Annotated in this window: 60 protein-coding genes and 4 pseudogenes (1 of these 64 cut by a window edge); 25 read left to right on the top strand and 39 right to left on the bottom strand. The window is 70.6% G+C overall.

The features are described 5' to 3' along the window. The 6 genes from AB0J93_RS21285 to rox form a co-directional block, all read right to left on the bottom strand. On the bottom strand, positions 1-899 hold the 5' portion of the coding sequence (locus tag AB0J93_RS21285; RefSeq protein WP_363924048.1) for a glycosyltransferase 87 family protein. It extends 352 nt beyond the left edge of the window; the window shows 899 of its 1,251 coding nt (coding positions 1-899); the start codon lies at positions 897-899; its stop codon lies beyond the left edge, outside the window. Further along, the gene (gene mptB / locus AB0J93_RS21280; RefSeq protein WP_363924047.1) at positions 896-2,317 is read right to left on the bottom strand and encodes a polyprenol phosphomannose-dependent alpha 1,6 mannosyltransferase MptB; all 1,422 of its coding nucleotides are present in this window, start codon (positions 2,315-2,317) and stop codon (positions 896-898) included. The genes AB0J93_RS21285 and mptB overlap by 4 nt, the downstream gene beginning before the upstream one ends. A gap of 174 nt (positions 2,318-2,491) precedes the next feature. Further along, positions 2,492-3,598, bottom strand: a complete 1,107-nt coding sequence (locus AB0J93_RS21275) for a hypothetical protein (RefSeq protein WP_363924046.1) — start codon at positions 3,596-3,598, stop codon at positions 2,492-2,494. Between the two features lie 203 nt (positions 3,599-3,801). Beyond that, a complete protein-coding gene (locus AB0J93_RS21270) occupies positions 3,802-5,511 on the bottom strand; it encodes a bifunctional 3'-5' exonuclease/DNA polymerase (protein WP_363924181.1) in 1,710 nt (569 codons plus the stop codon). Positions 5,512-5,536: 25 nt separating this feature from the next. Beyond that, positions 5,537-5,947, bottom strand: coding sequence for a nitroreductase family deazaflavin-dependent oxidoreductase (locus AB0J93_RS21265; RefSeq protein WP_363924045.1), 411 nt, complete (start codon positions 5,945-5,947; stop codon positions 5,537-5,539). Next, complete coding sequence (gene rox / locus AB0J93_RS21260; protein WP_363924044.1) at positions 5,937-7,370, bottom strand: rifampin monooxygenase; 1,434 nt, start codon at positions 7,368-7,370, stop codon at positions 5,937-5,939. Before rox ends, AB0J93_RS21265 begins: the two co-directional genes overlap by 11 nt. A gap of 178 nt (positions 7,371-7,548) precedes the next feature. Here rox and AB0J93_RS21255 point away from each other — a divergent pair, with 178 nt between their 5' ends. From AB0J93_RS21255 to AB0J93_RS21240, 4 genes are read left to right on the top strand one after another with little or no spacing between them, the layout of a single operon-like run. After that, positions 7,549-7,923 (top strand): VOC family protein, encoded by a 375-nt coding sequence (locus AB0J93_RS21255; protein WP_282237594.1) that lies wholly within the window; start codon positions 7,549-7,551, stop codon positions 7,921-7,923. Then, positions 7,907-8,554: a GyrI-like domain-containing protein gene (locus AB0J93_RS21250; protein WP_363924043.1), complete on the top strand. Its 648-nt coding sequence runs from the start codon at positions 7,907-7,909 to the stop codon at positions 8,552-8,554. The genes AB0J93_RS21255 and AB0J93_RS21250 overlap by 17 nt, the downstream gene beginning before the upstream one ends. 32 nt (positions 8,555-8,586) lie before the next feature. After that, positions 8,587-9,555, top strand: coding sequence for a GNAT family N-acetyltransferase (locus AB0J93_RS21245; protein WP_363924042.1), 969 nt, complete (start codon positions 8,587-8,589; stop codon positions 9,553-9,555). A 35-nt stretch (positions 9,556-9,590) separates the two neighbouring features. Next, positions 9,591-10,040: an alpha/beta hydrolase gene (locus AB0J93_RS21240; protein WP_363924041.1), complete on the top strand. Its 450-nt coding sequence runs from the start codon at positions 9,591-9,593 to the stop codon at positions 10,038-10,040. Positions 10,041-10,081: 41 nt separating this feature from the next. On the opposite strand, the gene AB0J93_RS21235 is transcribed toward AB0J93_RS21240, so the two are convergent. Next, positions 10,082-10,822 (bottom strand): TioE family transcriptional regulator, encoded by a 741-nt coding sequence (locus AB0J93_RS21235; protein WP_363924040.1) that lies wholly within the window; start codon positions 10,820-10,822, stop codon positions 10,082-10,084. A gap of 54 nt (positions 10,823-10,876) precedes the next feature. On the opposite strand from AB0J93_RS21235, the gene AB0J93_RS21230 reads away from it, so the two are divergent. From AB0J93_RS21230 to AB0J93_RS21220, 3 genes are all read left to right on the top strand, one after another. Continuing rightward, entirely contained in the window at positions 10,877-12,466 is a 1,590-nt protein-coding gene (locus tag AB0J93_RS21230) for a DUF6194 family protein (protein ID WP_363924039.1), read from the top strand. A gap of 143 nt (positions 12,467-12,609) precedes the next feature. Continuing rightward, entirely contained in the window at positions 12,610-13,407 is a 798-nt protein-coding gene (locus AB0J93_RS21225; RefSeq protein WP_363924038.1) for a hypothetical protein, read from the top strand. A 249-nt stretch (positions 13,408-13,656) separates the two neighbouring features. After that, positions 13,657-14,580: an AEC family transporter gene (locus AB0J93_RS21220; protein WP_363924037.1), complete on the top strand. Its 924-nt coding sequence runs from the start codon at positions 13,657-13,659 to the stop codon at positions 14,578-14,580. 152 nt (positions 14,581-14,732) lie between these two features. On the opposite strand, the gene AB0J93_RS21215 is transcribed toward AB0J93_RS21220, so the two are convergent. After that, positions 14,733-15,500 (bottom strand): serine protease, encoded by a 768-nt coding sequence (locus AB0J93_RS21215; protein ID WP_363924036.1) that lies wholly within the window; start codon positions 15,498-15,500, stop codon positions 14,733-14,735. A gap of 133 nt (positions 15,501-15,633) precedes the next feature. Here AB0J93_RS21215 and AB0J93_RS21210 point away from each other — a divergent pair, with 133 nt between their 5' ends. Continuing rightward, on the top strand, positions 15,634-16,089 hold the full coding sequence (locus AB0J93_RS21210; protein WP_363924035.1) for a GNAT family N-acetyltransferase: 456 nt from the start codon (positions 15,634-15,636) through the stop codon (positions 16,087-16,089). A 49-nt stretch (positions 16,090-16,138) separates the two neighbouring features. Here AB0J93_RS21210 and AB0J93_RS21205 read toward each other — a convergent pair whose 3' ends face one another. Further along, a complete protein-coding gene (locus AB0J93_RS21205; protein ID WP_363924034.1) occupies positions 16,139-16,552 on the bottom strand; it encodes a hypothetical protein in 414 nt (137 codons plus the stop codon). Between the two features lie 169 nt (positions 16,553-16,721). Between AB0J93_RS21205 and AB0J93_RS21200 the strand changes: the two genes are divergently transcribed. After that, positions 16,722-17,069, top strand: coding sequence for a VOC family protein (locus AB0J93_RS21200; RefSeq protein WP_363924033.1), 348 nt, complete (start codon positions 16,722-16,724; stop codon positions 17,067-17,069). 212 nt (positions 17,070-17,281) lie between these two features. Continuing rightward, positions 17,282-17,710 carry a nitroreductase family deazaflavin-dependent oxidoreductase gene (locus AB0J93_RS21195; RefSeq protein ID WP_363924032.1) on the top strand — a complete coding sequence of 143 codons (429 nt, stop codon included), beginning with the start codon at positions 17,282-17,284 and terminating at the stop codon, positions 17,708-17,710. A gap of 75 nt (positions 17,711-17,785) precedes the next feature. Here AB0J93_RS21195 and AB0J93_RS21190 read toward each other — a convergent pair whose 3' ends face one another. Both AB0J93_RS21190 and AB0J93_RS21185 read right to left on the bottom strand, forming a co-directional pair. Further along, positions 17,786-17,923 carry a hypothetical protein gene (locus tag AB0J93_RS21190; protein ID WP_363924192.1) on the bottom strand — a complete coding sequence of 46 codons (138 nt, stop codon included), beginning with the start codon at positions 17,921-17,923 and terminating at the stop codon, positions 17,786-17,788. A 15-nt stretch (positions 17,924-17,938) separates the two neighbouring features. Beyond that, a pseudogene (locus AB0J93_RS21185) lies at positions 17,939-18,439 on the bottom strand (FAD-dependent monooxygenase); the annotation flags it as partial. Between AB0J93_RS21185 and AB0J93_RS21180 the strand changes: the two are divergent. Beyond that, positions 18,331-18,771, top strand: a complete 441-nt coding sequence (locus tag AB0J93_RS21180) for a hypothetical protein (RefSeq protein ID WP_363924031.1) — start codon at positions 18,331-18,333, stop codon at positions 18,769-18,771. The pseudogene AB0J93_RS21185 and the gene AB0J93_RS21180 sit on opposite strands and share 109 nt — an antisense overlap. A gap of 780 nt (positions 18,772-19,551) precedes the next feature. Further along, the gene (locus AB0J93_RS21175) at positions 19,552-20,028 is read left to right on the top strand and encodes a DUF6223 family protein (RefSeq protein WP_363924030.1); all 477 of its coding nucleotides are present in this window, start codon (positions 19,552-19,554) and stop codon (positions 20,026-20,028) included. A gap of 204 nt (positions 20,029-20,232) precedes the next feature. Here the strand turns inward: AB0J93_RS21175 and AB0J93_RS21170 are convergent, their stop codons facing one another. Further along, the gene (locus tag AB0J93_RS21170; RefSeq protein ID WP_363924029.1) at positions 20,233-21,147 is read right to left on the bottom strand and encodes a helix-turn-helix transcriptional regulator; all 915 of its coding nucleotides are present in this window, start codon (positions 21,145-21,147) and stop codon (positions 20,233-20,235) included. 131 nt (positions 21,148-21,278) lie between these two features. On the opposite strand from AB0J93_RS21170, the gene AB0J93_RS21165 reads away from it, so the two are divergent. Beyond that, entirely contained in the window at positions 21,279-22,184 is a 906-nt protein-coding gene (locus AB0J93_RS21165) for an oxidoreductase (RefSeq protein ID WP_363924028.1), read from the top strand. 106 nt (positions 22,185-22,290) lie between these two features. On the opposite strand, the gene AB0J93_RS21160 is transcribed toward AB0J93_RS21165, so the two are convergent. Further along, entirely contained in the window at positions 22,291-23,511 is a 1,221-nt protein-coding gene (locus AB0J93_RS21160) for a tetratricopeptide repeat protein (protein WP_363924027.1), read from the bottom strand. A 96-nt stretch (positions 23,512-23,607) separates the two neighbouring features. Further along, complete coding sequence (locus tag AB0J93_RS21155) at positions 23,608-24,375, bottom strand: SDR family oxidoreductase (RefSeq protein WP_363924026.1); 768 nt, start codon at positions 24,373-24,375, stop codon at positions 23,608-23,610. A gap of 46 nt (positions 24,376-24,421) precedes the next feature. Here AB0J93_RS21155 and AB0J93_RS21150 point away from each other — a divergent pair, with 46 nt between their 5' ends. Continuing rightward, positions 24,422-24,784 carry a metalloregulator ArsR/SmtB family transcription factor gene (locus AB0J93_RS21150; RefSeq protein WP_363924025.1) on the top strand — a complete coding sequence of 121 codons (363 nt, stop codon included), beginning with the start codon at positions 24,422-24,424 and terminating at the stop codon, positions 24,782-24,784. 461 nt (positions 24,785-25,245) lie between these two features. On the opposite strand, the gene AB0J93_RS21145 is transcribed toward AB0J93_RS21150, so the two are convergent. After that, complete coding sequence (locus AB0J93_RS21145) at positions 25,246-25,659, bottom strand: DUF4440 domain-containing protein (RefSeq protein WP_363924180.1); 414 nt, start codon at positions 25,657-25,659, stop codon at positions 25,246-25,248. Between the two features lie 114 nt (positions 25,660-25,773). On the opposite strand from AB0J93_RS21145, the pseudogene AB0J93_RS21140 reads away from it, so the two are divergent. Then, positions 25,774-26,076: pseudogene (locus AB0J93_RS21140) on the top strand (helix-turn-helix domain-containing protein); the annotation flags it as partial. A 5-nt stretch (positions 26,077-26,081) separates the two neighbouring features. After that, a pseudogene (locus tag AB0J93_RS21135) lies at positions 26,082-26,396 on the top strand (IS5/IS1182 family transposase); the annotation flags it as partial. Between the two features lie 20 nt (positions 26,397-26,416). Here the strand turns inward: AB0J93_RS21135 and AB0J93_RS21130 are convergent. Both AB0J93_RS21130 and AB0J93_RS21125 read right to left on the bottom strand, forming a co-directional pair. Next, positions 26,417-26,824: a RidA family protein gene (locus AB0J93_RS21130; protein ID WP_363924024.1), complete on the bottom strand. Its 408-nt coding sequence runs from the start codon at positions 26,822-26,824 to the stop codon at positions 26,417-26,419. 43 nt (positions 26,825-26,867) lie between these two features. Next, positions 26,868-27,065: pseudogene (locus tag AB0J93_RS21125) on the bottom strand (transposase); the annotation flags it as partial. 93 nt (positions 27,066-27,158) lie between these two features. Here AB0J93_RS21125 and AB0J93_RS21120 point away from each other — a divergent pair. Next, positions 27,159-27,767, top strand: coding sequence for a class I SAM-dependent methyltransferase (locus AB0J93_RS21120; RefSeq protein ID WP_363924023.1), 609 nt, complete (start codon positions 27,159-27,161; stop codon positions 27,765-27,767). A gap of 54 nt (positions 27,768-27,821) precedes the next feature. Here AB0J93_RS21120 and AB0J93_RS21115 read toward each other — a convergent pair whose 3' ends face one another. After that, complete coding sequence (locus AB0J93_RS21115; RefSeq protein WP_363924022.1) at positions 27,822-28,199, bottom strand: nuclear transport factor 2 family protein; 378 nt, start codon at positions 28,197-28,199, stop codon at positions 27,822-27,824. Between the two features lie 79 nt (positions 28,200-28,278). Further along, positions 28,279-28,668 (bottom strand): CPBP family intramembrane glutamic endopeptidase, encoded by a 390-nt coding sequence (locus AB0J93_RS21110; protein ID WP_363924021.1) that lies wholly within the window; start codon positions 28,666-28,668, stop codon positions 28,279-28,281. 38 nt (positions 28,669-28,706) lie between these two features. Here AB0J93_RS21110 and AB0J93_RS21105 point away from each other — a divergent pair, with 38 nt between their 5' ends. Next, entirely contained in the window at positions 28,707-29,033 is a 327-nt protein-coding gene (locus AB0J93_RS21105; protein WP_363924020.1) for a hypothetical protein, read from the top strand. Between the two features lie 282 nt (positions 29,034-29,315). On the opposite strand, the gene AB0J93_RS21100 is transcribed toward AB0J93_RS21105, so the two are convergent. Beyond that, positions 29,316-29,624 (bottom strand): hypothetical protein, encoded by a 309-nt coding sequence (locus tag AB0J93_RS21100; protein WP_363924019.1) that lies wholly within the window; start codon positions 29,622-29,624, stop codon positions 29,316-29,318. A 76-nt stretch (positions 29,625-29,700) separates the two neighbouring features. On the opposite strand from AB0J93_RS21100, the gene AB0J93_RS21095 reads away from it, so the two are divergent. Together AB0J93_RS21095 and AB0J93_RS21090 are read left to right on the top strand one after the other, a co-directional pair. Further along, a complete protein-coding gene (locus tag AB0J93_RS21095) occupies positions 29,701-30,486 on the top strand; it encodes an ArsR family transcriptional regulator (protein WP_363924018.1) in 786 nt (261 codons plus the stop codon). Beyond that, a complete protein-coding gene (locus tag AB0J93_RS21090; RefSeq protein WP_363924017.1) occupies positions 30,483-30,893 on the top strand; it encodes a VOC family protein in 411 nt (136 codons plus the stop codon). The genes AB0J93_RS21095 and AB0J93_RS21090 overlap by 4 nt, the downstream gene beginning before the upstream one ends. Before the next feature lie 12 nt (positions 30,894-30,905). Here AB0J93_RS21090 and AB0J93_RS21085 read toward each other — a convergent pair whose 3' ends face one another. Beyond that, entirely contained in the window at positions 30,906-31,451 is a 546-nt protein-coding gene (locus AB0J93_RS21085; RefSeq protein ID WP_363924016.1) for a hypothetical protein, read from the bottom strand. Positions 31,452-31,671: 220 nt separating this feature from the next. Between AB0J93_RS21085 and AB0J93_RS21080 the strand changes: the two genes are divergently transcribed. Further along, positions 31,672-32,238 carry a helix-turn-helix domain-containing protein gene (locus AB0J93_RS21080; protein WP_363924015.1) on the top strand — a complete coding sequence of 189 codons (567 nt, stop codon included), beginning with the start codon at positions 31,672-31,674 and terminating at the stop codon, positions 32,236-32,238. Then, a complete protein-coding gene (locus tag AB0J93_RS21075) occupies positions 32,238-32,984 on the top strand; it encodes a methyltransferase domain-containing protein (protein ID WP_363924014.1) in 747 nt (248 codons plus the stop codon). Before AB0J93_RS21080 ends, AB0J93_RS21075 begins: the two co-directional genes overlap by 1 nt. A gap of 128 nt (positions 32,985-33,112) precedes the next feature. Here AB0J93_RS21075 and AB0J93_RS21070 read toward each other — a convergent pair whose 3' ends face one another. Together AB0J93_RS21070 and AB0J93_RS21065 are read right to left on the bottom strand one after the other, a co-directional pair. Next, positions 33,113-33,868 carry an isocitrate lyase/phosphoenolpyruvate mutase family protein gene (locus AB0J93_RS21070; RefSeq protein ID WP_363924013.1) on the bottom strand — a complete coding sequence of 252 codons (756 nt, stop codon included), beginning with the start codon at positions 33,866-33,868 and terminating at the stop codon, positions 33,113-33,115. Beyond that, the gene (locus AB0J93_RS21065; protein WP_363924012.1) at positions 33,865-34,527 is read right to left on the bottom strand and encodes a hypothetical protein; all 663 of its coding nucleotides are present in this window, start codon (positions 34,525-34,527) and stop codon (positions 33,865-33,867) included. Before AB0J93_RS21065 ends, AB0J93_RS21070 begins: the two co-directional genes overlap by 4 nt. Positions 34,528-34,591: 64 nt before the next feature. On the opposite strand from AB0J93_RS21065, the gene AB0J93_RS21060 reads away from it, so the two are divergent. Further along, entirely contained in the window at positions 34,592-35,287 is a 696-nt protein-coding gene (locus tag AB0J93_RS21060) for a helix-turn-helix domain-containing protein (protein ID WP_363924011.1), read from the top strand. 147 nt (positions 35,288-35,434) lie between these two features. On the opposite strand, the gene AB0J93_RS21055 is transcribed toward AB0J93_RS21060, so the two are convergent. From AB0J93_RS21055 to AB0J93_RS21035, 5 genes are read right to left on the bottom strand one after another with little or no spacing between them, the layout of a single operon-like run. Further along, positions 35,435-36,397, bottom strand: a complete 963-nt coding sequence (locus tag AB0J93_RS21055; protein WP_363924009.1) for a carbohydrate ABC transporter permease — start codon at positions 36,395-36,397, stop codon at positions 35,435-35,437. Between the two features lie 13 nt (positions 36,398-36,410). Continuing rightward, positions 36,411-37,352, bottom strand: a complete 942-nt coding sequence (locus AB0J93_RS21050) for a sugar ABC transporter permease (protein ID WP_093407322.1) — start codon at positions 37,350-37,352, stop codon at positions 36,411-36,413. A gap of 23 nt (positions 37,353-37,375) precedes the next feature. Then, positions 37,376-38,779: an N-acetylglucosamine/diacetylchitobiose ABC transporter substrate-binding protein gene (gene ngcE, locus AB0J93_RS21045; RefSeq protein ID WP_363924008.1), complete on the bottom strand. Its 1,404-nt coding sequence runs from the start codon at positions 38,777-38,779 to the stop codon at positions 37,376-37,378. 26 nt (positions 38,780-38,805) lie between these two features. After that, positions 38,806-39,555 (bottom strand): SIS domain-containing protein, encoded by a 750-nt coding sequence (locus AB0J93_RS21040; protein ID WP_363924007.1) that lies wholly within the window; start codon positions 39,553-39,555, stop codon positions 38,806-38,808. Then, entirely contained in the window at positions 39,552-40,514 is a 963-nt protein-coding gene (locus AB0J93_RS21035) for a MurR/RpiR family transcriptional regulator (protein WP_363924006.1), read from the bottom strand. The genes AB0J93_RS21040 and AB0J93_RS21035 overlap by 4 nt, the downstream gene beginning before the upstream one ends. Positions 40,515-40,824: 310 nt before the next feature. On the opposite strand from AB0J93_RS21035, the gene AB0J93_RS21030 reads away from it, so the two are divergent. After that, positions 40,825-42,189 (top strand): acyltransferase, encoded by a 1,365-nt coding sequence (locus tag AB0J93_RS21030; protein ID WP_363924005.1) that lies wholly within the window; start codon positions 40,825-40,827, stop codon positions 42,187-42,189. Here the strand turns inward: AB0J93_RS21030 and AB0J93_RS21025 are convergent. From AB0J93_RS21025 to murD, 5 genes are all read right to left on the bottom strand, one after another. Further along, a complete protein-coding gene (locus AB0J93_RS21025; protein ID WP_363924004.1) occupies positions 42,161-43,651 on the bottom strand; it encodes a CoA-acylating methylmalonate-semialdehyde dehydrogenase in 1,491 nt (496 codons plus the stop codon). The two genes, AB0J93_RS21030 and AB0J93_RS21025, sit on opposite strands and share 29 nt — an antisense overlap. Beyond that, positions 43,648-44,952, bottom strand: coding sequence for an aspartate aminotransferase family protein (locus tag AB0J93_RS21020; protein ID WP_363924003.1), 1,305 nt, complete (start codon positions 44,950-44,952; stop codon positions 43,648-43,650). The genes AB0J93_RS21025 and AB0J93_RS21020 overlap by 4 nt, the downstream gene beginning before the upstream one ends. A 99-nt stretch (positions 44,953-45,051) precedes the next feature. Then, positions 45,052-45,825: a hypothetical protein gene (locus tag AB0J93_RS21015; RefSeq protein WP_363924002.1), complete on the bottom strand. Its 774-nt coding sequence runs from the start codon at positions 45,823-45,825 to the stop codon at positions 45,052-45,054. Between the two features lie 7 nt (positions 45,826-45,832). Continuing rightward, the gene (locus AB0J93_RS21010) at positions 45,833-46,690 is read right to left on the bottom strand and encodes a hypothetical protein (RefSeq protein WP_363924001.1); all 858 of its coding nucleotides are present in this window, start codon (positions 46,688-46,690) and stop codon (positions 45,833-45,835) included. 162 nt (positions 46,691-46,852) lie between these two features. Continuing rightward, the gene (murD, locus tag AB0J93_RS21005) at positions 46,853-48,202 is read right to left on the bottom strand and encodes a UDP-N-acetylmuramoyl-L-alanine--D-glutamate ligase (RefSeq protein WP_363924000.1); all 1,350 of its coding nucleotides are present in this window, start codon (positions 48,200-48,202) and stop codon (positions 46,853-46,855) included. Positions 48,203-48,285: 83 nt separating this feature from the next. On the opposite strand from murD, the gene AB0J93_RS21000 reads away from it, so the two are divergent. Next, complete coding sequence (locus AB0J93_RS21000; RefSeq protein WP_363923999.1) at positions 48,286-49,641, top strand: hypothetical protein; 1,356 nt, start codon at positions 48,286-48,288, stop codon at positions 49,639-49,641. Between the two features lie 142 nt (positions 49,642-49,783). On the opposite strand, the gene AB0J93_RS20995 is transcribed toward AB0J93_RS21000, so the two are convergent. The 6 genes from AB0J93_RS20995 to AB0J93_RS20970 all read right to left on the bottom strand — a co-directional run bounded on the left by AB0J93_RS20995 (position 49,784) and on the right by AB0J93_RS20970 (position 54,851). Continuing rightward, a complete protein-coding gene (locus tag AB0J93_RS20995) occupies positions 49,784-51,745 on the bottom strand; it encodes a PucR family transcriptional regulator (RefSeq protein WP_363923998.1) in 1,962 nt (653 codons plus the stop codon). Between the two features lie 68 nt (positions 51,746-51,813). Beyond that, positions 51,814-52,692 carry an RNA methyltransferase gene (locus AB0J93_RS20990; protein WP_363923997.1) on the bottom strand — a complete coding sequence of 293 codons (879 nt, stop codon included), beginning with the start codon at positions 52,690-52,692 and terminating at the stop codon, positions 51,814-51,816. 37 nt (positions 52,693-52,729) lie between these two features. After that, positions 52,730-53,116: a VOC family protein gene (locus tag AB0J93_RS20985; protein WP_363924179.1), complete on the bottom strand. Its 387-nt coding sequence runs from the start codon at positions 53,114-53,116 to the stop codon at positions 52,730-52,732. Next, positions 53,116-53,412, bottom strand: a complete 297-nt coding sequence (locus tag AB0J93_RS20980; protein ID WP_363923996.1) for a metalloregulator ArsR/SmtB family transcription factor — start codon at positions 53,410-53,412, stop codon at positions 53,116-53,118. Before AB0J93_RS20980 ends, AB0J93_RS20985 begins: the two co-directional genes overlap by 1 nt. A gap of 33 nt (positions 53,413-53,445) precedes the next feature. Further along, positions 53,446-53,991 carry an RNA 2'-phosphotransferase gene (locus tag AB0J93_RS20975; RefSeq protein ID WP_363923995.1) on the bottom strand — a complete coding sequence of 182 codons (546 nt, stop codon included), beginning with the start codon at positions 53,989-53,991 and terminating at the stop codon, positions 53,446-53,448. Then, on the bottom strand, positions 53,988-54,851 hold the full coding sequence (locus AB0J93_RS20970; protein ID WP_363923994.1) for a LysR family transcriptional regulator: 864 nt from the start codon (positions 54,849-54,851) through the stop codon (positions 53,988-53,990). Before AB0J93_RS20970 ends, AB0J93_RS20975 begins: the two co-directional genes overlap by 4 nt. Positions 54,852-54,955: the final 104 nt, after the last annotated feature.

Raw genomic sequence — 54,955 nt, 5'->3', positions numbered from 1 at the left:
TCGCCCGCGGCCCGTCGGACCCGGCACCACCACACCGCGAGCGCTGCGGCCACCAGGCACAGCCACAGCAACCGGTCGGGGTGCGCCGGGTCGAGCCGGGCGACCAGGCCCAGCAGCGACTGGTTCGACACGTACTCCAGCTTCCCGACCCGCCCGGTGTCCCACAGCGCCTCGGTGAAGAATGTGCGGGTGGCGTTCGGTGCCACCGCCGCCGCCACCAGGGTCGCCATCGCTGCGGTCGCCGTGGCCGTCGCGGCAGCCCGCCACCGTCGGGTCACCAGCAGGTACGCGACGAAGACCGCCGGAGTCAGCTTGATCGCGGCGGCCAGGCCGATGCCGACGCCGGCCAGCCGATGCCGACGCTCCAACAGCCACAGGTCGACGTAGACCAGGGCCATCAGCAGCAGATTCACCTGCCCGAAACTGACCGTGTCGCGGACCGGGTTGAGCACGGCGAACAGGCAGGCAGCCAACGCGAAGGTGCGCCACCTCGGCCAGCCGGCGCGCCGTGCGACGGGGTCCACCAGCAGGTGCAGCAGGAAGCCGGCCGCCACGACGGTGAGCGCCAGGTTCACCGCGATCGCCGGATGCCAGGGCAGGGCCGCCACCGGCAGCATGACCAACGCGGCGAAAGGTGGATAGGTGAAGCCGTACTGGTTCCAGGTCACCCACTCGTAGAGTTGGCCGCCGCCCGCCCAGTGACGCACCGCGCCGTGGTAGACACCGATGTCGAACCAGCCACGGTGCCCGGGCAGCACGGCGATCGCCACGCCGATCACGGTGGCCAGGCCGATGATCAGCAGCGTCGGCCGCCAGCTCGGCGTGGCGGGTCCGGCGGCCGTGCCGGTCCCGCTGACGGCGGTGGTACCGACCCGGGGCCGTCCGGTGGTGGTGGTCATCGGCGACCCGCCAGGGCGAGCGGGGCGGACCGGGTGAGCAGCCACAGCACACCGACGGCGGCCAGGCCGACGAGCACCCCCGCCGCCGCGAGCACCGCCTGGCCGAGATCCGGGCCGAAACCGCTGGGCAGGACCGCGAACGCCAGCACCATCGCGGCGAGCGCCGCCGCCTGCCGCGGCCACCCGTGCGGCGCCGCTGCGGCGAGCAGCACCAACCCCCACAGCGCGTACCAGGGCCGCGTCGCCGGGCCGAGCAGCGCCACGGCCAACAGGACCAGGCCGACGGCGTACGGCGGACCCAGCCGACGCCGCTGATGCCAGGCGACCACCGCGACGGCGAGCAGACCGAGCAGGCCCAGCAGCACCCCGGCGCGCATCGGCGCGGCGCCCAGATCCAGGTCCAACGTCTCCGCGAGCCGCTGCGCGCCCCGACCGAGGGCGGTCGAGACCGACCAACTGTGCCGGTACACGGGCGTGGCGAGGGCGTCCATCCAGCCGTATCCGATTCCGCTCGCCCAGGTCACCGTCACGCCGCTGACCACCGTGAGACCGACGACCCGCACCACCGCACGGCCGACGCCGAGGCGCCGGGCAGCGAGCGCACCCACCACCAGCAGCCCCAGCAGCGCCGGCACCTTGACCAGGGCGGCGAACGTGACCAGCACGGTCGCCGCACCGAACCGGTCGGCAAGTGCCAGCCGAAGGCCGAGCACGAGCAGTCCCAGCATCACCGCCTCGTTGTGGGCACCCGCGACCAGGTGCAGCGGAACGAGTGGGTTGAGCACCCCCAGCCACAGCGCGGCCGCCGGGTCGACCCCACAGTGCTGCGCCAGACGCGGCAGATTGATCACGAGAAGTGTCACCCCGGCCAGCGCGACGAGCCGCAGCGTCAGCACGCCGAGCGCCAGGTGCCCACCGGTGAACCAGGACACTCCGGCGGCGAGGGACAGGAAGACCGGCCCGTACGGCGCGGGCGTCTGTTGCCACATCTGCGGTACCTCGGCGGCGAGGTGTCCACCGAGGTGCGCCACCCCCACCCGGTAGACATCCAGGTCGGCCAGGACCATCGCGCCCTGGGCCAGGTAGCTGTAGACGTCGCGGGAGAACATGGGCGGTGCCAGCAGCAACGGTCCGACCCAACAGGCCAACGTGACGGCGGCGCCTCGGGCGCGGGCGGGGTTGTCCGGCGTGCGACCGGGCCGGCGCAGGTCGCGGCCGGCCCACCACCAGGCGAGCGTGAGCAGGGTCAGCCCGGCGTAGCCGACCACCAACGCGGGCCGGTCGGCGTGACGAAGGGCCGTCCACCAAAGGGCGTCCCGCACCGGCAGGGCACCGGCACCGCAACCGGCGACCGCCAGCAGGGCGGTGCCCACCCCGCCCATGAGTCGGTACGCGGAGACGCTCGTCGGTGTCAGCACCGGGGCATGGTGGCAGCGCGAGCTGACCGCGAGACGGCCACCGGTCGGTCAACAGGAGACCCTCGGGTGTCCGCTCAACTGGACCTGGCCGGGACGCACGGTGGGTGGCACCGGGCCGACCACCCGAACCGGGTGGCGCAGGCTGGGAGATCCCGGGATCGTGCCCGCGCGGGGCTACGGCTCGCGGCGGGTGGCCAGGCGCAGCCGACGTTTGACGCCACCTGCCGCGCGGGTCCTGAGCCGGGAGAGAACGTTGACGTTGTCGGGTTGGCCGTCCGGCCGCTGGCTGAGGGTGTCGGCGTGGCCCAGCATGCCGACGATCGTCTCGACAGCGACCTGGAGCAGTTGCTGCTCGTCCAGTTCGTCGGGGCTGATGCTCTGCCGCATCACGCTCGGCCGCAGGTCGTCGAGGTCACCGACGATCTGGCACGGGTAGTCCTGAAGCTCCTTGATCTGCTGCTCCGCCAGCTCCCGCACCCAGTCGGCCCGGTCCAGGCCGACGCCGAAGGGCACCCCGTCGCGCCGCTTGAGCACGGCGTCGACCAGGTGCCGGTGGACCACCTTCTGGTACGGCGTCCGCAGCGGATACCTGTCGCCCAACGCCAGGTTGACCCGGCGGAGCAGTTCGATCTCGGCCGCGCCGAGCGACGGGTTCGAGGTGGGTTCCGCCAGTTCGCAAAGCCCGTCCGGGATCCCGAGGATCCCGGCGAACCGGTGCCACAGCAAATCCCTCGGTGCGCCGGGCGGCGGAACCGTCACCAGGTACCGGTGCTGTGCGGGGACCAGGTCGCCCCAACGGCGCAGCATGCGCGGTGCGGTGTGGTTGTTCCAGAAGGCCTCGGCCCTGCCCTCCTCGACGGCGCGCATGAAGGCGCCGAACCGCCAGCCGCTGCGGGCCCGGATGCTCTGCTGCCAGAAGGACGGGAAGGTCCGCCACAGGTCACGACCGGCCGCGATGACGTGCACCTCGGCGGCCTCCAGGCTCTGCACCGCCCGGGCGGCCTGCGCGCTGGTCGCCGCGCCCAGCCCCTCGTTGCTGATGATCACATCACCGGGCCAGCTGCGCGCCTTCTCGGCCAGCCGGTCCCAGGTCCAGTAGACGTCGCTGTCCCGCCAGGGCGCCTCGCGCAGATCGGCCATCGCGTGGTCGTGCGCCACGGCACTACCCGGCAGCAGAATGCCAGCGTCCCGCAGCGCCGCACAATTGTTCCAGAGCACGTTCTGCACGTAGGTGCTTCCCGTTTTCGGCGCACCGATATGCAGATAGACGCGTCTGGCCATGCCGCCTCCCTGGCACCGACACCAAGTCGAATCGAAGTGGTCACGTTTGCGGAGCCAGGGTGACATACGGCGGGGGTCCGCCAAAACAGCGGGCGACGCCTTTTCTGGCAGACCAATTCCCTGTTGTGCAGAGATGTATAGGCCGCGAAATCCAGGTGAACAGTTCCTGCCGGCTCACGTGGTCAACAGTTCGTCGACGGTGATCACGCCGCGTCGGCGTAGCACTCCACGATGGACAGGTCCAACGGAAAGCGGACCGGAGTGTCCCCGAACAGCAGCGCGGTGGCCCGTCGACCGGCCCGGTCGACCGCCTCGGCGACCTGCTCGGCCTGCGCCGCCGGGCAGTGCACGATCACCTCGTCGTGCTGGAAGAAGACCAGCTCGGCCCGGGTGCCGGCCAACTCGCCGCGGAGCACCGCGAGCAGGGTGGACGCCCACTCGGCCGCGGTGGCCTGGATGACGAAGTTGCGGGTGAACCGGCCCCGGGACCGGGCCGCCCGGGCACGCGGCGACTGGACGTCACCGGCCCCGTCCGGGTCCACCGGACCATCCTCGTCGGCACCGAATCCCGCTGTACCGGGCGGGCAGGTCCGCCCCAACCAGGATCGCACCAACCCGCCCACCTCACCGGTCCGCGCCGCCGCCTCGACGTAGCCGAACGCGGTCGGGTAGCTGCGCCGCAGCACCGCCAAAGCCGGCACCGCCGACCCGCCGGTCTGCCCGTACATGGCGCCGAGCAGCGCCAGCTTGGCCCGGCCCCGGTCACCGTCGAACGCGTCCCGGGCCAGCGCGGCGTAAAGGTCACCGGTCGCCCCGGCGGCGGCGAGCCGAACGTCCCCGGAGACGGCCGCCAGCACCCGTGGCTCCAACTGCCCGGCGTCGGCCACCACGAACCGCCAGCCCGGGTCGGCCACCACCGCCCGGCGGATCACCTTCGGGATCTGCAACGCACCGCCACCCCGGGTGGCCCACCGCCCCGACACCACCCCGCCGGGAACGTACTCCGGCCGGAACCGACCGTCGCGCACCCAGGCATCCCGCCACGTCCGGCCGTGCGCCGTCCAGATCCGGTACAGCTCCTTGTACTCCAGGACCAGCGGCACCGCAGGGTGATCGACCCCGCGCAGCACCCAGGCCCGGGTGTTCGGCAGCTCCACTCCCACCCGCGCGAACGCCTTCAGCAGCTCGGCCGGGCTGTCCGCATGGACCTGCCGGACCCCGAACGCGTCGGCGATCCGCGCGGCCAGCTCCGCCAGCCGGCGCGGCGGCCCGCCCACCGGAGAGGGCTCACCCAGCAACTCGGCGAGGACCGCGTCGTGCACATCGGCCCGCCAGGGCAGCCCGGCCGCCCCCATCTCGGCCGCGATCAACGCACCGGCCGACTCGGCCGCCACCAGCAGCCGGAACCGCCCCGGGTCGCCGGTCGCGACGACCCGGCCGAGTTGGTCGGCGTACACCCGGGTCAGCGCGGTGATGCCGGGGCCCGGCGGCCCCGGCACGGCGTCGAAGAGCGCGGCCTGACCGGCACCGGGCGGGGTGGCGGCGCGCGGCGGCGGGTCGGCCGGCACCGACGCACCGGTCAGCCGCGCCCAGGCCGCCGCCAGGCCGCGGGGCTCACCCCACCGACCGGCGTACCCGAGCAGCAGCGCCTCGGTCAGCTCCACGTCGTGACACCGCTGCACCGTGACCCCGGCGCGTAGCAGCGTCGGGTAGAGCCCGGCCCCGGACGCCCACACCCAGCGTGGCTGGTCGGTGCGCTCCCGGGCAGCCACCGCGGCGGGCAGGTCGACGACCGACTCGGGCACGCCCAGCGGCGCACCGGTCGGGTCGAGGGGTTGCAACACTCCCCCACCCCGCTCGTCAGACGCCACCGCCACCAGCACGAACGTGATTCTGCCCGGCCCCTGCGACAGACCGGGGCCGGGCTCGGTCCGCTCGTCAGTCTCGACGAATGCTCATCCGCAGCAGTTCGGAGTCGTCGGAGACGCCCGGTGGCGCCTTGGTGCCCGCCGGGAGCAACGACCAGACCTCCTGTTTCCGCACCAACCGAGGAGAATCCAGCTGCACCTGCTCGCCGCCGACGGACAGACCTGCGGTTCCCGCCGCCAGGACGTTTCGCACCCAGTCGGTACGCGGCCCGTACAGCGGAAGGAACAGGTATCCGTCGGGCAGCGGATGAGCGTCGAGCGGAGTCTGGTACGTCCTGCCGGACGATCTACCGACGTGCGTCAGGACCGGTCGGACACCCCGACGGATTTCCCGGGGGTTGACGACCCGTTTGTTGAGCCGGGCGAGCCAGCGCGGCAACGGCATGCCGACCTCCTCGTTCTCGTGCGTGTCAGCGAACACCACCGAACCACTTGGCCAGCGCCACCTCAAGGGTCTGCTGGTCCTCGCCGACCCACGCGACGTGCCCGTCCGGCCGAAGCAGGATCGCCGGCACGTCCAGCTCCCCACTGGTGTCGACGACATGATCTACCCGGTCACGCCAGCCGTCCACCGAGAGCCGTCCGGTCTGGTCGAGCAGCAACCCGTCGCCGGTGCGCATCAGCTCGAACAGCCGCCCATGTTCGAGCTGGACGTCGCGCAGTCGCCGCCCGAGCAGGGCATGGCCCTCCCCGAAGTCGTACCGGACGCTGATCGCCGTGATCTTCTCGATCAGGAACCGGTTGACGTCGTTGAAGTCCATCAGCTGCCCCAACAACCGTCGGACGGCCTGCGGCCCGGGCTCGTTGGTGGTCAACTCCATCTGGGCGCGCGTGTTGTCGAGCACGTCCGCTGCCACCGGATGCCGCTCGGACTCGTAACTGTCCAGCAGGTCCTCCGGCGCCCAGTCGTCGATCGCCGCCGCCAATTTCCAACCCAGGTTGAACGCGTCCTGGATCCCGAGGTTGAGCCCCTGACCACCCATCGGCGGGTGGACGTGCGCGGCGTCCCCGGCCAGGAACACCCGTCCGACCCGGTAGCGCTCGGCCTGGCGGGTCGCGTCACCGAAGCGCGACAGCCAGCGGGGCGAGTGCACGCCGAAGTCGGTGCCCGCGTACGCGCGCAGCTGTTGCTTGAACTCGGCAAGCGTCGGCGGCGTGGACCGGTCTTCGACCACGCCCTGCGCCGGCACGACCGCCCGGAACACCCCCGGCGTACCCGACGGCCCGACCCCGAACCGCTTTTCGGTCTTGCGGATCTCCGTCACCACCTCGGCGATGTCCTCCGGAGACGCCGTCACCGCCACCTCGCCCAGCAGCGTGTCGACTCTCGACGGCTCGCCGGGAAACCCGACGCCGAGCAGCTTCCGAACCGTGCTGCGCCCGCCGTCACAGCCGACGACGAACCGCGCACGCACCGGCGACCCGCTGTTACCTCCGAGATGGACGGTCACCCCCACGTCGTCCTGCTCCAGCCGGACCACCGCGCAGCCCCGGCGGATCTCAGCTCCGACGTCGGCCGCGTGCTCGGCGAGCAGCCGGTCGGTGAGCGTCTGCGGAATCCCCAGCACGAATCCGTGGGCGGTGTCCAGTCCGGTGGGGGCGGGCTTGTCGATGCCCGCGAAGAATCCCCGGATCGGAAACTGTTTACCATTTTCGAGGAACCGCTCCAACAGCCCCCGCTGATCCATTACCTCGATACTGCGCGCATGCAGTCCGAGCGACCGCACGAACGGCGGCGGTTCGGCTTCCTTCTCCAGCACGAGCACGCTGACGCCCCGCAGCCGCAATTCGCTCGCCAGCATCATGCCGGTCGGCCCGCCGCCGACGACGACCACATCGAACATGCATTTCCCCCAGGTGTTCCGATTCAGGCGCTGGCCGACGATTGTGCGCCACGACCGGGGTCTTGCCGCAATGCCGGGGGTGCGGTATATGTTGATAGTGGCAAGGAGTTCTTCTCCTTGCCTTTGTGCTTTACGGTCCGGCTCGCCGGCCCGCGTCCAGAGCTATTAGCCTGGGCGCATGACAGTCGACCTCTTCGCCGGGCTTCCGGTCAGCGACTATCAGCGTGCCCTCACCTGGTACGAGCGGCTGCTGGGCTCCGCACCCACGTTCGTGCCGAACGACACCGAGGCGGTGTGGGAGCTTGCCGAGCACCGGTACCTCTACATCGAGGAACTGCCCGAGCGGGCCGGCCACGCCCTCCAGACCGTGTTCGTCGACGACCTCGATCAGCGGGTGGACGGCATCGCCGCCCGAGGCATCCAACCTGCCTCACGAGAGACGTACGACAACGGTGTGCGCAAGGTGATCTACCGTGACCCCGACGGCAACGAGATCGGCTTCGGCGGTGCGCCGCTCGACCCGGCCCAGGAACCCGATGACAGACAAGATTGACTTCAAGAAGACCGTCGACGCCTACCAGGCACCACGGGGACGATTCCGGATCGTCGACGTACCCGACCTGTGTTACCTCATGATCGACGGCCACGGCGACCCGAACACCTCACCCGCCTTCACCACGGCCGTCGAAGCGCTGTACCCGGTGGCGTACAAGCTGAAGTTCGCCAGCAAGCGCGACCTCGGGCGCGACTACGTCGTCCCGCCGCTCGAGGGCCTGTGGTGGGCCGAGGACATGGCCGCCTTCACCACCTCGCGGGACAAGTCACGGTGGAACTGGACCCTGCTGCTCATGGTCCCGGACTGGATCGACCGGGCCATGTTCGACGCCGCCGTCACCCAGGCCGGGGCGAAGAACCAGCCGGTACGCCTCGACGACATCCGCCTGGAGACCCTGTCCGAAGGACGGTGCGTCCAGACGCTGCACGTCGGTTCCTTCGACGACGAAGCGGCGGTGCTCGCCCAACTGCATGACGAGTTCATCCCGGCCCAGAGGTTGCGCATGGCCGGAAAACACCACGAGATCTATCTCAGTGACTTCCGCAGAGTCGCGCCGGAGAAACAGCGCACCATCCTGCGACAGCCGGTCACCGCCGGGGCCGCATCCGCGCCGTCGAAACCAGGATGACCGCGACACCGGCGGCGCGTAGGGTGCCGGCCATGTCCCGCACCGAGCTACGGCCGTTCACGGCCGCGGATCTGGCTGCCTGCGCCACCTTGCTGGCCGACCGGCACCGCCGGCACCGCGTCGCCCAGCCGCTGCTGTCCGCCCGGTTCGAGCACGCCGCCGCGGCGCTGGCCGAGCTGACCAGCGCGTACGAGACGCCGGACGCGTCGGGGGCGGTCGCCTACCGCTCCGGTGTCGCGGTGGGTTTCGTCCTCGGTGCGCCGAAGCCGTCACCGCTGTGGGGGCCGAACATCTGGGTCGAGGCCACCGGGCTGGCGGTCACCGATCCCGAGGTGATGCGCGACCTGTACGCGCTCGCCGCCAGCCGCTGGGTCGACGAAGGCCGCACGGCGCACTACGTCGTCGTTCCGGCACACGACGCGGAACTGGTACGAGCCTGGTTCCGGCTGGGCTTCGGCCAGCAGCACGCGCACGCCATCCGGCCCGCCGCACGGCCGGCATCGGTCACACCGGGCGGACTGTCGGTGCGTCGGGCGACCCGAGCCGACATCCCGGCACTCGCCCAACTCGATCTTGAGTTGCCGCTGCACCAGGGACAGTCCCCGACGTTCTCCGCCGGCCCGACGGGCACGCTTGAGGAAGCCGTCGCCGAGTGGACGGCCGACATCGACAATCCCGCGTACGCCACCTTCGTGGCCGAAGCGGACGGCCAGGTCATCGGCTCCGCCGTCGGTTGCGCGCTGGAGAAGTCGAGCGCGCACCTGAGCCTGGCCCGCCCGGAGCACGCCGGGTTCCTCGGGTTCGCGGCGGTCCTCCCGCCCGCCCGTGGCGCCGGCGCCGGACGAGCCCTCGGATCCGCCGTCATAGACTGGGCGGCGTCGGCCGGTTTCGACAGCGTGGTCACCGACTGGCGAGTCACCAATCTGCTCTCCTCGCGGACCTGGCCGAAGCTGGGCTTCACCGAGACGTTTCTCCGGCTGCACCGGCTGATCCGCTACTGACCGCCGTAGCCCTCACGTTCGCTGCCGCTCCGGGATTGGCCCTGTCGGTTGGGGCCGGTTGGGCTTTGAGTGCCGTTGCCTCCTCTGCAGGCCGCGAGGATGAGCCGGCGATCCTCGTGGCGCACAGCGCAGGTTGCCTGACCGTCGCCGTCTGGGCCAGCCAACACGTCGGCCCCGTTCGTGCCGCCCTGCTGGTCACGCCACCGCACCTGGATCCGGACTGGACTGCCGACCCTCAGGAGACCGTCGATGTCATCATCGACCACGTGCCACGCGAGCCACTGCCCTTCCGCTCGATTCTGGTCGCCAGTCGCAACGATCCACATGCCACGTACGAGCAATTCGAAGCGTACGCGCGAGACTGGGGCTCGGAACTGTTCGACGCAGGCACGGTCGGGCACCTGGACTCCAAAACCGGGTTCGGCGCGTGGCCCGACGGCCAGCGTCTCGTCCGGTCGTTGACCCAGCCCTTCCTACCCGGTTAACCACGTCGGCTCGGCGGGTCGCGGCGAAACCCGGGCTGGGTCTAGCGCCGTCCGGCGGATTTGGTCTCGACGTCGAGGTATTCGGCGAGCCGGGCGGCCCCGGTGAGCATGGCTTGGCCGCGGGCGGTGAGTTGTTGCCGCCACTGGCGCAGCGACGCGGCGAGCGGTTCGGTGCCACCGGCTGCACGCACCCGACGCAGCACGCCGGCGATGTGGTCGAGCCGGTAGCCGCCGCGGCGCAGCAGGTGAGCGAGTTCGGCGTCGCGGACATCGTCCGGCGAGTAGACGCGGTAGCCGGTCGCGGGCTCGCGCGCCGGCTGCACGATGCCAGCCCGTTCCCACTTGCGCAGGGTCGCCGGTCGTACGCCGAGGCGGTGGGCCAGCACGCTGATCGGCACGGCGCTCCGGCTCTGCGGTTGCTGCTGCGAGCCGGCGAGAGAGGCGACCGCCGCCTCGACCGCGTCCAGGGTTTCTCGGTCACGCTGAAGCAGGACGTGGCTGTCGTCGATCGTGCGCAACGCGGCGTCGATGTCGCCCCGGTTGACGGCACGCATGATCTCACCGCTGGCCGGGTAGCCGTGACCCACGATCAGCGCGAGGTAGGCGCTCAGCGCCTTGGCGTGCACCTCGGTGAACAGGCGGTAGCCGGTGGGGCTGCGCTGGGCCGCCGGCAGGACGCCATCTCGTTCGTAGTTGCGCACCGCCTGCGCGGAGAGGCCGTGCCGACGCGCGAGGTCGACTGGTCGGCGTACCCCCGGGTTGGAGGGTTTCGTGGCTCCCACCGCGCTCCATTGCTCAGAAGTCTCAACCGCTGGTTCAACGATACGGTTGATGGAATGACATCCCTTCTCGACCTGCTTGCCGTACCGCCGACGCTGCTCGCGCTCGGCGAACCGACGCACGGCGAGTCCGCCTTCCTCCAGATCCGCAACGAGACCTTCATGTCGCTGGCCGAGCAGGGCTACCGGTCGATCGCGCTGGAGAGCGACCGGGCGGCGGGGCTGACCGCCAACGAGTTCGTCCAGGGCAGCACCGCCGTCACACTCGACCGTGCGCTCGCCGAAGGCTTCAGCCACGGGCTCGGCGCCGCCCCGGCCAACCGCGACCTGCTGCTGCGGATGCGCGAGTGGAACGCCGGGCGGTCGGCCGCCGAGCGCCTCACGTTGCACGGCTTCGACGCCCCGCTTGAGATCGAGGGCGCCCCGAGCCCTCGGCGCTACCTCATTCGGGTCTGCGAACTCCTCGGTCTCGACCGGTCAGCGGAGATCGACGGCCTGATCGGGGACGAGGCGCGGTGGAGCGAGACGGCAGCGATCTGGGAGCCCGGTAGGTCGGTCGGGCGCTCGGCCGACGCCCAGCGCCTGCGGGTGATCGCCGACGATCTGCTGACCGAGCTGTACCTGAACGCACCCCGACTGGCCGAGGGCTGGCAGACGGCGTTCGTGCACGCCACGTCCGCCATCGCGGTGCTGCGCTACCACGCTGCGGCCGCCGCACCACTGGAGCAGGAAGAACGCTTCGCCCGCCTGGCCGGGGTCCGAGACGCACTGATGGCCGAGAACCTGCTCGCGATCCGCTCGGCCGAGGCACACCGCGGACCCACGCTGGTCTTCGCGCACAACACTCACCTTCAGCGCCGATCGAGCACGATGACCATGGCCGGAATGGACGTCTCGTGGGCCGGTGCCGGCGCCATCGTCGCGTCGTTGCTGGCCGACAGGTACGCGGTGATCGTCGGCAGCCTCGGCGCCTCCCCCACGCTCGGCATCGAGGCCCCCGCCCCGTCGACCTACGAAGGCAGACTCCAGCAGGAAACCACGCTTCCACGGTACGTCCGGGCATCCGAGATAACAGCGGCCGAGCAGAGAGTCCACGACTACCGCTACTTCCCGCTGGATCAGGCCACCATCGACCACGCCGACGCGGTGCTGCACATCCCGACCGGCGTCGATGCGGCCGTGCTCGCCGACCGGATTCTCGCGCTGCCCGGCGTCGAGCAAGTCGTGGCGAGCGAGGAGAACGGATCACCCGAGGGCGCCTGGGGCGACCGGTTCTTCCACGTCGGCCCCGACCGCCGTCAGCCGTTCGCCACCATCGTCGAGCACGACGTGCCCGGCTTCGACGACGCCTCCGAGCTCGACCGTCCCGGCGTCTTCCGCCTCAACCTGGACCTGGGCCGAACCGAGTTCGAGAGCCTGTTCGGCTTTCCACCCAAGGCGTTCGAGGACCACCGGCACGAGTTCGACTTCGCCCGCCTGGACACCCTCGTACCGCACCCCGGCTACGCGCGGTACGGCTTCGGCAGCATCGTCATGCCCGGCCCGCACATGCTGCCCGAGATCGACCGGCTCCTCACCATCGCCCACGCCCGAGCAGTCGACCGCCACGAACGCGCCGCGCGTCGAGCGGCCGACCAGCAGGCTTGATCACCGGTCAGGCAGCGCGAAGGTCTCCCCCGGCAGCCGACGCGCTCGGACGGCGGCCCGACAGTACATCCACCTGCTCGGCCGACCCTCAGAAACAAGGAACGACGGTGCGGTCACGCGCAGGAGCCGGTAGGAATGTTCGCGTGGACTCCGGCACCCTGCACTGCGCTGCGCGTCGTTACCTCATGGATCGGTTCGACGAACTGGCGCGGGCGTACGCGAAGTTGCCTCGTCAGGGCCGCCGGGGCGGCTCCAGCCCTACGGCGCTCCGCATCTTCCCTCGCTACCAAGTGGTACGGGCGATGCTCCTGGAGGTCGAACGGCTCGACCCTGACCGGCTTCCCGGCATCGATGGGCTTGCTGCCGCGCTGGACCGGGCCGCCTTCAGCGCGCAGTCGCCGTTCACGGATCCGCCGGGCGGGCCGATCCAAGCCGAGGTGATGGCCGACGAACGCGGATTGTTCAGTGCCGCCGTGGAGCGCTGGATCGCGATACCTGATCTTGAAGCGGAGCCGCTGGGCTATCGACGGGTCTTGACTTCGGCGGAGTCGTCGGACTGGCGAGCACGGCTACAGGCGCGGTGGGGAGTGCAGGCCACGTCCTGGCACCCAATGCTGCCCGGGCCGGTGCCACCAGGCGTGCTGGTGTTGACCGATGCGGCTGTGCAGACCCGTGCGGGGATCGGCCGGGTTCGTCAGGCGCTGCGGGCCATCGGGGCGCGTCGCGTGATCGAGCTCCGCGAAGACGGCTTGGACTACCTGCTTGATCTCGACCTGTTCGTCCCCACCTACAACGGTGCCGAGGGTGTGTGGAGCGACGACAGCCTGGACTGGGTCCTGTTTGCCTCCCATGAAGGAACCGTCGCGTTCGGTGGGGTGATCGCGCGGGTTCTTCCGACTGTCGAGAAGAACATCGACGACTGGCGCTGGCCCGGGTGGTAGACGCGCAGCACAGACGCCAGCGAGCCGGTGTCCGTCAGGCTCCGGCCGCCGGCTGGCGACCCTCGTGGCCTGGGGCCCGCCGGCAGGATGTTCCTGCGCGACTCGTCGCCCACTCGGTGACGGTGCCGCGCCGTCGGAAGCCGCGCGGACTGCGGAGCAGAGCCGGGCTCCGTCGTAGCGCATGGTGGTCACGACGGGATGCGAGGCTGAACGCGTGGCTTCCCGATCGACGGACACGTGGACAACCGGATGAGCTTGGTGTCGGCGTTCGTACCGATCTGGATCCTTACCGCGGTCGGCTACGCAGCCTGTCGGTGGGGCCTGCTGGGCGAGGCGGTGGCGTCGGTGCTCGGCCGGTTCGTGTTTCATCTTGCGATGCCGTCGGCCCTGTTCCTAGCCCTGTCCCGCATGCCGCTCTCCGCGTTCGCCGGCCGCTCGCTGCTGGCCTTTGCGGTGAGCACTGCCGCGGTCGTCGGGTTCGGGTGGGTCGGCGCGAGCCGGCTGTTCGGTCGTCCGCCCGGCGAACGGCCGATCTGGGGCATGGCCGCCGGGTACGTGAACTCGGCGAACCTCGGCATCCCGATCGCCACGCAGGTTCTCGGCGACGTGTCGTTCCTGGCGGAGGTGGTACTGCTGCAGGTGCTGGTGGTGACGCCGGTGATCCTGGTCGCCCTGGACCGGCACAGCGACCCGGCCGGGCGGGTACGGGTCCGCCGTATCGCCTCCCTGCCGGTACGCAACCCGGTCATCCTGGCGTCGCTGCTCGGTGTCGCGTGCTCGGCTACCGGCCTGCATCTGCCGTCGGCGGTCGGCGCGTCGCTCACCCTGCTGTCGGGCGCCGCGGTTCCGGCCGCCCTGGTAGCGCTCGGCGCGTCGCTGCACCGCACGGCGCCGTCCCCGGCTGCGCCGGCCGAACTGACCGAGCTGGCCGTGATCACCGCGCTGAAGCTCGTCGCACAGCCGGTCATCGCGTACGCGGCCGGGCTGGCCTTGCACCTGTCCGCGCCGCAGTTGCTCGCCGTGGTGGTGTTCGCGGGCCTGCCGACAGCGCAGAACACGTTCATCTTCGGCCAGGAGTACGGCGTCGGCGAGGCGGTGGCCAACCGGGCGGTGGTGGTGACCACGACGCTGTCGTTGGCCACCCTGGCCGCGGCGGCTGCGCTGCTCGGGTAGGTCCGTCAGCGGACCGCCCGCCGCCGACAAGACCACGCTCGCCGACGAGATGGCCGTCGTCTTGCGCACAGGCCTCAGGATCGCCCCGGACACGGCGCCGACGCGAGCGTCAGCGCCGTGTCCGGCTGGGTCACCACTGCCGGGGGCGGTGATCAGCTGGAGCTTGAGAGCAGCTGCTCGGCGGCGCGCTGGATGCTCTGGCTGAAGTAGGCGACGTCGGTGTAGTTGGGGGTCGGCTCCTCGCCGATGTCCCAGTCACAGTCCGAACCGGCGCTCACGATGCCGACCTGCTCCCAGGCGCCGTGGGGAAGCCGGTGCAGGGCTGGCCCACCGGAGTCGCCGGGGCAGTGGCTCTTCTGGTTCACCGACTTCGCGCAGATCGTCGACCTCGGGTACTCGGGGTGCTCATCCCACCAAGGGTCGTCGAAGCACTGCTCGTCCGGCAGGAACGGCAGCTTCACCTTGTGGAGGAAGCGTTCCTGGTGGCCGCCTGACTTCTTCGTGCCCCAGCCGGTCACGGTCAGCGTGTGCAACTGCCGGGGCTCGGTGGCCAGTCGCAGGATGGGCAGGTCGAGCGGTCGTTCCAGCTTGATCACCGCCCAGTCCGGTCCGTTCCACCACTCGGTTCCGCCGATGTGGGCGGTGGATCTGGTCATCGTCCGGCGTGGCTTCTTCAGGTCGACGGTGCCGGAGACGACGGTGAAGCTGTCGCCCGGCTGCTCATCGACACAATGTTGGGCGGTGAGAACCAGTTGCGGGTGAATGAGGGTTCCGCCGCAACCCACCGGCAGCAGCCGGACCATCCACGGGAACTCACCGGGCGCGGCTCGTTCACCGCCGCTGATGGCGGCGGCCGGAGCCGCCGTTGCCAGCACGGCGGCCAACGCCACCACGGCGATCAGGAGTCGTTTCAAACGCATCTGACACCCTTCGAAGAACTACCGGTACGGGGGTAGAACGGCACCAGCGGGCGTTTTTGTTGCAACCGGGGATGAAGGACAGTTGCGCTCGGGCTCGCGCTCGTCTGCTCGACCAAGTGACAGACTTGCCCCCGTGAGGATCAGTCAGGCCGACACGGATGACATCGGAAACCTGGCCCGGCTGTTGTGGCGCGACACCCTCCACGAGGAACCAACCCGGCAGTCCGTTGACGCCTTCGCCGTGGACCTCGCCCAATGGTGGGCCGCCCACCACCACACGCATGCCGCGTTCGTCGCTCGGCTCCGCGGCACAGAGATCGTCGGGATGGCCTGGGTCGCACTCCTGCCTCGGGTCCCGAGACCTGGAGCAACAAGTCGGCTATCCGCAGACATCCAAAGCGTCTTCGTCATACCAGAGCACCGAGGACAGGGCATCGGCTCGGCGCTCGTGCAGGCTGCCGCAGAGCACGCGACCCGCCTCGGCTCCCTTCGTACGACGGTCAATTCCAGCCGCAGAGCAGTGCCCGTCTACGAACGGCTGGGCTTCGAATCATCTCGGCAGTTACTGCAGCGGCCGGCGCGCCAGTAAACGTCCGCATCGGCGGCACGACCGGGCAGGCGATCTGGCAGCGCTGTGGCTATTCCTCGCCGAGGCCGCGGTAGGTGCCCGTCTCGTCACACGCGTTGGCAAAGTCTCGGAAGTCCAGGTTCGCTATACAGAGGTTGGCCGAGACGTCGGCGTACCAGCGTGGCGGCAGCCGGAATGTACGGCCGGGCTCGTCGTACAGATCAACCGCAAGAATGCAGTGCTCATCGTCGGCCATGGTCGTAGCGTCAGCGACGAACAGGTAGGTCAGCTTGTGATCGTCGATCGCGGCTGCGTCCGCGTCGACCAGGTCCTGGATGGTGATGTCCGCGTAGCGGGGGTCGCTGACGAAGGTCGCGTGGTCGGCACCCACCGCTACCTGTAGCTTGGTCCACGCTGTCTCATCGGTGAAGTCGATTCGCAGGACGAGCGAGCGCAGGTCGGCAGGCTGGGGCAGCGGTAGCACATCGGCGATCTTCGCACGTCAAGTCCGGTCTTCTCAGGTAGCGCCCGGACGGCGACAGATCAGGTTGCCGCGGCACATGATGGTTCGAGCGCTCCGCAGCGTCCGCCCTGGCGCCTGGTGAGGGGTCCACCACCCGTACGAGCAAGTACCTCGCGTGCCACAATCCGGCATGACGATTCGCCGCGCCGTGCCCGACATCACAGCCGCCAACCCGGCCGCGAGCAGCGGCTTCTACCAGATTCTGGGCTTCCGGGAGGAGATGAACCTGGGCTGGGTGGTCAACCTGGTCTCACCGTCCAACCCCACCGCCCAGGTCATCCTCATCACCAAAGATGCAGCGGCCTCCGTGAACCCGGACCTCAGCGTGGAGGTCGATGACGTCGACGCCGCCTACGAGGCGGTACGCGCGACGGGAGCAGAGATCGTGCATCCGATCAGCGACGAGCAGTGGGGCGTCCGGCGCTTCTTCGTCCGCGACCCGGACGGCAACGTGGTCAACGTCGTCAGCCACCGCTGACCGGCACAAGGGCCAGCAGATCCGGATGCCGGAATGCGGCACTGATCAGGCCCGCCTTGACCCGCTGACCCGGACCGAACAGGCTGGACGGGTTTCCCGAGCCAACCCGATCTCGATGGAGGGCGGTAGCGGTGACTGACACGACACCCAGCCAACCAGGGCCAGGAAATCCTCGTGGAGCCCGGCAGTTCCGCCCCAGCCGGGGGCGACGCGTGGGCGACGCCGTCATCGGTGTGTTCGTCCGAGCGGGCCTGGTGCCCAGCACGTACATGCTGACCACGACAGGCCGCAAGACCGGCCGGCCGCTCACGCACCCGGCGACGGTGGTCCAGCACGAGGGGCGGCAATGGCTGGTCGCACCCTACGGAGCGGTGTCTTGGGTGCACAACGCCCGCGCCGCCGGACGAGTCGGCCTGGCCCGACGCGGCGACCGGCGGAGTTATGCCGTTCGTGAGATCTCGGCAGCGGAGGCCGGACCGGTACTCAAACGCTACGTTGCCATCGCCACGCCCACCAGGCCGTACTTCAGTGCGGACAAGGACGCGCCGGTCGAGGACTTTGTGGCCGAGGCTGATCGTCACCCCGTCTTCGAACTTCTCCCGATCGATCAGCACGGCTCTGCCGTCGACGACGGACGCTGACGAGTACCTCCCGATCCGGCTGGAATCCTCGGCCATGCGCGTACCTGCTGTTCGGGCCGCCGTACGGCCGCATTGTCAGACCGTCTCGTAGTCGAGAATGCTGCTGACGCCGCGAAGCTGCGCAACATAAGCCTCACCGACAAGTCTCGGCGGGATGATCCGGGCCAGCACGCGTACAGGTGCGGGAAGGGGCTTGTTGGTCCGTTCGCTCACGGCCCGCCGCGAGACCTTGCGCACGCGGCGGGCCCGCAGCGCCTCGTAGCGGCGCAGTGCGCGCGGTACGTCGGCGGGGGCAACGCGCAGCGCGCGGCTGAGCAGCCACGCGTCTTCGAGTGCCTGGTTGGCGCCCTGTGCCTGGGTGGGTGGGAAGGCGTGTGCGGCGTCGCCGAGCAGAGTCGCTCCACCGTGACCCCACTGGTCCGGGACGTGATGCGTGACGTGCCGGAACGACTCCAGGTCCTCGTCGCGGATGTTCTCAAGCAGTTGTTCGACGAGCGCGCCGTATCCTGCGAACCGCTCGGCGAGGGCGGCGGCGGGCGAGCCCTCCAGCGGCTGGTGGACGGGCCGGGCTGCCAGCCGGGACCGCGTCCAACTACTTCCGCAACCGGGAGACTTTGCTGGTGGCGACCGCCCGCAGGATCGTCGAGCAGCACCAGGCCGACATGGTCGAGGCGAGCCGGACTGCCCCTGCGGCCGTACCCGGTGAGGGTGACAGCGTCGAGCGCGCAATCGAACTGATCTCGGGCTCGTTGATGCTGGCCGCGGGCCAGCACCGCGCGCGGTACCTGGCGGTGTTCGAGCTACGCCTGGAGAGCCTGCGGCAACCGGCACTCGCTGCGGTTATCGACGAGTTGACGGCGGCGATGGCGACGTTCACGGTCGGGCACCACACCGAACTCGGACTGCGAATGCCCCCGGCCGCGATCCCGCCGATGCTCGTGATGTACGGCGGCGCGCTCTTCGCGCTGGTCACCGGGCCTGCGGAGGCCGTGACGCCGGCCGCCGTGCGGCCGCTCGCCACCGCGATTGTGAAAGGCGGGCTCGCGGCGGCACGGGCGTAACCGAGCCGCCGAGGCCACAGCCGGGGCAGCCGTAGCGCGGCGTCTGCACCACACCTCGGGGCCGCGTTCGCTCCCGCGCAGCCCGATCACGGCCAGGACGGGAACCGGAGCCCGGCGACGCCAGGCCAGTGTCGAGCCGCCGGCCACCGACGGCAGTTAGCCGAGCAGGTCGAGATTCGGGCGGCGTAATTTCCGGACAGCCCGGCGAACAGCGTCGTCGTCACCACGCAGACGGCGATCGTCCAGCCCCTGCCGCCGGCCCGAATCCTGGACCGTCCGGTACTCGTGCGCGCACCTTGGCCGGATGCCGCCCGGGCGACTCCTGCCCGCGGATATGCGGCCGCCTACCGCGCATGCGGTACCTGCGCGGCGCCTGCCGCGTCTGCGGCAGCCGGCTACGCCGTCGGCCGCAGCGCGAAGTGCATTCATCTGCGGGACGACCAGCGGCGCGTCCGGCGACATGATCGGGCGGCACCCAACCATCGAGGAGAAAATGATGACAACCACCCAGGCTCCCCGTACGGACGGAGCTCTGGCGGGCCTGCCAAGGTCATCACGGCCGCCGCCGCCATCATGATCGCCGTCCTCACCACCTCCCTGCTCCGCCCCGACGTCGCGGTCAAGCAGAGAGGTCTCGGCATGGCCGTTGCTGTGCTCATCGACGCCACCATCGTCCGGATGGTCCTCGTCCCTGCGGTGATGGAACTGTGCGGCGGACCGGGCGGTGCGACCAGGCGAGATCGCAACTACAACACAAGCCGCACGAGAAGGAGAAGACCCATGAGTTCATCAGGAGCCTCGATGCCGGTCCGACGGGCGCTTACTGTGACCGCAGCCGTCCTGGTCGGAGGCATCACGCTCGCCTTACTGCTCGGAGCGTCCGGGCTCGGCGGACCGGCGGCCGCAGACGGACCGGCGGCCGCCATCGATGCTTACCAGCCGACCACCGGGCGACTCGTGTCCCTCGTGGGCGCGCTGGTGGCGCTGGCCGGCGTGGTCATCGGCGGGCTGGCTCTGAGCCGCCCCAGCAGTCGCATCGGCACCCGCAGCGGACGGCTCGGCGCCACCATCGCGCTGATGGCGGGGCTGATCGGCGTGGCCCTCGGCGGATATGTGGTGGCCGCCGCCGAGGGTGGTCCCGGCACCGGCTACGGAATAGTCGGTGGCGTCGTAGCCCTGGTGGTGGGGCTGATCGCCGTGGTCCTCGGCGGACTGGCCTTGGCCCGCTCCCGCCGCGCCGGCCGGCTGACCACCTGACCGGGTGGCTACCGCATCCCCCTGCTCGGATCAGGTGGGCAGGGGGATGCCGGCGACAACGATGCCGGCAGCGGCCCCGATCATCCGATCCGCGCGATCACAGAAGCACTTGGGCTGGTGGGCAGCGTTGCCGGATGGACCTGACGGAACGACGGGGCGGGTCATTTGGTGCAGCTTGACCAGCCCACCCCATCAGAAGTCCCGCTAGGGGGTGGGGTTGGCGGCGGTCCTGCGCATCTCGGGGGGGTGCTTATTGGCGAGCGCTGAGCGGGTCGCGTACAACGATGCCAGAAGCTGCAGCCGGTCCGCGTCGGCGCTGCCCGGCTCGGCGGTGAAGACGAGCATGACCGAGCCGGGGTTTCCCGGCAGGGGGTACGTGTCCCAGTCCAGGACGATGTCGCCTACCTCAGGAACCCGGAAGGTCTTGGTGCCGCTGACCGACTCGCGTACGTCGTGCCGAGCCCACAGCCGCCGGAACTGGGCGCTGCGGATGCTCAGCTCGCCGACGATCGCGGTGGCGCGTGGGTGGGTGGGGTCGGCGGCGACGGCGGCGCGCATCATGCCGATGTAGTCCATGGCCTGCCGCTCCCAGTCCGGGCAGCTACGCTCGCCGGTCAACGTGTCGTCGAACAACAGCAGGAGCATGTTGAGCCGGTCGGTCGGGTAGGTGTCCGGGTCGCCGAGCAGTGCCTGGGCCATCGGGTTCCAGTCGAGCAGGTCGAGATGCCGGCCGAGTATCACCGCAGGGGTGTCCATCACCCGCAGCAGGCGTCGTGTGCTGTTCGGCACCCGCTCCGGATCGCGGTTCACCCGGGCGGGCGTCGATCGGCGGGCGGCGTGGGCCAGGGTGAACAGGTGCCGGCGTTCCTTCTCGTCGAGGCCCAGCGCGCCGGCAAGCGCGTCCAGGACGTCGTCGGACGGGCGTACCTCCCGGCCCTGCTCGATCCGCTGGTAGTAGTCAGTGCTCAGCCCGGCCAGCAGGGCAAGCTCCTCGCGCCGCAGCCCGGTGACCTTGCGCCGGCCGCCCGGCTCCAGGCCTACGTCGTGTGGACGCAGCCGGCTACGCCGAGCGCGTAGGAAGTCGCCGAGCTCCCGAGCGTACGGATGAAGGCTGCTCATACCGCAAGTGTGCAGCGGCCCGGACCGGCGAAGGTAGGTCCCGCAGACCTAGGCAACCAAGAACGATCGAACCGCGCCGGACCGCTCCTAACGTCGACGGCCCAGCCCACCGACACCTCCAGGAGCAGCAGATGACCGGATGGACCGCCGACCGCATCCCCGACCAGCGTGGGCGGGTCGCCGTCGTGACCGGCGCGAACTCGGGCCTCGGCCTGGTCACCGCCACCGAACTGGCCCGCCACGGAGCCCACGTCGTGCTTGCCGTTCGCCACACCCCCGCCGGCGAGGCGGCCGCCCGCCAGATCGGCGGCGACGTCGAGGTGCGCGAGCTGGATCTGGCCTCCCTCGCCTCCGTGCGGGTCTTCGCGGCGAAGCTGGCCGGCGACCATCCGGCGATCGACCTGCTGGTCAACAACGCCGGTGTGGTGTTGCTGGGACCGCGCCGCACCTCGGCCGACGGATTCGAGCTGCACCTCGCCACCAACATGCTGGGCCAGTTCGCGCTGACCGGCCTGCTGCTTGGCAACCTGGCCGCGGCGCGGGAAGCCCGCGTGGTCAGTCTCAGCTCGATCACCCACAGGAACGCGCACCTGGACTTCGATGACCTAATGTTCGAACGTGACTACCGGGCAGCCACCGCCTACGGCCGGTCCAAGCTCGCCGCCACGATCTTCGGCATCGAACTGGACCGCCGCCTGCGCGCCGCCGGAGCACCGATCGTCAGCGCGCTCGCCCACCCCGGTCTCACCCGCACCAACCTGACTCCGCGTGCCTGGGAGCACCGTGGCCGGTTGGGGCGGCTGATCGCGTGGGCTGGGCTGCTGGCAACCCAGCCGGTGGAGCAGGGCGCGTTGCCGCAGTTGCGCGCGGCGACCGAGCCGGGTGTGCGGGGCGGCCAGTTCTTCGGCCCGTCCGGGCTCTGGGAGACGCGGGGCAGGGTCACCGAGGCCCGGCTCAGCCGGGAGGCCGCCGACCCGGCAGTCGGCAAGCGGCTGTGGAGGGCAGCCGAGGACCTGACCGGCGTCAACTACCTCTGACCTACGACGATCACCGGCCGGTCGGCGGCGATCCGCAGCGTCGCGATTAGCCGCCGCACCTGTTCTCGCACGGCTGCCAGCCACGATCGCGGGTCCGATCATCGGGTCAATCGGAGGCAGCGCTCAGGGAAGCGTGCCGCTGAACGAAGATGTCCGCCTCCAGCAGCCGGCCCGAAAGTCGGCCCGCCTCGTGGATTTCATCGACGGTCATAGCCGGCACGATCGCGTGTGCTGCGTGGACACCGTCACCGCTGCCGACATTCAGCATGGCGAGGTACCACCGCAGTGCCTGCACAAGGTCCACCGGACCGCCGAATCCATCGCGGTACCAACAGGCCGCCGCGAACATGCTCCCCTTGTCGCCGGACTCGGCACCGCGCACATACCATCGCAGCGCCTCCTCATCGAGGTCACGCGCGCTGAGCTGGTCACCCAACGGCGGGTACGCCTCGGTGACCCCGGCCTCAGCCGCCTGGCGCAGCCAGTGCACCGCCTCGTCGGACCCGCCGGACAGCACACCGAGGTTGAACGCAGCAAGCGCGTCCCCTGCCTCGGCTGCTGCCCGGTAGAGAGCGGTCGCCCGGATGTCGTCCTGGGTCGTGCCGATGCCGTGCTGGACCAGGTACCCGAGGGTACGCTGCGCGGTCGCATCCCCGTCGTCCGCCGAGACGGCCAGCAGCTGCACGCCGCCAGCCGGATCTGCGAGATGGAAGGCGCGGATCACACCGAGCATCGTGCGGGCCCGGCGGTCCACTGAGGCCGGACCGTGAAGCTTCGGCGCGAGCAGAGCCAGTTCCCGCTCGGCCATCTCGATGCCCGCCTGGGCGGCCTTTAGGTACCAGGACGCAGCCTCCGGCAGGTCCACTTTGTGATAGGCGAAGAGGGTGCCCAGATCGTGCAGCGCCTGCGCCTCCCCGGCGGCGGCAGCCATTCGCCAGTGTCGCTCCGCCTCGTCCTGGTCAACCGGGACGCCCTGACCGGTGCCGTACATGAGCCCGACCATCCGGAGCGCGGGCACACTGCCGAGCTCGGCCGAACGCTGATACCACCGCAGCGCCGCCGCCTGGTCCTGTGCGACACCCCGGCCGGTGGCGTAGAGCACCCCGAGGTTGTGAGCAGCCTCAGCGTTACCCAACTCCGCCGCACGCTCGTACAGCCTGCGGGCTCGTACCGGATCTGCCGGCTCCCCGTTACCGCTGGCAGCCAACTGGCCCAGCACCAGCAACGCCCGGTCGTCGGGCCCGGCAAGCTCCAACTGCTCACGAGCCTCCTCGAAGGCCCCACGTTGCACAGCGAGCAACCCACGGTCATACGGTTGCAATGTCACGCCGGCAGTGTAGAGAGGCTGCGGAGCATTCCGTCGCGCTGTCTGAGCGCCGGGTTGTGGAGCTACGGTCGTTCGTCGACCGAGTTGCTGCCCCTGTCAGGTGAGTTCGAGGCCGCCGTCGATGGTGAGGACCTGTCCGGTCAGCCAGGTGGCGGCGGGGTCGGCGAGCCGGAGCACCCAGGTGGCCGCTTCGTCGGGGTGGCCGCGGCGACCCAGTGGGATGCGTTCGGCTTCGTCCTGTTTGATCTGGTTGACCACGGGTTCGGGCAGGCCGGCGGCGCGCAGGGCTTCGCTTTCGGTGGGTCCGGGGGCCAGGGCGTTGACCCGGATGCCGTCAGTGGCCAGTTCCAGTGCCCAGCATCGGGTGAGCTGTTCGAGGGCGGCCTTGGATGCGGCGTAGTGGGCGGCACCGGCTACCGGGCGGTGGCCGTAGGTGCTGGAGATGTTGATGATGGTGCCGCGGGTGTGCCGCAGGTGGGGTAGGGCCGCGTGGGCGAGCATGCTGGGCGCGGTGACGTGGAGATCGAACATCTCCGTGATGCGGTCGGCGACCGTGTCGGCGAGCGGCATGACGGCGGTGGCGCCGGCATTGTTGACCAGCACGTCGACCCGGCCCCATCGGTCGGCGGCGGCATCGATGATCGCCTGGCCGGCGTTGGTCATGCGGATGTCGGTGGCGAGAACGGCGATGCCGGCATGCTCTTGCGCGGTGCGGTGCAGTGCGTCCGCGCGGCGTCCGACAGCGAGGACGTGCGCGCCGGCTTCGGCGAACGCCATCGCGGTCGCGCGGCCGATTCCTGATCCTGCTCCGGTGATGACGGCCACGCGACCGGTGAGTGGGCCGGTGTCTGGGGGTGTGGTCACAACTCCACCTCTTGTTCGATGTTCGTAGAACATCGAACAAGCTACCATGGTTGGTGTGAAAGATCCGCAACACCCGGAACTCGCCGAGATGACCCTCACCGACGTGATGGCCGCGCTCAGCGACCCGCTCCGGATCGGCCTGGTCCGACTGCTGTCCGACGGCCACGAACGCGGCTGGGGAGAGCTGCGAACGCCGGTGTCCAAGTCGACGCTGAGCCACCATCTGCGTGTGCTGCGCGCTGCGGGGCTCACCCGCACTCGCCAGGAAGGCACCCGGTGTTACGTCGTGCTGCGCCGGGAGGACCTGCATGCCCGTTTCCCCGGCTTGTTGGACGCCGTGCTGGCCGCCGCGGACAGCGAGGACGTCGGCAGCCAAGTTGGTCTCGCGACCGGCCGCCCACCCAAGTGACACATCGGCGCCTGGCAGGCTGTCGACGCGCGTATGCTCCCGCACCCGGCGACCACCACGAACCGTCCCTATCCCGCAGCCCGGGCCACACCTGTTGCGGCAGACCATGTCACCGGTGCGGAACTTTGCGGCGTACAGGCAGCACGAGTCTGCGGGATCACGTCCACCATCCGAAGTGCCTCCCGGCGCGAAGCCGGGCTCGACAGGTCCACGGACATGGGCACGCGTGCACAGTAGTCGCGACTCATCGACTTGGGCCGTCCGCAAAACAGGCTCACCCGGTCGCCACCGAACGTGACGACGCGTAGCGGCCGGATGAGCGGATCCCACCGACACGCTGATCTCGGCCGCGTCCGGGCCGCGCTGGGCCGGCGGGTGACCGACGACGATGCCTTGCCCGTTCGAAGCCGGCCACACCTCGCGACGCACGGTCAGCGGCTGCGGCAGGGGTTGGCGTCGGCCTACAACCTCGCGGTGCCGAATGGATTGTCGATGACGTACCGCCAGCGCCCGTCAGGGCCGCGGCGTGCCACGTCGGTAGCGGTGCCTTCCAGGTGCACGGGCTGCCCGTCGGCGCCCCGGCCGTCGATCGTCCAGTCGACGATCAAAAGGGCGATATCGTCGGCCACGTAGACGTGCCGTGGACGAATGTCGATCGGCAGACCCAGATCGAGGAAGCGTTCGTTGGCCGCCGCCCTGGCCGCACCGGTGACCGCTTGGCCCGGCTCGGCGACAAAGACGCCCTCCGGTTCGTAGACCTGCTCGACAACAGCGGCATCACCGGTATTGAAGGCCCGAGCGAAGACCCAGGGATGCTGGCTGACGTCGTCGGTCAACGGGACACTGTCGGGATGGATGCTGAAGTCGGCGCTCATGCGGCCAGTCAAACCGAGCCCGCCGCAGGTAACCAAACGGTAAGCAGCGGCTGGGATCGTGATCTGGTCCCGGACACCCGCGGCGAGACAAGACATCCCGAGCCCACCTGTCCCGTGGAAGTTGCGCTTGCTGCTGTCGGCGGCCGATGGACGACGCTGCTCCTGCGAGAACTGATGCACGGACCCCGCTCGTTCGGCCAACTGCGGGCCGCGTTGCCAGCGCTGAGCGCGAAGGTCCTGAGCGAGAGGCTGGCCAGGCTGGCGATGAACGACCTGATCGAGTGGCACCGTCAGAAGGGCTTCCCTTCCCACACCGTCTACCGGCTCACCGTCGCCGGCCAGACGCTCAAGCCACTACTGATCGAGCTTTACCGGACCGGAGACGCGCTTCTCCGCGAAACCTCAGCACAACGCGGCCTCAGCGGCATGTCTTCGCCGACACCGGCTTCGCCGGCCGCCTCGTCAACTGGGTCCGCGACCTGCTGCGCACCACCGTCGAGATCGTCCGCAAACCCGCCGACCAGCGCGGCTTCGTCGTACACCCCCGCCGCTGGGTCGGGGAGCGAACCCTGGCCCGGATCACCGCCCACCGCCGCCTGGCCCGCGACTACGAGACCTACCCCAGCACGTCCGAGGCCATGATCCGATGGGCCGCCCTCGGCGGCATGCTCCGCCGTCTCACACGAGGCGAACCCGCCACCCGCCACCAATGCCGCACCTTCTACACACCTGACTGACAGCAATGTGAAACGCGCCCTCAGTCCATGACGGCGGTGGCCTCGACCTCGACGAGGTAGTCGGGGCCGGCGAGGGCGCTGACGCCCAGCCCGGTGAACGGCGGGACCGGAGTGACTTCGAGTTTCGCGGCGGCCCGGGTGATGCCGTCGGTCAACGGCGTCATCTTGTCCGGGGTCCAGTCGACGAGGTACACGGTGAGGCGTACCACATCACCGAAGGACCCACCGACCCCGGCCAGGGCCTTGGCGACGTTGAGGTAGCACTGCTCGACCTGCGCGGCGAGGTCTCCGGCGCCGACCGTGCCCCCGTCCGCGTCGACGGCCACCTGGCCGGCGATGAAGACCTGCTTCGCGCCGGTCGCGACCGCGACGTGACGGTACAGGTCGGTTGCCGGTAGTCCTTCGGGATTGACGAACGAGACGGCCATGGTGCGCTCCTTCCGGAAGATTCGCCGATCGGTGGGATTACCCGGTCTGCCAGGGCGGCAAGTCCACCGGCAGGTACCGCCACGCGCACCCGGTCCGCACTACATACAGGATGCCGTCGACGACCGCCCGGCGGGAGCGCTTCTCCGGTTTGCCCATCCACTGCGGCGACGGCAGCATCGGCTCCACGATCTCCCACTCGGCATCAGTCAGATCAGACGGGTACCGCCGCATTCGATCCATGCCCGTCTACCGGCCCAGTCAGGCTCATCGATCGGACCGGCTGTGCGACACGCCCAACCAACCCACAACCCAAACGCGCTCTAAGGTGTCGCCGTGAGCAACCAGCCGGTGCGTGATGCCTATTCGTCCATGTCAGCGCAGTACATCGCGCTGCTCGATGGTGGCGGGCAGGCCCACTTGGACGACACGGCTCTCATCCGGGGCCACCTTGCCGGTCTGCACGGCACGGTGCTCGACCTCGGTTGCGGCCCCGGCCACTGGACCGCCTACCTGCATTCGCTCGGCGCCGACGTGACCGGCATCGACCTGGTTCCCGAGTTCATCGACCACGCCCGAGCGAACTTTCCCGGGCCGGTGTTCCGGCTCGGCTCGATGACCGAACTGGACATCCCCGACCATTCGGTGGCCGGCATCCTCTCCTGGTACTCGACCATTCACCTGCCGCCACCGAAACTGGACCACGCGCTCACCGAGTTCCGCCGGATGCTGACCCCCTCCGGGAGGTTGGTGATCGGCTTCTTCGACAGCGACGACGAGGTGGCCGAGTTCGACCACAAGGTCCTCACCGCGTACCGCTGGCCGGCCAACGAGTTCTCCGTCCGCCTGGCCAAGGCCGGGTTCACCGAACTCCAGCGCCTGCGACAGCAGTCCCCGGACCGCCCGGACCGCCGGTACGCGGCCATCGCCGCAAGCGCCACCTGATCCCACCGCGCAGAGCCCGACATCTGGACGATGCCGGCGGGCCGGCCGCTTCGATCAGGTGGCCGGCTGCTGGCCCGGCCAGAACGGCCACTCCTCGAACGAGCGACAACGTCCGTCGTCCGCGAATCGCATGATCCAAAGGTCGCGATACTCCTGCTCGACCGGGTCGCCGTAGCGGACCTCCTGGCGCGACACCGCGGTGTCGCCGTCGACCGCGACGATTTCCGTGGTCATCTGGAACACCTCGTCTGGGCCTTTGCGCTGCTGGTCCCACATCTGGGCGATGGCCGGCAGGCCCACGACGGGCGTCCAGTACGGCCCCTGCTGATAGCTTGCATCCTCGGTAAAGAGCGTGACCAGCGCCTGCGTGCCCGGCGTCCGCCACACCTGCTCGTAGGCAGCGATCCAGTCGGCGACCTGCTTCCTGTCCATGGACAACACCATGCCATTGGGGGCTCGCCTGGCGACGGGATGCACCGAAAAGTTCCGCTGTGCCGGACTGAAAGCGAGGTCAGCCCCGGGCCCCGGTTCGTCGCTCGCGCAGCCAGACGAGCACCACCATGCCGACGTTGACGACGGCGAGGATCAGCAGAGACGCGTCGCCGGTGTCGGTGGACCTGTCGATCGCGAAGCCCTCGCCGCCCGCCATCACCGTGTTGACGGTCGTGAACAGGACGTTGTTGGCGACGTGGAACGCCACCGGCGCCTCGATGCCGCGGCTGATGATCGCCATCAGCCCGGTCGAGATGCCGAACACGGCGTAGTAGCCGAACAGCCAGGGGTCGGTTGACCCGTGCACCACGGCGAAACCCAGGCTGGAGACCACGAGCCCGACGACCAGGGCCGCGCGAACCGGACGCAGCCAGGACGCGGCGGCGGGCAGCACGGCGCTGCGGAACATCAAACTCCTCACCGGTGGCCTGGATCGGGGTGCTCAGCATGACGATCACCAGCATGGCGATCGTCGTGCCGGTGACACCGAAGCTGGTCCAGCCCGGCGCGGCGGGTGCGACCAGTGCCACGACAGCGATCCCGGCCGACACCAGCAGCGCCGCGCCGATCAGGTACCGCACCAGGCGGCGTGCGTCGAACGCTCGCGGTGAGCTGATCAGGCTGCGCCAGGGCACCTTGGCGATCCGGGTCAGGAGCAGGATCGCCAGTACGCCGGCTACGCCCACGCTCACATTGACGGCCAGGAACTTCAGCGGCGTGAAGGTGGGGGCCATCGGGTCGTCGCTGCCCTCGATGATGCCGACCACCTGGTAGAGCAGAACCTGCAGGATCAGCATCGCCAACGGCGGCACAACGATGACCACGAGCGGTTTCCACCAGCTCATCCGCAGGTGGGCACCGAAGGGGCGGGAGTTGTCGACCGCTTGCCGAGACTGCTCCGGGGTCAGTCGCGTGGTGGGCATGTCATCCATTGCATCGCGCACCGCTTCCTCCGGAAAGTGCCGCCAGGTCACCACCTGACCATGACATTCTGCGGGCGGAGATATGACGCGTTGTCACTGGTGAGCCATTCGCGAGGGCGGCGGGACGACCTGGTCAGGGCTCTCGGTGGTCAAACGGTCCTGCCGGTCGTTGCGTCGCGATCCGGTCGAGGAGGAACAGCGCCGTGGCATCGATCACGTCGTCGAAGTGCCTGCCGCCGCTGGGGTAGTGGAATCCGTGTCCGGCGTGTTCGTACTCAATGAGCACGCACTCGTTGCCGGAGCGCACCATCGCGTCCCGGAACTGCCGCACCGATTCGATCGGCTCGACCTCGTCGCGGGTTCGGGTGGACTGCACCGCCTGCCGCGCGAGGTCGGCCACGGTGATGGGCCGGTGCAGGTTGGCCAGCGCCCAGTCCGTCACGCTGCTGAGCGAACGAGCGACGCCGACACCGGCAGTTCAGGCAACCCATCAAATGGATTTGATGTAAAGTCGGGTCGTGGCGTCATCGAGCCGTACCACCCCAGCGTTCCTGCACCTGGCCGCCCATCCGCTGCGCTGGCGACTGTTGACCGAGCTGGCGACCGGCGACCACCGCGTCCGGGAGTTGGTGGCGCTGGTCGGCGAGCCGCAGAACCTGGTCTCCTATCACCTCCGACTACTGCGTGACGGCGGGCTCGTCACTGCCTCGCGCAGCAGCTTCGACGGCCGTGACAGCTACTACCACCTCGATCTGGACTCCTGTGCACACGCGCTGGCCGATGCCGGCAGGGCCCTGCATCCCGCGCTGCTCGGGGGGACAGCGCCTCCCCCGGCGGATCGGCGGCACTCGCGGAAGCTCGGTGTGCTCTTCGTGTGCACCGGCAACAGCGCCCGCTCACCGATCGCCGAGGCGCTGCTGCACCACCGCTCCGGCGGCGAGGTCAGGGTGGTCAGCGCCGGCACCCGGCCCAGGTCGAGCCTGCATCCACACGCCGTACGCGTACTGCACGACAGCTTCGGTGTCGACGTCGCCGGGCAGCGGCCCCGGCACCTCGACACGGTCACCCGCCGCCGGTACGACTACGTGATCACCCTGTGCGACAAGGCCCGCGAGGTCTGCCCCGAGTTCGCCCACGAGCCCCGACGCGTCCACTGGAGCATTCCCGAGCCCGCCACGACCGTCGACGCCACCGACGCCGACTACCCCGCCTTCCAACGCGCCGCGAACGACATCGACATCCGCGTCAGACATCTGCTACCCGTGCTCACCGCTGCCCCGCCCACGAAGGAGATCCGGCCATGACAGCGCCCACCCAGTACGCGAGCGTCCGCTACCTGGTCGACGACGTCGGCACCGCCGTCGACTTCTACACCACGCATCTCGGGTTCACCCTGCACACCAGCGCCGCCCCCGCCTTCGCCGACGTGGTACGCGGCCCGCTACGGCTGCTGCTGTCCGGGCCGGCCAGCTCCGGCGCGCGTGCCACCCCCACCGACGTCGCCACCGCCGGCCGCAACCGCATCCACCTCGTCGTCGACGACCTGGACGTCGAGATCGATCGACTCCGTCGCGGCGGAGTGTCGTTCCGCAGCGAGGTGGTAAGCGGCCCGGGCGGACGCCAGATCCTGCTCACCGACCCGGCCGGCAACCTGATCGAACTGTTCCAACCCGCCCGCCGCCTCGCCGCCGGCGCAACGGCCACGTCCTGAGCGGAACCACTGTCACGGGCGGGCCGGCCCGGCGGTCTCGGGGGTCGACGAGCGGGTCGATCCCGCCGGTTCGGCCTGCTGCAACTCGATCGCCCGGATGTGCCGGTACGCGAACCACAACGGCGGGAACGCCCCGACGGCGAAGGACAGGTCCACCACCGTCCAGAACCACGGGATCTCCCGCAGCGGCCCGCAGATCAGCGCCAGCGGCACGATCCCGACACAGGCGATCATGCCAAGTTGGACCACCCAGACGTTGCGCACCGGGTCGCGTAGCGGCCCCCAGAACGCCACGGCCAGCACCAGGTGGGCGTAGGCGAGCCAGTCGGTCCCGTACCGCATGAACGGGTACCGGTCCCCGGTTTCGACAAGTCCGACGTGGACCCGCTCGATCCAGCCGACCAGAGCCGGGAACTGCTCGGCGAGCGGGTCGGCCGCCCGCAGCAGCCAGCGCACCTCGATCTCCAGAGGAAACGCGGTGACTCCGCTCAGAAACAGGCCCACCACCACGATCCACAGCCAGCCTCGGATTCGCCGCAACCGCTCATCGACGCCCATCCCCGCAGGGTAGTGATGAGCTTCAGGCGCCCGTTGCCAGCCACGGGCGCCGTGAGCTGGCCCACGGATCCGAGGGTGGACCGGCGATCACGAATGCCGTCGTTGCCGGACGATCAGCAGGACGCCCCGATGGATCAGCACGCCGACTGCGGTGTTGACGACGGCGAGGCCGGCCGCCCCGGTCTTGTTTGTAAGTGGTTACTAGTGTCAGGCTCCGGCTGTGGTGGAACAACGGAGCACGGCCCGACTGCGGCGTGCGGACGCGATCGACATCGGCATGCGGGTCTTCGCGGACCACGGGCTGACCACAGCGTCGATACAGCAGGTGGCCGACCAGATGGGCGTGTCACAGCCGTACGTCTTCCGGTTGTTCGGCACTAAGCGCAACCTCTTCCTGGCCTGCCTGGACGAGTTGGAGGCCCGGATCCGGCGGGTGTTGCACGAGGCGGCGTCCCAACATCCGGATGACCCGCTGCCGGCGATGCGTGCCGACTTCCGGACGCTGATCGCCGACGGCGTCATCACCGGCCTGTGGTTGCAGGCCTGCGCGGCGGCCCGCTCCGACGAGGCGGTCGCGGCGCACTGTCGGGCCGTGGTCGGCCGGATTCTGGACCACGCCGGGCGGTTGTCCACCGCCGGACCGCAGGAGTTGCGGGGCACGCTCGCGCTCGGCGCGTTGGTGGTGATGCTCCAGGCGTTGGGCATCGACCTGAGTGGGGGCAGCCAGGCCGCGATCGACTCCTTACGCGACGCGGATGCGACGTCGCGACCGGAAGGAGTGCGGTGATGGACGTCTTCGGGCCGGCCGCCGACCTGTACCAGACCGTCCGGCCGGGCTACCCGCCCGAGATCGCCGATCGGGTTGTCACCTACCACGGCGGAACTCCGGCGTCCGTGGTCGAGATCGGCGCCGGCACCGGCAAGGGAACCGACGTGCTCGCCCGGATCGGCGCACCCATGACCTGCCTCGAACCCGATCCGCGGATGGCAGCGCTGCTGGCCACGCGACTTCCCCAGGTACGCATCCACGGCGACACCTTCGAACGGTGGGTGCCACCCGCCGGTGGGGTCGACGTGCTGGCCTGCGCCATGGCCTGGCACTGGCTGGACCCGGCCACCCGCAACGCGCGCGCCCGGCAGGCACTCACGCCGGGCGGCACCCTGGCGATCTTCGGGCATCGATACGACTACGTCGAGCCCGAGCAACGAGCGGCGATCGGCGCCGCACTGCGCGCGATCGACCCGACCGTACGGGAACGGCCGGCGGACTGGTTCCATCAGGACGTCGTCGAGCACGGGCAGTTTCTCGACGTCCGCACGGAGGTCTTCGGTCACGAACTGCCCCTGGCCAAGGAACGCTATCTCGCCCTGGTCCGGACCTTCGGGCCGTTCCTGACCCGCTCGCCGGAGCAGCAGCAACGCGGTTTGGCCGTGCTCGGCCGGCTGGTCGACGAGTTCGGCGGCACCGTGACGCTCGACCTGCGCACCACGCTGGTGCTGGGCCGGGCCGGACGAGGGACCGATGCTCGCTGACCGGTGGGAGTGACCGAGCACGGTCATGGCCCCACGGCAGCTCCGCACCTTCAAGCACCTCGCCGAAGGTCGTCCCGCCGTGAGATGAGACGTCCGCTGGCCCCTCTGCGACCGCCGGGCTGGCGCCGTCAGGGGACGTCCCGGGCGACGCGCTCGCCGGACTCGACGTTCACCCGGGCGTACGACGGGAGGTCGGGGCGTACGGCGTGCCCCGCGCGTACCGCTGTCGCGGTGTCCACGACGGCGGCCAGGGCCGCCCGGAACAGCAGGGAACCGGTGCTGACCCGCCGCACACCCAGCTCGGCCAGGGCGGCCACGGTGTGCCGGTCCGGCAGGAACAGGATGTTGACCGGTACGTCGACGGCGGCCACCACCGCCGCGATGTCGGCGGGCTCGGCCAGACCGGGGACGAAGACGCCGTCCGCACCGGCGTCGGCGTAGCGTCGGATCCGGTTGACCGCCTCCGTCAGGTCGCCGGGACGCTGCCAGTGCGTGTCGGTACGGGCGTTGACGAACAGCCCCGGTACCTCCCGCTTCACCGACCGGATCAGCTCCGCGTGCTCCGGCGCCGGGCCCATGGCGTCCTCCAGGTTGACGCCCACCGCGCCGGCCTCGGCCACCGCGACCGCCGCGGCGACCGATCCGGTCTCGAGGTCGGCGGTGAGGTGTACCGGCAGCGCCGCCAGCCGGCGGATGAGCGACAGGGTCGCGCCCCCGGTGACGGCCGCGCCGTCGGGCAGGCCGTTGACGGCCGCGACGCCGAGGCTGGTGGTGCCGAGCGCGGCGAACCCGGCCTCGACCAGGAACCGGGCCGACGCGAGGTCCCAGACGTTCGGCAGAACCAGCGGGTCGCCGACGCGGTGCAGCGCCGCGAAGCCGCTCATCCGCGTGCTCCGGCCACCAGCGCGAGCGCGTGGGCGCGGCCGGGGCAGCGCCGAGGTCCCGCACCGAAGGCCAGATCACCGGCCAGTGGCACCCGCACGACCTCACCGGCCTCGACGGTCATGCCGGCCACGGTGGCGGTGACCGTCGCCTGCCGCTTGGTCGCCGGCACCGGCGGATCGTCGCGCAACACCTCGTCGACGCGACGGTGCCGGGCCCGGTCGATCAGGACGGCCGTTGCCTCGCAGGCCTGGACGAGCACGCCGATGCGGGCGGCGGTCGGTTCGTCGAACCTGCCGCCGAAGAGCGCCACCAACCGGTGCACGGCAGTGTCGGCCCGCGACTCGTCACCGGTGCCGGGCTGGTACGCCTGCGCCACGTCGCGGATCAACTCCACCACGGGATGGGTGACTCCCAGCCGGTGGGCCAGGACCGCCACCGGGTGGGAGCCACCGGCATGGCGTAGCGGCTCCAGCGGGATCGCGTCCAGGATCGCGACGGACAACTCGCGCCGCCGCTCGTACTCGATGCCCGAACTGAACCGGCCCACCGTGGCGCGCAGCCAGGCGACGCCGGTGGACGCGGGTGGGACGGGCGGCACGACGAACGTCGGGTCGGTAAGCACCGCGAGGGCGGCCTCGCGGCCGTGTATCTCCTGCATGCGGCGAAGGCTACGGCCACGATCCTTCGGTGAGCGCCGAACTGTCGTACCCGACAATGGGTCGGTGACCTCCGCTGCCGACCTCGCCGGGCTCGCGGCGCTGCTGGCCGACGAGACCCGTGCGGGAATCTGCCTCGCGCTGCTCGACGGCCGGGCGTGGACCGCGAGCGAACTCGCCGCGTACGCGGGTGTCGCGCCCTCCACCGCCACCGGTCACCTGCACCGCCTCGTCGAGGGCGGCCTGCTCGTCCAGCGGCGCCAGGGCCGGCACCGGTACGTGCAGCTCGCCGACCCCTCGGTGGCGCAACTGTTGGAGGACCTGTCGGCCCGGTTCGAACCGCGTCCCGCCCGGACCGGTGGTCTGCGGGCGGCCACCGTCAGCGCGGCCCTGCGCCGGGGCCGTACCTGCTACGACCACCTGGCCGGACGGCTCGGTGTGGCGGTGACCGAGGCGATGATCCGGCGGGGGCTGCTGGACTGCGGCGGCGGCTTCGCGCTCACCCCGGCCGGCCGGTCCTGGCTGATCGACCTGCTCGGCTGGGATCCGGCACAGCCCCGGCCGGGCCGCCGGCCGCTGGTCCGGGGCTGCCTCGACTGGACGGAACGGCGGGAGCACCTCGGCGGGTTGGTCGGCGCGAAACTGTGCGAGCGGTTTCTCGGCCACGGGTGGGTGGTACGCATCGGGTCCGGCCGCGCCGTACGCCTCACCGCCGCCGGGCAGGCGGCCCTGCGCGACCAGTTGGGGATCACCCTCGACTGACGTGCCGCTCGGCTGCCATGACCGCGCTCGGTCCGGGATCGGTCGGCCTCGGGTGGAGGCCGTCGTGTCCCGGACCGAGCAGCGGGGGCGGCCCCGGGGTGGGGGTCGGCTGGGTCGGCTCCACGTCCTGGGGCGGTGTGCCGGTGGTTACTTGCTGACGCCGGCGGTGAGGCCGGACTGCACCTGACGCTGGAAGACGATGTAGACGATGAGCACCGGCAGCATCGCCATGGTGACCCCGGCGAACAGGCCGGACCAGTCGGAGCGGTAGCCCTGGTTGACCGACAGCTCGATCAGGCCCTGGGAGATGACCTGGTTCTTCGGCTCGCCGGCCACCGACTGCATCAGCAGGGTCGGCAGGTACCACTGGTTCCACTGGCCGAGGACGTTGAAGATGCCGATGCTGATCAGGCCCGGTTTGGCCATCGGCAGCATCACGCTGAAGAACAGCCGGCTGTGCGACGCGCCGTCGACCATGCCCGCCTCGGCGATCGCGTTGGGCAGGGTGCGGAAGAACGAGTGCATGAAGAAGACGGTGAACGACAGCGACCAGGCCACGTAGACCAGGATCAGCATGACGTGGCTGTTCGGGCCGAGGAACGGCAGCACCACGCCGGTGTTGTAGACGCCCTTGAACAGCGGCACGGCGGCGAGGTAGATCGGCAGGGTCAGCCCGGACAGGAACATGTAGTAGATCAGCCGGTTGCCGGGGAACTCGTAGCGGGCGAGCACGTAGGCGGCCATCGAGCCGAGCAGCATGGTGAGGAAGACGCTGCCGGTAAGCACCAGGATGGTGTTGAGGAAGAACGACCCGATGTGCCCCTCGGTCCAGGCCCGGGCGAAGTTGTCCCACTGCAACTGCTCGGGGATCAGCGACAGCGGCTTGCGGATGACCTCGGAGTCGGTCTTGAGCGCCGACATCACCACCCACAGCAGCGGGTAGACCACCATGATCGCCCAGACGGCGAGGAACAGGTGCGAGAAGCCGTTGAAGAACCGTGCACCGGCCCGGCCGCCGCCGACGGCGGCGCGCTGTGCCGGCGTACGGCCCGGTGGTGGAGTCTGGTCGGGGCCGGCCAGGCCACCCGGGGTGTGGGTCACCGTGCTCATCGTCCAGGTCTCCTCAGTACTCGATCCGCTCACGACGGGTGATCCTCAGCTGGAGGGCGGCCAGCAGGATGGTGAAGATCGCCAGTGCCACGCCCATGGCGCAGGCGTAGCCGAACTGGCCCTTCTGGAAGGCGGTGAAGTTCAACACCGACGCGAAGATCTCGCTTGCGTGGTTGGGGCCACCCTGGCTGGGCGTCATGACGAACACCAGGGCGTACATGTCCAGGGCGATGAAGCCCAGGTAGACCCAGGCCACCGAGACGGTGTCCCGCAGCAGCGGCAGGGTGATCCGGAAGAAGGTGTGGAATCGGCCGGCACCGTCCAGGATGGCCGCCTCGTAGACGTCCTTCGGGATGGACTGCATGGCCGCGGAGAAGAGCACCATGTAGAAGCCGGCGCCGCTCCAGACCGCGATCAGCAGCAGCCACCACAGCACCGCCGGTACGCCGAGGAAGGGCTCCGGGTCGTACATGAAGGTGATCGGGTCGTCCTCGCTGACCAGCCCGATCTTCATGAGCATGCCGTTGATCAGGCCCTGGCCGTCAGCGCGGTAGATCTGCTGCCACATCACCGCGATGACGACCAGGGACAGCACCTGCGGGAAGAAGAAGATCACCTTGTAGAGACCGGAGCCGAACACTCCCCGGATGCCGGCCTTGTCCTCGCGTCCGCCCACGTTGAGCAGGAACGCGAGGAACAGGGCCAGCGCGATGGTGAACAGCGGCACGGTGATCAGGAAGAAGACGTTGTGCCAGAACGCCTTCCTGATCAGCTCGTCGGAGAAGAGCCGGAGGTAGTTGTCCAGCCCGACGAACTGCTGCCTGTCGGAGTAACCTCCCCAGTCGGTCAGCGAGTACCCGGCCGCCTGCAGGAAGGGCCACACCACGTAGAAGAGGTACAGCCCGACCGGCAGGGCCAGGAAACCCGTGACGAAACGCGCAACACCGTGCCGCATGGGACTCACTCTTTCCGTTCGGATCAGGCGTCGCGGGTCTGCTTGGTGATCGACGAGTCCTTGGCGACCTTGTCGGCGGCGGCCTGCATCTTGTCGACGAACTGCGCGGCGGTCAACCGGCCGGCCATCAACTCGGCGGACAGGTTCTGGCTCTCCTTGTCCAGGTCGGCGTAGAAGTTCCAGAGCTTGATCGAGATCAGGTCCGAGCTGGCGTTCTTCATCAGCTCGTTGGCGCTGGCGAGTGCGGCGTCCTGCACGTTGTCACCGGAGCCCTTGGTGGAGGCAAGGGACTTTGTCAGCTCGGCGAACTTCGCCGAACCGGCCTTGGAGAGCACCGCGCGCAGGAACTCCTTGGCCGCGGCCTTGTTCGGTGCCTTGGCCGGAACGACGATGCCCTCGCCGGCACCGGCGTAGACGTCGTTTGGTGCCTTGTCGGTGGCACCCAGGCCCCAGTAGTCGGAGATCTTCATCTCGAAGCCCGGCGGGATGGTCGCCGCCATCTCGTTCTTCAGCCAGGTGCCGACCTGGATGAAGGCCGCCTTGCCGTCGAGCCAGGCCTGCTGCGACTGGGTGTGGTCGAGCTTGCCGGGCAGCAGCAGCTTGTCCTTGACCAGCTTCTCCCACGCCTCCAGCGCCGGCAGGACGCCCTCGGCACGCCAGGCGTTCTCCTTGAGGTTGTCGATGTCGATGACGGCCTGCTTGCCGGCGGACTTCCAGACCGTCGCCATCAGCGCCCAGCGCGGGTAGTAGCCGTGCACGGCGTCGTACACGTACGGGGCCATGCCCTTGGCCTTGATCTTCGGGGCGAGGGCGAAGAAGTCGTCGAAGGTCTTCGGCGGCGTCCAGCCCTCCTTGTCGAACAGCACCGAGTTGTACCAGTTGCCCCAGACCGTGTAGGCCACGTTCACCACGAAGAACTTGCCCTGATAGGTGCCGTCACCGACGGTGCCCGGCAACAGGCTGTCCCCGACGGTGCCCTCGCCGTCCCAGGCCGGGGCGGCGAGCAGGTCGTCCAGCGGCTCGATGGCGCCCTCGTTGACCAGGGTGCTGATGTCCATCATGTCGGCGCCGGAGTTCATGACGACGTCGCTGGGCTGCGTCGCCATCTTGGGCTGCTCTTCGGTCTTGATCTTCTGGGTGGAGCTCATGTTGACGGTGACGTCGGGGTACTTGGCGTTGAAGATCGCCTGGTCTTCCTTGGCCCAGGCATCACCCAACCCACCGTTGAAGATGACCACCTTCACGGCGCTGCCGTCCTGCACGCCGAAGGGGTTGTCGTTGCTCTTCTCCCCGGCGTTGTCGTCGTTCTGGCTCGGCGTGCTGCCGGCGCAGGCGCTGAGCAGACCGGCGGCCGGGGTCACCAGGAGGCCCGCGGCCGCCGCGCGGCGCAGCAGGGTCCGGCGGTCGAGATCGGGGGTAACAGACATCGTGAGACTCTCCTTGTGATGTCGGGTCAGGCGGTGCGCCGGAGTCTCCCGGCGTACCGCGACTCGAGGGCGAGGTTGTGCTCGTCCCCACCGGGGACGTTGGCGGAGAGGTAGATAGGGGGCACCTCTCCGGCCTGGTGGAACCGTCGTACGACCTCCGCGGTCAGCAGCTGCGCCAGCAGCGCCGAGGTGACCGAGGAGACCGCACAGACCGCGCCGCCGCCCTCGAGCGGCAGCAGTGCGTCACCGTACGGCGCGCCGTTGTCCAGCACGACGTCGGCGAGATCGACGAGCCGCCGGCCGGAGGGGTGCCGCGGGGTCACCCGTCCGGTGTGCTCGACCGAGGTGACCGCGATCAACGGGTGACCGCGTCCGGTGACCAGCAGGGCCAGTTCGATCACCGAACCGTTGATGCCGGACTGGGACGCCACCACGAAAACGTCCTGCGGCTGGGGTGCGGCGATCGCGTAGAGCTGGTGCGCGACGGCCGGGTCACGCTCCAGCTTCGGGTCGGCGAGCACCTGATGCGAGACGCCGCCGTGCAGCACCAGGTCGTGCAGGGAGATCCGGTTGGTGGGTACCAGCCCGCCGGCCCGGGCGACCAGTTCGGCGGCGAAGGCCTCCGAGTGCCCGGCGCCGAACGTCTGCAACACCCCACCGTCGCGCAGGCTGGCGGCGATCAGATCGGCGGCCCGGCCCAGCGACTCGGATCCCCGCTCGACCAGCCGGTCGAGGACCGGCCGGACCGCGTCGGCGTACCCCTGGGCGCTGATCATGCGCTGGCCTCCCTCGCGGCCTTGTGCCCGTCGACGGCCTGGGCGGTACGCCGGAAGGCCGCGTGGGCGCGGTCGTGGGTGCGCTGGGCGACGGCGATGTAGAGCAGGTCGAGGACGACCAGTTGGGGGTGCCGGGCCGACAGCGCGTCCGGCCGGAACGTGGTGGCCTGGCTGGCGGTGAGCAGCACGATGTCGGCCAGTTCGGCCAGCGGCGACCGGCGGAATCCGGTGAGCGCGATGGTGGTGGCGCCCCGGCTGCCGCCCTCGGCGAGCATCTCGATGGCCTCGCGGGTCTGCCCGCTGTGCGAGATGCCCAGCGCGACGTCGCCGGGACGCAGCAGCGCGGCGGCGGCCAGCCCGGAGTGCACGTCGTTCCAGGCCCACGCGGCCACGCCGATGCGGTGCAGGCTGAACTGCATCTCCTCGCCGACAAGCGCGCTGCCGCTGGCACCGAAGATGTTCACCCGTTCGGCTCCGGCGATGGCGACGGCGGCCCGTTCCACCTCGGTCAGGTCGAGCAGGGCCGCGGTGTCGTGCATCGCCCGGGTGTCGGCGGCCATGATCTGCTCCAGCACCCGCTCCAGCGGGTCGCTGGGCTGGATCTCCCGGCCGATGTCGACGGTCCAGCCGGCCGAGCGGGCCCGGCCGGTCTCGGCGGCGATACCCAGCCGCAGGTCGGCGTAGCCGTCGAAACCCATCGCCCGGCAGAACCGGGTGACCGTGGCCGGCGAGGTGCCGCTGCGTTCGGCCAGTTCCACGATGGTGGCGCGGGCCGCCGCCTCCGGGTCGCTGAGCACGTGCTCGGCGACCCGGCGCAGCGCGCCGGTCAGTTCGGCGGCGCCGGTGCGGACCCGGGCCAGTGTCCCGTCGGAGGCGACGCCGAGGGCACCCCGTCGGTCGATCCCGTCGGCGTCGGCCACCGCGGTGCCCGCGGAGGTGTCCGACTCGTGATCAACCATGAGGCGCCTTTCGGAAAAGACTGTTAACTGTTAGTGGTAAAAGTTCTTACTGAAGCCCCCTCCGTGTCAAGACTGTGGGCGAAGTTTTCAAACTGTTACCTGGCGCACAAGCCGCCGTCGACCCCCCACCGTGGCCGGAATCAATGCCGTGACCAGCACGAACGCCAGCCGGACCGCAGGGGTGCGGTGGGGTCGGGCCGGCCCCGCCGTTACCGGCCCGACCCCACCGGGGCTGACCCCCGGCCGCGTTCCCTGAGGCTCACCGGTGGAGCCCGGCACGGTCCCGTGAAACGCGGCCTAGGCTCGGAGGATGCGCCGCCTGGCCCGCCTCGCCGCCCGCACGCCGCCGGACCGGGAGCGCTACCTCGACCTGCTCCGGGCGCTGGCCATCGTCCTGGTGATCCTCGGGCACTGGGCGATAGCGGCGGTCGAGTACGACGAGAGCGGACGACCCGACGGGCACTCGGCGCTGACCGCCCTGCCCTGGGCGTACCCGCTGACCTGGGCGGTCCAGGTCATGCCGGTCTTCTTCCTGGTCGGCGGGTACGCCAACGCCGCCTCGCTGGCCGCCCACCGTCGCCGTGGTGGCGACGCGATCGGCTGGCTGCTCGGCCGCAGCGCCCGCCTGCTGCGCCCGACAAGCGCCCTGGTGCTGGTGCTCGCCGGTGGCGCGCTGGTGGCCCGACTGGGCGGCGCCCAGCCGGACGAGGTCCGCCCGGTGGTCTGGTTCGCCACCATTCCGCTGTGGTTTCTCGCCGCCTACCTGGCCGTGGTGCCGCTGACCCCGGTCATGTACGCGCTGCACCGACGCCTCGGGCTGCTGGTGCCGCTGGCGCTGGTACTGCTGGTCGCCGCCGGTGACCTGGGCCGCGCGCTCGGGCCGGCCGGCCTGGCCCTGCCCAACTACCTGCTGGGCTGGCTCGCCGTCCACCAGCTCGGCTTCGCCTGGTACGACGCCCGCCAGAGACACTGCCGTTCGGCCGGCCTGCGCACCCGGTGCCTGCCGATGTCCCGCCGGGCCGCGGGTGCCATGCTGCTCGGCGGCCTCGCCGTGGCGGTGTTGCTCACCGTCCCCGGCCCGTACCCGATAAGCATGATCAACCTTCCCGGTCAGCGGCTGGCGAACGCCGCCCCACCCAGCGTGGCACTGCTCGCGGTCGCCACCGCCCAGCTCGGGCTGATCCTGCTGCTGCGGGAACGGGCGGAACGGTGGCTGCACCGCGACCGCCCGTGGCAGGCGGTGATCGCCGTCAACTCGGTCGTGCTGACGGTCTTCCTGTGGCACCTGAGCGCGGCCGTGCTGCTCGTCGGTGCGCTGCACGGGCTCGGCCTGCTCCCCACGCCGGAGGCCGGTACGACGGCCTGGCTGGCCTGGCGGGTGCCGTGGGTGCTGATGCTGGCGGTGGTGCTGGCCGTCCTGGTCGCCATCTTCGGTCCGATCGAGGCGTCCACCGGTCGCCCCCGGCACCTGAGAGCGCAGGCCAGGCGGACGGGTGCCCGCGCCGCGCTCACCATCGCCGGATACGCCGCCGTCGGGTACGCCCTGGCCGCCAACGGCGCGGCGGCCAAGACCGCACCGGAGCCGCTCGGATGGCCGGTGGCCGCACTGGTGGCCTACCTGGCCGGCGCGGGCACCCTGCGCCTGCTCAGGTCTGGGTGGGGAAGCCGAGATTGACCCCGCCGTGGCGCGGGTCCAACCACCGGCTGGTGACCACCTTGCCCCGGGTGAAGAAGGCGACACCGTCGGCACCGTGGGCGTGCAGGTCACCGAAGAGCGACGACTTCCAGCCACCGAACGAGTAGTACGCCATCGGCACCGGAATGGGCACGTTCACGCCGATCATGCCGACCTCCACCTCGTGCTGGTAGCGCCGGGCGGCACCGCCGTCGTTTGTGAAGATCGCCGTGCCGTTGCCGTACGGGTTGGCGTTGACCAGGGCCACCGCCTCGTCGTACGAGTCGACCCGCAGCACCGACAGCACCGGCCCGAAAATCTCGTCGGTGTAGATCGACATCTGCGGGGTGACCCGGTCGAACAGGGTCGGCCCGAGCCAGAAACCGTCCGGGTCGCCGTCGACGGTCACGTCTCGCCCGTCGACCACCGGCACCGCCCCGGCGGCCACGCCCGCCTCGACGTAGGAGCGCACCCGGGCCGCGTGCGCGGCTGTGACCAGCGGCCCCATGTCGCAGCCACGCCGCCCGTCGCCGGTACGCAGCCCGGCCATCCGGCGGGCGATCCGGGCCACCAGTTCGTCGGCGACCGGCTCCACGGCGACCAGCGCCGAGATCGCCATGCACCGCTCCCCCGCCGAGCCGAACCCGGCGTTGACCGCCGCGTCGGCGGCCAGGTCCAGATCGGCGTCGGGCAGCACCACCATGTGATTCTTCGCCCCGCCGAGCGCCTGCACCCGCTTACCGGCCGCCGTGCCGCGCCGGTACACGTGCCGGGCGACCGGGGTGGAGCCGACGAACGACACCGCCCGGACCACCGGATGGTCGAGCAGCGCGTCCACCGTCTCGGCGTCGCCGTTGACCACGTTGAACACCCCGTCGGGCAGGCCGGCCTCGACGAACAGTTCGGCCAGCAGCAACGCCGCGCTCGGGTCCTTGTCGCTGGGCTTGAGCACCACCGTGTTGCCGGCGGCCACCGCCACCGGGACGAACCACAGCGGGACCATCACCGGGAAGTTGAACGGGCTGACCACCGCGACCACCCCGAGCGGCTGCCGCAGGCTGTAGGAGTCGACCTCGGTGGAGACGTTCTCGCTGAAGCCGCCGCGCAGCGCCGAGGGGATGCCGCAGGCGTACTCGATGACCTCAAGGCCGCGCTGCACCTCCCCGGCAGCGTCCGCGAGCACCTTGCCGTGCTCGGCGGTGATCAGCGCGGCCAGTTCGTCCCGCCGGGCGTGCACCAGCTCACGGACGGCGAACAGCACCGACGTCCGCTTCGCCAGCGACGCGTCGCGCCAGGTGCGGGCCGCGCGCTCGGCCACCTCGACCGCTGCCGCGACGTCCGCGGCGCTGGCCAGCTCGACCTGCGCGGTACGCCGGCCGGTGGCCGGGTCGAACACGTCGCCGCGCCGGGTCGAGGTGCCACCGGTGCGCTTGCCGTCGACGAAATGCCCGATGAGGTTCATGAGGTTGCCTCCGCCACGCCGGAGTGGATCGCGTCGACCAGGATGGCCAGGCCCTCCCGGGCCTCCTCCTCGGTCAACGTCAACGGCGGTCCCATCCGCAGCACGTTGCCGTACAGCCCGCCCTTGCCGGTCAGCAGGCCGCCTTCCCGGCACGCCTCGAAGACCCGCGTGGCCAGCGCCGCGTCGGGCTCGCCGGTGCCCGGGTGGACGAACTCGACGCCGAGCATCAGGCCCTTGCCACGGACCTCACCGACCCGGTCCAGATCGACGAGCGCCGCGCGCAGGCCGTCGCCGAGGATGCGGCCGACCCGCGCGGCGTTGGCCTGCAGGTCGTGCTCCAGGAGGTAGTCCAGCACCGCGTTGCCGACCGCGGTGGACAGCGGATTGCCGCCGAAGGTGGAGAAGCTGATCCCCGACACCGAGTCCAGCACCTCCGCCCGGCCGACGACACCGGCCAACGCGAACCCGTTGCCGATGCCCTTGGCGAAGGTGAGCAGGTCCGGGGTGACACCGTGGGCCTGGTAGCCCCAGAAATGCTCGCCGGTGCGCCCCCAGCCGGTCTGCACCTCGTCGGAGATGAGCAGGATGCCGTGTTCGTCGAGGACCTTCTGCCAGGCGGCGAAGAGACCGTCGGGGCCGTGCACGAAGCCGCCCACGCCCTGGATCGGCTCGGCGATGAGGCAGGCCACGTCCCCGCTGGTCTGCGTGGCGAGCACCTCACGCAGATCCTCCGCCGCCGCCTCGACCCGGTCGGCCTCCGGCAGCCGGGCCAGCAGGCCACGCAGCCGGTCACCGGAGTGCAACCAGGCCACCTGGAGCGGATTGATCGACGTCGGCGACCAGGTGCGGTTACCGGTCGCGCCCATGGTCGCGTACGTGCGGCCGTGGTAGCTGTTACGCACCGCGAGGATCTGGTGCGAACGCCGGTGATTCGTGGCGACAAGCAACGCCGCCTCGTTGGCCTCGCTGCCGGAGTTGGTGAAGAAGACCCGCGCGTCGGGAATGCCGGACAGCCGCGCCACCTTCTCGGCCAGCTCGACCTGCTGGCGGATCAGGTACAGCGTCGAGGTGTGCACGATCCCGGTGGCCAGTTGCCGCTGTACCGCCTCGCGGACCTCGGCGATGTCGTAGCCGAGCGAGTTGGTCAGCACCCCGCCGAAGAAGTCCAGGTAGGTGCGGCCACGCGCGTCGGTGACCCGCCGCCCCTGGCCACTGACGAGTTCGATCGGCTCGGCGTAGTAGAGCGTCATCCAGGACGGGAGCACGGCCCGGTACCGGGCCAGCAGGTCGTCGGCGGTCATCGTCGCCCCTTCGGTCGCGTTCCCGCACGCTTTCACCACCGTCACTGCCGGGACAAGTGTCAGACTGTCCGGCGATGACCCGGGATCGTTGACAACACGTCAACGCTTTCCGTCGCTGTCACGCGGTGTCGCCACGCTTCCGGTAGCCGAACGAGCAGCTGAGCGATGTTTTCCGTCCCGGTACCGGGGAAGGTGCAGCGCCGCAGCGACCAGTCCGAAGCCTGCCCAGCCGGCGACGAGCGCCACCGCGGCCGAGACGTCCTGGCCCAGGCGGACCCCGACCAGGAACCCGAGCAGCGCCAGGCTGTTGCCGGCGAAGTGGCGGCAGAAGACCGGCAGGTCCCGCCGCACCTCGACGGCGACCAGCACCCCGGCGTACGGAAAGGTCACCACCAGCCCCCGCAGCACCTGGCCGAGCAGCCCGGTCAGCACCGCACCGGCGAGGACCAGCAGCAGCCGGGCCACCGCCGGCATCCGCGCAGCATGTCCCGTCGGTGGGTCGGGTTCGGGGACGCGGTGCAGCACCAGCATGGCGAGCAGCCAGAGGGCGACCGTGGCGGCCAGCGTCGGCCAGAACGGCAGCGCGACCGGGCGCAGCGCCACCGCGAGCGCGAGGTAGCCGGCGACCCCCGCCAGGTCGGCCAGCAGAATCGGCCAACGGAACCGGTGATGCGTCAGCGCCACGACGCCGAAGAACAGGTTGAGCCCCACCACCCCGACGAGTTGCGCGCCGTCGACGGTGTGACCGGTGGCCAGCAGCGCGGCCGTCATGGGCAGCGGCAGCGCGGCCACGAGGGCCCGCCACCGGACCGGACGGATCAGGGTCACCGCCCAGACCACCGCGGTCACCAGCAGTACGCCCTGGGCGGTCATCCTGTCGTTACGTGTCGAAGGTGGCCCGGCTGAGGCACATCTGAAACGCCTCGCCGGCCCGGGCAACGTCGGCGGCGTTCACCGAGAACCGGTTCTCGTTGATCTCCCCGTGCGGGCTCATGCCCGCCGTCCAGCACGCTGTGCCGTCCCAGCGGATCAGGTTGACGTGCAGGTCGGCGGGGACCGCGACTGTCGACAGCAGACCGACCCGTACGCCCGCCCGCCGCTGTGTCGCCACCAGCTCCGCCAACTCGTCGAAGAACTCGGCATAGGTGAAAATCCGGGTGATCCGCACCCCACGAGCCAGCGCGGCAAGGTTCTCCGACCAGTACCGCCGGCCAATGTCGCTGCTCCACCAGGCCAGCCGAGGCAGCACGTTGGACAGCGCCTCCAACTCTCCTACGCAGTCCCGGGTGGCGGCGAGCATGTCCTGGTAGTCCTCGCCGGGCCGGATGATGCGTCCCTGCCGGAGTTGCGCGAGGTCGGCGTGGAACCGCTCGAACCGGCGCTGGGTCTCCTCGGCGACCCGGGTGCTCGGATGGCGGTCCACCGCCTCGGTCGCGGCGGTGGCGAGTTCCGGGATCGCCCGCACCAGCCAGTGCGGGCCGGCCAGCAGCGCCCGCAGGTGGAACCGACGCTCGGCCCGGGCCATGGAGTCCACCAGCAACGAGATGGTGATGCCCATCAGACCGGCCAGCAGCGACTCCACGCCGGTGGCGGCGCCGGTCAGGTCGAGCGTCACGGAGAGCGAGATCGACAGGGCGACACCGATAAGTGCGACCGGGTCGGTGTGCGCCATCAGCCGCGCGACGCCGACCGCATGCGCACGCGGGCCGGTACCCGGACGACGCAGCAGTTGAACCATCAACCACCTCCAGCTACCGACTCCCCTCAGCGTAAAACCCCCCAACCACACCCCAACGCCCGCCTTGATCATGAAGTTGTTGCCCCGAGATCGGACGAAAAGTGGCTACAACTTCATGATCAACGATGGGAGGGCGGGGGTGGGTGGGGGTGGGTGGGGCTGTTAGGCGGGGGCGGTGGTGCGGATGGCTTCGGCGAAGACCTCGGAGCGGTGCTCGAAGTTGCGGAAGCGGCCGTAGCTGGGCGCGGCGGGCGAGAGCAGCACGACTCCGCCGGCCGGAGTCACCTGGCGAGCCAGCTGGACCGCGTCGGTGAGGTCGTCGACCAGTTCGGTGCGTACCTTCGGCAGCCCGTCGAGCGCCCCGATGATCCGCGGGCCGCTGTCCGGGATGCCGATCACGGTCAGTTCCCGCTCGGCCAGGTGCTCGCGCAGGGGCGTGTAGTCGACCCCCCGGTCGTTGCCACCGACGATCACGGTCAACGGCCGCCCGTCGTACGCGTCGATGGCGTGGATGGCCGCGTACGGGCTGGTGGCCAGGGTGTCGTCGACGAAGGTCAGGCCGGACGGGTCGGCGATCTCGGTCAGCCGGTGGGCCAGTCCCTGGAACTCGGCGACCGCCACGGCCAGGGCGTCCTTGCGGTCGACCAGGTCGATGCCCAGCGCGTCGAGCACGGCCAGGGCCACGCAGAGGTTGCCCTCGTTGTGCCGACCGACAAGCGGCAGCACCGCCCGGGGGAAGAGCGGCTGGTCGACCCGGTGGAACCAGGGCGTACCGTCCGGGCCGGTGGCGACGTTGACCGAGTCGGCGGTGCCGGCGCGTACCGCCGCGCGGTCGCCCAGCTCGAACGCCAGCCGTGGGTCCGCGCCGTTGACCACCACGGTGCGCGGCCCGTACGCGAGCAGGTTGAGCTTGTCCCGGTAGTACTCCCGTTCGCCACCGTGCGCGTCGAGATGCTCGGGGAACAGCGCGGTGACCACCGCCACCCGCGGCGAGTCGGTCAGGTCGCTGCACTGGTAGCTGGACAGCTCCAGCACGTACAGCTCCGCCTCCGGCAGGTCCAGCGTCGGCACGCCGATGTTGCCGCCGAACACGTTCGGCCGGTCCACCGCGGCCAACAGGTGGCTGATCAGGCTGGATGTGGTGCTCTTGCCCTTGCTGCCGGTCACCCCGATGGTGCGGTCGCCGTGGTCGGCCATCCACAGCGAGGTGCCCTGGGTGACCGTCGCGCCCTGGCGTCGCAGTTCCATCAGCCAGGGGTGCGTCTGCGGCACACCCGGCGAGCGGACCACCACGTCGGCCGCGGCCAGCCGGGCGAAGCCCTCGTCGCCGGTGACCAGTGGGGCGGCCTCCGCCAGGGGCCCGTCCCAGGGCAGGGTGAGGAAGTTCGCGCTGTCGTCGACGGCCACGAGGTCGGCCGGGCCGTGGGCGGCGATGGCGGTCACCGCGGCCCGGCCCTCCCGGCCGGCCCCCCAGACGGCGACTTTACGTCCGCGCAGGTCAGACAGGCGCACAGGCTCTCCTCGGGTACGACGGCGGCACGGCACGGTCCGGCCGAGCCGGGCACGGCCGGACGAACCAGGGCCTAGTATGGCGTGTGCTCAACACGCAGCTGGCGCGGATGGACGCCTTCACCTTCCCGTCCTACTCGATCGACCTGTCCACCGGCGAGGCGTTGTTCGACTACGCCCTGACCGGGCCCGACGGCGAGCAACGGTTCACCGAGGTGGTCACGTTGCCGGTGCCGGAGGAGTCCCCGTCGGACGCCGCCGTGGCGGCGCTGGGCCGGGTGCTGGAGCTGCTGCACGTGGTGGCCGGGGTCAGCTACTACAAGACGGCCGCGCCTGGGCAGTTGGTGCTGCCGGCACCGCTCGGCCCGGCCGCCGTCGAGTTCGTCACGGCCGTCTACACCAAGGGCCTCGCCGAGTACGCGTACCGCAACCAGCTGCCGCACGTGCTGGAGCTGGCCCCGCGGGTGCCCGACGGGCGGGTGAAGCCGGCCGCCGAGTACGACAACTCCGACCGTCGTCCGTTGTCGGCGGTGGGCGGCGGCAAGGATTCGATCGTCAGCCTGGAGGCGCTGCGCCGGGCCGGTCTCGACCCGGTGCCCTTCTCGGTCAACCCGAACCACGTGATCAACGCGGTGAACGCGGCGTCGGGGCTGCCCGCGCTCGCGGCCCGGCGGCGCATCGACCCGGTGCTGTTCGAGCTGAACGCGGCCGGCGCCCGCAACGGGCACATCCCGGTCACCGCGATCAACTCGCTGATCGCGGTCGCCACGGCGGTGCTGCACGGCCTGGGCCCGGTGGTGATGTCCAACGAGCGCTCGGCCTCGGACCCGAACCTGATCTGGAACGGTCACGAGATCAACCACCAGTGGTCCAAGGGCGTCGAAGCCGAGGGGCTGCTCCGCGCGGCCCTCGCGGAGCACGCCGGGCTGGCCGAACCGTACTTCTCGCTGCTGCGCCCGCTGTCGGAGCTGCACATCGCCCGGCTGTTCGCCGGCATCGACCGCTACGACGACGTGGTCACCAGTTGCAACGCCGCGTTCAAGCTCCGCGACGCCAGCGAGCGGTGGTGCCGCGACTGCCCCAAGTGCCGCTTCGTGTTCCTGGCCATGGCTCCGTTCATGCCCCGTGAGCGGATCACCCACATCTTCGGCGGCGACCTGCTCGCCGACGAGGCACAGATCCCGGGTTACCGCGAACTGCTCGGCATCGACGGCCACAAGCCCTTCGAGTGCGTCGGCGAGGTGGAAGAGTCAGTGGTCGCCCTGAGCCTGCTCGCCCAGCAACCCGACTGGCGCGACACCCCCGTGGTCACCGCCCTGGTGGCCGCCGTCCCCGACAGCGCCTGGGCGACGGCCGCCACCTCCGACACCTTCACCCCCGCCGCCGCCAACCACCACATCCCCCCCACCTACCAGAAAACCCTCCAAACCCTCACTCCCTAACCCCACCCCACCCCACACCCCCACCCCACACCCCCACCCCACCCGCGTTGATCATGAGGTTGGCGGCACCGTGGAGATCGACTACTGCCGCCAACCTCATGATCAACACGGCAGGTGGGGGCGGCCGGTGGGGGTGGGGTGCTCAGGGGGTGCGGATGGCGTCTAGGGCCAGGAGGGCTACGTGGAGGGAGAGGCAGGCGTCGACCGAGTCGAGGTCGACGTCGAGGATCCGGCCGATCCGGGCCAGCCGCTCGTAGAACGCCGGGCGGGACAGGTGCGCGGCGGCTGCCGCCGCCGACTTGTTCCGGCCCTGCTCCAGGTAGGCCCGCAGGGTACCGAGCAACTGCTCCCGGGGATGCTGCGCGTCGTAGGCCAGCAGCGCGCCGAGTTGCCGTTCGACGAAGGTCTGCACCCGGGGCTCGTCGCGCAACAGGTGCAGCAGCCCGGCCAACCCGACGTGCGGCAGCCGGAAGATCGGCAGGTCACGTCGATCCCGGCGGGCCGCGTCGGCGACCTGACGAGCCTCGATCAGCGACCGGCGTGCCTCCCGCAGGCTGCCCACGCCGGATCCGGCGGCGATCAGCAGCCCGGCGACGGACCGTCGGCCAGCACTGGGTGCCGGCGCGTCGTCGGAACGGCTAGCCGCTCCGGGGCGCCCCCGCGGGTCAGCGCGACCAGGCAGGTCCGCACGACCAGACAGGTCAGCGCGACCAGCCAGGTCGGAGCGACCGGGCAGGTCGGGTCGGGACCGGCGCAGCGCGGCGGCGAAGGCTGACAATGCCCGCTCCTCCGCTGCCGCGTCGGGCAGGGCGAGCAGGACGCCCACCGTCTGGTCGTCCACCGCACTGGTCAGCCCGGTCAGACCGGCCTCGCGTAGCGCCTGTCCCACGGCCTCGGCGAGGTCGCGCAACCGGACCGGCCCGGTGTCCGAGACGTGGTCGAGCGCCTCGCCGGGGTGTCCCGGCTCGATGAGCGGCCCGCCTCCCGCCGACTGTCGGTGGCGCGCGGTGTCCTCGCCGCCGTTGTCGGTCCGATGGCGGACCACCACGCCGATGAGATGACGGCGCTCCAGCACCACCCCGAGCGCCCGTGCCCGCAGGGCCACCTCGTCCACCGGCCAGGAGTGGTCGAGCAGAGCGGTGAGCAGGGTCCGGTGAAGCTGACGTTCCAGCCCTTCGGCGTCCCGTCGGATCAGCCGGCCGAGGGCGAGCGTGGACGCCGCCCGCTCCACGAGGATGGTCAGCCTGGTCGGCGGCGCCGAGGACGAGCCGCCGCGCCCGGCAGGGGCCGCGACGGCCCGCCCAAGGTCCAGCACCGGGACCGACCGCCCGTCGACCGACGCCGGTAACGGCTGCCCACCGGCCAGGTCACCACCGGGCGGCCAGCGAAGCAACAGCCGGCCCCAGTCCTGCCCTCGGGCACCCACCATGGTGACCAGCCAGCCCCGGTCCGGGTCGTACGCCGTGCGGCCCTCGGGCCGGATCCGCCGTGAGTGCTGCTCCCACCCGTCCAGCAGCAGCTCGGCGTTCTCCCCCGCCGGGTCGTACGCCAGCACCTGGCGGGACAGGTTCTCCAACACCACCGGGCAGCCGGACAGCTCGGCGGCCTGCCGGACCACCTCCCCCGGGTCGGCGCCCTCCACCGACAGCTCGGTGAACCGCTGGTGGATCTCCTCGGTGGCCCGCAGCTCGGTGAGCTGGGCGTCCACGATCAGGGCGTGCACCGCCTCGGTGATCCGCACGAACGGGGTGGCCCGGCGCAGCTCCACCAACGGCAGCCCGTGCCGTTCGGCGGCGGCCACCATCACCCGGGGTACGCCGTCGAGGTAACGCCGGCCCAACTCGACCACCAGCCCGGAGACACCGACGCCGGCCAGGTCACCGATGAAGGCCCGCAGCCCGGCGTCGTCGCTCGGCAGTCCGATACCCGTGGTGAGGACCAGCTCGCCGCCACCGAGCAGGGTGGCGATGTCGGGTACCTCGGCGACGTGCACCCAGCGCACCCGACGGTCCAGCCCGGCCTCCGCCGCGACCAGGCGTGGCGCGCCGTGGCGGACCGGGTCCAGGGCGAGGACCTCACGCACGGTAGGGAACACCCGCGACACGCTACCGTCCGTGACCCGGGGGGTGCTCGACGGTGCCGCAACGGCTGCCGGGGTCTCCCGGCAGCCGCTCAGAGTGGGTCGTCGCGGCCCAGTTCCCAACAGGCCACGGCGGTGGCGGCGGCGACGTTCAGCGAGTCCACGCCACGTCGCATCGGGATCACCACCCGTGCGTCGCTGGCGGCCATCGCCGCGCCGGTCAGCCCGGCACCCTCGGCACCGAGCAGCAGCGCGGCCCGGGACCGCTGGGCCGGGTCCAGCCGCTGGATGGGCACCGCGTCGGGCGCGGGCGTCATCGCCAGCACGGTGAACCCGGCGGCCCGCACGTCGGCCAGCGCCGTCGGCCACGGTTCCAGCTTCGCGTACGGCACGGCGAAGACCTCACCCATGCTGACCCGTACGCTGCGCCGGTAGAGCGGATCGGCGCAGGTCGGCGAGAGCAGCACGGCGTCCACCCCCAGCCCCGCCACCGCCCGGAAGATCGCGCCCAGGTTCGTATGGTTGTTGACGTCCTCGAGGATCACCACCCGACCGGCGGTGGCGAGCACCTCCGCGGCGGTCGGCAGCGGCTTGCGCCGGAACGAGGCGAGCACGCCCCGGTGCACGTGGAATCCGGTCGCCTCGCGCAGCACGTCGGGGGTGGCGGCGTACACCGGGGCGTCGCCGGTGTCGAGGTCGGCCAGCTGGTCGACCCGCTTGGCGTCGACCAGGAAGGACCGGGCCGGGTAGCCGGCCCGCAGCGCCCGCCGCAGCACCAGCTCACCCTCGGCGATGAACAGGCCGTGCGGCGGCTCCCACCGGGTACGCAGCTCGACGTCGGTAAGCGCCCGGTAGTCGGCGATCCGCTCGTCGCCGGGCTCGGTGATCAGGTGGACGGGCACCCGCCGATTCTGCCGGACCGGGTGATGCCGGGAGCCGACCGGCCCGCGCCCGACCGGCACGACGGCCACGCGGGGCCGCGCCCATCGACCGAGGACGCGGGTACGACTACTTCATGGTGGCGATCTGGATCAGGTTGCCGCAGGTGTCGTCGAGCACGGCGGTGACCACCGGGCCCAGGTCGGTCGCCTCCTGGGTGAACTCGACGCCCAGTCCCTTGAGTCGCTCGACCTCGGCGTGCACGTCGTCGACGGCGAACGAGGTGAACGGGATGCCGTCGGCGACCAGGGCCTGCTGGAACGGACCCGCCGCCGGGTGGCCGGCCGGCTCCAGCAGCAGCTCGACGCCGTCGGGGTCGGCCGGCGAGACGACGGTGAGCCAGCGGGCCTCACCGGCGGGCACGTCGGTCTTCTTGAGGAACCCGAGCTTCTCGGTGTAGAAGGCGAGCGCCTTGGCCTGGTCGTCGACGAACACGCTTGTGACGTGGATACGGATCACGGATCTGGTACCTCTCGGTCGATGGGCCACCGCTCGACGATCGAGCGCAGCGGGCTCGTGTCGATGTGGTGGAACTTGTACCGGCCTTGTCGCCGGGTGCGGACCAGGCCGGCCTGTTCGAGCACCGCGAGGTGCTGTGAGATGGCCTGGCGCGAGGAGGTCAGGCTGTGTTTCATGGTCAGTCGGCCGCAGATCTCGAAGAGCGTCTGACCGTCCCGGTCGACCAACTCGTCCAGGATCGTGCGGCGCGTCGCGTCACCGATGGCCTTGAACAGGTCAGGGTCTGCGTCCACAGAGACAGTTATAGGCAAGTGGCTACTTGCCTGTCAAGCCAACCCGCCGACGATGATCCAGCGGGGTGGTACGTGGTCGGTGAGCCAGACACCGTTGACGGCCCGGTAGAAGACGAACCCGTGGCGGTGCATGCCGGCCGCGTCCACGGTCAGCACGACCGGGTCACCACGCCGGGCACCGACCGTGGCGGCGGTCTCCCGGTCCACCGACAGGTGGACGTGGGTACGGCCGCGTGGTCGCAGTCCCTCGGCACGGATGCCGGGCAGGTGGCGAGCCACCGTGCCATGGTGGAGGAGCGACGGCGGCACGACGGGCTCGAGGCGCAGGTCGACAGCGATCGAGTGGCCCTGCGCGGCCCGGATCCGCCCGGCGTGCAGCTCGAAACGCTGCTTGTCGGTGCCGGCGACCAGCTCGGTCAGCACCTGCCGGGTGACCGGACGGCCGTGCCGGGCGAGCGCGGCGAGCAGCACCTCCACCTCGACCCACCCGCCCTCGTCCAGGGCGATGTCGACGGCGTCCGGGTGGTGTCGGAGCACGTACGCGAGGAACCTGCTGGCGGAGGTGAGCCGGTCGGTCACGGGCCGGTGCCGAACTCGTCGAGCAGGTCCTGCACCACGGCCCGTCGAGGTGGCCGCCAGGTGGCCCAGTACCGGATCTCCGGCAGGCCCTGGATCGGGACCGCACATAGACCGTCGGGAAGCCCGACACAGCCGTTGACCACGGTGGCTCCGACCCCCAACGCGGCGAGGTGCACCAGCAGGTCCCACCCGTCGACCTCGGCGGCGACCTGCCAGCGCACACCCGCGTCGAGCAGGGCGCGGTCCAGCGCCCTGCGGTGCGGGCGCCCAGCCGGGGGTACGACCAGATCCAGGCCATCGAGATCGCCGAGCCGGACCTGCCGGCGCGCGGCGAGCGGGTGCCCGTCACCGAGGACGAGTACCTGTCGATAGGCGGCGATCTGCCTCGCCTCGATCTGCCGGCCGGGCGGATCGTGGGCGACCACGGCCAGATCGGCCCGCCCGCTGGTGACGGCGGTGAGGGACGCGTCCCGGTCCGCGGTGATCACGTGTACCCGCCGCCCCTGGCGCCCGACGCGCTGGATCGGTTCGCCGATCACCCACCGCAGCGCACCCCGCCCGGCCGCGATGGCCAGCGTCGGCGCGGACTCGTCGTGCAGCTCCCGCAGGAACTCCTCGGCCCGTCGGCGGGAGTCCAGCGCGTACGCGGCAAGACGTTCACCCGCGGCCGTCAGCGTCAGCCGACGACCGTCGCGTTCGTACAGCTCGACGCCGAGCGCGGCGGCCAGCTTCCGGATCTTCACGTGCAGGGAGGGCTGGCTGATGTGCAGCTCCTGCGCGGCGGTGGTGAAGTTGCGGTGCTCGGCGAAGACCGCGAACGAGCGCACCGCGTCGGCTTCCAGCAGGTCTCGCCCATCCATAGCTCTGAACTATAGAGCCTGTTTCTGATCTATGTGGCTGGGCTCGTGGTACGGGTACGAGCGTGGCGGCGGGTCATCTGGAGGATCGCGGCCCAGTAGATGAT

This window comes from Micromonospora sp. NPDC049374 (assembly GCF_040677165.1).
Lineage (GTDB): Bacteria > Actinomycetota > Actinomycetes > Mycobacteriales > Micromonosporaceae > Micromonospora.
This window is presented reverse-complemented; position numbering and strand designations above follow the sequence as displayed.

Coding starts and splice junctions, on each gene's coding strand:
- rox (WP_363924044.1), bottom strand. CDS start 7,370: ATGTTCGATGTGGTCGTCGTCGGCGGCGGGCCGACCGGCATGATGCTG.
- AB0J93_RS20970 (WP_363923994.1), bottom strand. CDS start 54,851: ATGGATGGGCGAGACCTGCTGGAAGCCGACGCGGTGCGCTCGTTCGCG.
- AB0J93_RS21200 (WP_363924033.1), top strand. CDS start 16,722: ATGACGATTCGCCGCGCCGTGCCCGACATCACAGCCGCCAACCCGGCC.
- AB0J93_RS21070 (WP_363924013.1), bottom strand. CDS start 33,868: ATGAGCGGCTTCGCGGCGCTGCACCGCGTCGGCGACCCGCTGGTTCTG.
- AB0J93_RS21175 (WP_363924030.1), top strand. CDS start 19,552: ATGAGTTCATCAGGAGCCTCGATGCCGGTCCGACGGGCGCTTACTGTG.
- AB0J93_RS21255 (WP_282237594.1), top strand. CDS start 7,549: ATGACAGTCGACCTCTTCGCCGGGCTTCCGGTCAGCGACTATCAGCGT.
- AB0J93_RS21150 (WP_363924025.1), top strand. CDS start 24,422: ATGGTTGGTGTGAAAGATCCGCAACACCCGGAACTCGCCGAGATGACC.
- AB0J93_RS21170 (WP_363924029.1), bottom strand. CDS start 21,147: ATGAGCAGCCTTCATCCGTACGCTCGGGAGCTCGGCGACTTCCTACGC.
- AB0J93_RS21030 (WP_363924005.1), top strand. CDS start 40,825: ATGCGCCGCCTGGCCCGCCTCGCCGCCCGCACGCCGCCGGACCGGGAG.
- AB0J93_RS21090 (WP_363924017.1), top strand. CDS start 30,483: ATGACAGCGCCCACCCAGTACGCGAGCGTCCGCTACCTGGTCGACGAC.
- AB0J93_RS21245 (WP_363924042.1), top strand. CDS start 8,587: ATGTCCCGCACCGAGCTACGGCCGTTCACGGCCGCGGATCTGGCTGCC.
- AB0J93_RS21025 (WP_363924004.1), bottom strand. CDS start 43,651: ATGAACCTCATCGGGCATTTCGTCGACGGCAAGCGCACCGGTGGCACC.
- ngcE (WP_363924008.1), bottom strand. CDS start 38,779: ATGTCTGTTACCCCCGATCTCGACCGCCGGACCCTGCTGCGCCGCGCG.
- AB0J93_RS21040 (WP_363924007.1), bottom strand. CDS start 39,555: ATGATCAGCGCCCAGGGGTACGCCGACGCGGTCCGGCCGGTCCTCGAC.
- AB0J93_RS21115 (WP_363924022.1), bottom strand. CDS start 28,199: ATGGACAGGAAGCAGGTCGCCGACTGGATCGCTGCCTACGAGCAGGTG.
- AB0J93_RS21055 (WP_363924009.1), bottom strand. CDS start 36,397: ATGAGCACGGTGACCCACACCCCGGGTGGCCTGGCCGGCCCCGACCAG.
- AB0J93_RS21035 (WP_363924006.1), bottom strand. CDS start 40,514: ATGGTTGATCACGAGTCGGACACCTCCGCGGGCACCGCGGTGGCCGAC.
- AB0J93_RS21230 (WP_363924039.1), top strand. CDS start 10,877: ATGACATCCCTTCTCGACCTGCTTGCCGTACCGCCGACGCTGCTCGCG.
- AB0J93_RS21085 (WP_363924016.1), bottom strand. CDS start 31,451: ATGGGCGTCGATGAGCGGTTGCGGCGAATCCGAGGCTGGCTGTGGATC.
- AB0J93_RS21275 (WP_363924046.1), bottom strand. CDS start 3,598: ATGGCCAGACGCGTCTATCTGCATATCGGTGCGCCGAAAACGGGAAGC.
- AB0J93_RS21050 (WP_093407322.1), bottom strand. CDS start 37,352: ATGCGGCACGGTGTTGCGCGTTTCGTCACGGGTTTCCTGGCCCTGCCG.
- AB0J93_RS21065 (WP_363924012.1), bottom strand. CDS start 34,527: ATGCAGGAGATACACGGCCGCGAGGCCGCCCTCGCGGTGCTTACCGAC.
- AB0J93_RS21105 (WP_363924020.1), top strand. CDS start 28,707: ATGACGATCACCAGCATGGCGATCGTCGTGCCGGTGACACCGAAGCTG.
- AB0J93_RS21020 (WP_363924003.1), bottom strand. CDS start 44,952: ATGACCGCCGACGACCTGCTGGCCCGGTACCGGGCCGTGCTCCCGTCC.
- AB0J93_RS21075 (WP_363924014.1), top strand. CDS start 32,238: ATGGACGTCTTCGGGCCGGCCGCCGACCTGTACCAGACCGTCCGGCCG.
- AB0J93_RS21220 (WP_363924037.1), top strand. CDS start 13,657: ATGAGCTTGGTGTCGGCGTTCGTACCGATCTGGATCCTTACCGCGGTC.
- AB0J93_RS21130 (WP_363924024.1), bottom strand. CDS start 26,824: ATGGCCGTCTCGTTCGTCAATCCCGAAGGACTACCGGCAACCGACCTG.
- AB0J93_RS21250 (WP_363924043.1), top strand. CDS start 7,907: ATGACAGACAAGATTGACTTCAAGAAGACCGTCGACGCCTACCAGGCA.
- AB0J93_RS21165 (WP_363924028.1), top strand. CDS start 21,279: ATGACCGGATGGACCGCCGACCGCATCCCCGACCAGCGTGGGCGGGTC.
- AB0J93_RS21015 (WP_363924002.1), bottom strand. CDS start 45,825: ATGACCGCCCAGGGCGTACTGCTGGTGACCGCGGTGGTCTGGGCGGTG.
- AB0J93_RS21010 (WP_363924001.1), bottom strand. CDS start 46,690: ATGGTTCAACTGCTGCGTCGTCCGGGTACCGGCCCGCGTGCGCATGCG.
- AB0J93_RS21145 (WP_363924180.1), bottom strand. CDS start 25,659: ATGAGCGCCGACTTCAGCATCCATCCCGACAGTGTCCCGTTGACCGAC.
- AB0J93_RS21215 (WP_363924036.1), bottom strand. CDS start 15,500: ATGCGTTTGAAACGACTCCTGATCGCCGTGGTGGCGTTGGCCGCCGTG.
- AB0J93_RS21110 (WP_363924021.1), bottom strand. CDS start 28,668: ATGTTCCGCAGCGCCGTGCTGCCCGCCGCCGCGTCCTGGCTGCGTCCG.